A 57,671-nucleotide genomic window follows, 5' to 3' on the forward strand; every position below is an offset into this window, starting at 1 on the left:
ACAGGTAAGGGTCTGGTTGATGGTGCGATCACCGTGAAAGCGGACGTGACGGATACAGCGGGCAACGCGGCGACAGACAGCGAAAACGCGACGTTGGACACCACTGCAGGAGCCGGTATAGATATCGATCAAGTTACTGGTGATGGGATTGTTAATGCTGAAGAAGCTTCATCTGATCAAGAGATAACAGGTAAAGTTTCTGGTGATGCAAGTGAAGGGGATACTGTACATATTTACTTGGGGGTTGGAGATAGCAAAGTTCTTATCGGTTCGACGGTAGTTCTAGCTGACAATACGTTCAAGTTAGTCACACATGGTTCGAATCTTATTATGGGTAACCCTGCAGATCTTACCGCTACTGTGACTGGAAGTGACGATGCTGGTAACGATTTTGTTGCTTCTAATACAGAGCGTTACTTTGTGTTCACAGATATTCCGGAATCTCCTGTAATTACAAATATCTCAGATGATTCTGCAGCTAGTGATTATTCTGAAGTTACATTGAGTGGTACTGGTGAGCCTGGCTTAACAATATTACTATTCGATGAAGACAGTAATCAGGTGAATGTAGCTCCGATTACAGTCGACAGTAATGGTAACTGGACCACTGATATATCGAACCTGGTTTCTACATCAGTTAATGACAACGAATTCTTTACAGCCAAACAAGTTGATAATTACGGTAACACTAGTGAATCATCGAATACCGTACATTACTACCATGGTGATTTTGACCCAGCACAGCAAGAAACTACAGATGACTTCGTCTTACTTGGTGGGGGAGATGATCAATTTAATGCCACAGTAGACGACATAGATAACAGATTAGTTGTAGATGGTGGCTCTGGTACAGATACCGCTGTGTTTGATTTCTCTTTGGATTCAGCTTTAGTACAGTTAAACGCTGATGGTTCAGTGACTATCACTGAAAGTAATAGTGATGTGAACACTTTCATCGAGTTTGAAAACTTCAACTTCACTGATGGTGGTAAAACTGTTGAAGAACTCTTTGCCCCTTCAGTTACTATTGTAAGGGATGAAGACGAATTCATTAACAGTGATAGACCTGTGGTTTCATATAATGTGACACTGCCAGCTGGTGCTGCAGTCGGTGCCACGCTGTCGATAGAAGTTGAAGGTCAACTTACTGAAACTAAAGTTCTTACTCAATCTGATATAGATTCTGGCTCCTTATCCTTTGATGTTGATATGGATACGGTTGTAGACGGTGAGCTGAATATTGATGCAGAGTTAACATATCAAAATCAGCCTGCAGGCACGCAATTTATTGGGACTGATGCGTTATCTACCAATATCGGCCCTAGTGCATCTAGTTTTAGTATTGACTTAGGTACAGAGCAGACAGCACAGTTCACTTTCGATTCTCACGTAAGTGACGCTGAAGACGATTTAAGCAGTACTGATAATAAAGATGTTCAACTTTCGATTATTGATCTTCCTGAGCTTGGTTCTTTATATGTGGTTGATGGTGATACTCGTACATTAGTTGATGAAAATACAGTTCTAACTGAAGACACCCAAATCGAATATGTACTTGATGAGACTATAAACTCAGACCTGTCTTTTGATGCGTCTGAAGATTTTAATAACATTAGTGGTTCAGAGACAACCTATACATTGGGCAGCGGAGTAATCATTTCTGGTGGTCGTTTCGATGGTGATAGACCAGATTCATCTAGCACATTAACACCTGAAACATTGCATTATGATAATGCAGTGAATGAGTCGGGGTTAGGTGTAGGTGATAAAGAACTTGACGTCTCAACTAAAGATTATATATCTATAGACTTTACTCAGGTTGGTGATTCTAATGCAAGTGAGGTAACAGTAACTGAGGTTAATATCGATTTTGGTAGTGTTTGGGCTAACTATGCTGACAGCAATTCTGCTGATGCTGAGATACAAGTTATCCTGTTTAAAGATGGTGTTCAGGTAGGCCATGACCCTTACATCTTTGACGATGATAGTAATTCTGCCGTTTATGATGGAAGTGGTGAATTCACTGCAAATATTCAGCTTGATGGTGGGTTTGATGAGATTCGCGTATATACAGTTAATGGGGACCTATCAAATGGATCGAACTCAAATATCACATTGCAAGGTGTTGAAGTTTTAGATGCGATTGTTTCTGAAAAAATCACCTATGAAGTTACAGACAGTGACAAAGGAACCGATACAGGTGTTATAACTATTTCAACTTCAAGTACACAAGATTCAACAAATCAAGCACCAGTTTTGAACGACTCTCAGTTTGATGCTTCAAACGAAGATCAGGTTGTTAGCTTGTCTCTGGAGAAGCTTAATATCACTGATGCTGATGGAGACCAGACATTTATTACAGATGTAACGGTTGACCCATCTTATGGTTTTGTTCAGCTTGTAATAGATTCAGAAGGGCAAGTGACCTCTGCAGAGTTTACACCAGCTTCGGATAAACATTTCGATAGTGTACCGTTCGCAGTTACTGTTTCAGATGGAGTCAAATCTACTGAAGGTACTGCAACACTTACGGTAAATGCTGTAGCCGATAAACCTAATGTCACAGTAGTATTTGGGGATGCTTCAAATGTTGTAATTAGTGATGCACTGCATACTAAGCTCGTTAATGCTGACGCTAATACCAGTTTTACTGAGAGTGATTATGCTGAACTTGGTCATACTGTAATGAATCAATATGGTCAAACAACGGGGACAGTAGGAAATGATTTAATCGTTGGTTCTGATGTAAGCTCTGGTGATAGTTTGATTGGAGATGCTAATACAAACCCAGGAGGCAGCGGTTCTGATATTTTCGTTGGACGTGATGGAGATGATCATATATCTGGCGGTACAGGTTCTTTGGATGCTGCAAGCGCTATTGATACAGCAGTATATGAAGGTAACTTTTCTGAATACAATCTAACTTTTGTTGGTGATACGACGACCTTACATGATTGGACAATCGTAGATAATTTGAATCGCGACACACCGGAGTCGGGCAGTACTGGTGATAAACTGTATCAAATTGAACGCTTGATTTTTGCTGATGCCATTGTTGAATTGAATGAAGATGGAACATTTAATGTACTTCAAGACGTTGGCTTTACAGTAACAGCTTCGGTAGCAGATACAGACGGTAGTGAGTACCTAGATGAAGTTAGAATTTCCGGGTTACCAGATTCTGCAGAAATTATTGATAAAGATACTGGTAATGTTCTTGGTGGTTTCGTAACCGGTGGTGATGAATCTGTTTGGGTCATTGATATTGAAGGTGACACTACACAGCAGATTAACTATAACAATCTTGCAGTAAGAGATACTTCAGGTGAACAGTTAGATGTTGACGTTGAAGTCGTTGCTGTTGATGTGAATGAAAACGTTTCAACAGCGAGCACCAGTGTTAATGTTGCTGAAACTAGCGATATCATAGCAGAGCAAGGCGGGAGCGTACCAACAACAGTTATTACTCTGATTATTGATTCTTCTGGAAGTATGGCAAGTACTCCGAGTGGTCTAAGCGACATGAGAATTGAGTACGTATTGCAAGCTTCAATAAATCTATTGGAAAACGTAGCTGTTCAAGAAGGCAGTGAAGATGTTCTAGTACAGTTAATAGATTTTGATTCTAAAGCTACGAATACAGGATGGAAAACCGTTGCTGAAGCCATCGCTATTTTGACGACAGCACAAGAAAAAGTAGATGAGAACAATTACAAGGGTATCTTCGATGCGCAAGGTGGAACGGATTATGAAGATGGAGTAGAGGCTGCAATCTCTGGTTATAATTTTTCTCCAGTTTCAGGTTTGTCATCTGATGAAACCAATGATGTTATTTACTTCTTAAGTGATGGTCGAGATAACGGTAATTGGGACAGCGAAACTAACAGTGCTTGGGATACATTCATTGCTGACAAAGATGTGACTGCTGTTGGAATTGGCAGTGCAAATAGCGTTCCTGTAAGCGGTCTAACTGAAGTCGCAGGCAGTAATGGAAAAATTGTATACATTCCAGACTCATCAATCACAACGGAATTACCAAAACTTCGCCCAACAATCGGTATTGCTGGTTCGTTGTTGTTATCTCTATCTGGCCTAGATGCAGTAGCAGTAATGATTGATGAGAGCAAAGCGTCAGTGATTCAGAAAGTCGATACTGATGGAAACACCATTAACCTGCCAACAGGTCTAACATTTACCAAAGACACTGTCGGGAATGAACTGTTTGTTGATATTGGTTACGGAGAATTCCGGGTTGCACAAGATGGTTCGTACTATTTCCAACCATCAAGTAGCAGTGCGGCAATTGAAACCGGTAAAGCTGTTGCATTTGAAATTATTGTAACTGTAGAGGACAGTCAAGGCGTTCAATCACAGCAATTGATTACATTAAATCTGAGCCCTAGCGGCGAGGTAAATGTTGCACCTACTTCTTCGTTTAACGCATCGACAGGCGATGATCAGTTCCAGGGTACTGAACAAGATGACATCATCTTAGGTCATGCCGGTAATGATGTACTTCTAGGAGCAACTGGTGACGATATTTTACTCGGTGGCGACGGTAGCGATATCTTAATCGGCGGTTTAGGTGATGACATTCTAACTGGTGGCGACGGTGATGATATCTTCAAGTGGGTTGATGAACCTTTGAACAACTATCAAGACGTTATTACTGACTTTGAAGTTGGCAGTGACCGTATTGATTTATCTGAACTCCTTCATGATGAAAATACAATGGATGATGTTCTTGCACATTTGTCGGCTAAGATTAGCGATAACAACCAAGACCTAGAGTTAACCATTACTAGTGATCAAGGTTCTCAAACTATAGTATTACAGGGTCAAGCAAGTAATCTTAGTGGTTTTGACGTCGATTCTTCTGGTGTTTATTCCGGTGATGAATTGACGAATTTAGTAAATTCACTAATGACTAACCTACCAAACTCTTAATTCATGAATAACAAAAAGGGCCGAAAGGCCCTTTTTTAATGTGTCTGTTTTGTCATATAAAATAGAGTCTAAAGCTCAAGGCTTAAAGAACCTTACAAGCAAAACCTTTCAGGTAGAAACCTTCTGGGTAGGCTGTGTCTGTTAGATGATCGGCTGCTTGCTCGAAGCGTTCTACGAACTTAACAGTGCGGCCTGCATCTAATGCTGCATCAGCAATGATTTTTTGGAACAAATCAGTACCCATTAAGCCAGAGCAAGAGTAGGTGAGTAGAGTGCCACCTGGTTTCAGGATTTGCATCGCAAGCATGTTAACGTCTTTGTAGCCGTTAGCGCCTGAAGTTAGGTTGTTCTTACTTGAAACAAACTTTGGTGGGTCCATGATCACTACGTCAAACTTAGTGCCTTGGTCACGGTATTCACGAAGCAGTTTGAAAACGTCAGCGTTTAGGAACACAGCGCGCTTTTTCGAGATATCAAACTCATTAAGTTCAGCGTTGAGCTTAGCTGTATCAAGAGCAAGTTGAGATACATCAGCGTTGATAACACGCTTTGCGTCGCCTTTCAGTGCGTAAAGGCCAAAGCCACCTGTATATGAGAAACAGTTAAGGACATCTTTGCCTTTAACGTACTTCATCGATTCTTTGCGGCTATCACGTTGGTCCATGTAGAAGCCTGTTTTGTGGCCTTCCATAATGTTCACGCTGATTTTAACGCCATTTTCTTCAATCACGATAGATTTTGGTGGCTCTTCACCATGAAGAACGCCGACAACTTGTTCTAGGCCTTCTTTCTTACGAACTGCCACGTCTGAACGCTCGTAGATGTTGCAGTCAGGGAAGCACTCGATTAACGCTTCAACCAATACGCTTTTGTTAAACTCAGCGCCAGCACTTAGCAGTTGGCAAACAAGAAAGTCTTGGTATTTGTCGATTGTGATACCTGGTAAGCCATCAGACTCTGCGGCCGTTAGGCGGTAGCCCGTTAGACCATCACGTTCGATAATGTCTTCTCGTAAAGACTGTGCGTCTTGAATTCGTTTTACGAAGAACGCCTTGTTGATCTCTTCTTTTTCAAATGTCCAAACACGAGCTCGAATTTGAGATTCTGGTGAGTAAGCCGCTTTTGCAAGCCACTGACCATTTTGAGCATATACGTCTACAGTTTCACCTTGTTTTGGTTCGCCTTCGACCTTATCGATACCGCGTGAAAATACCCAAGGGTGTTTGCGGCGTAGTGATTTATCTCGGCCTTTAGCTAGATGAATTGAAGGAGTCATAATTTACTCTGTTTGTTGAATTTGAAGGAGATGTATTGTCGGGGAAGTACAGGTGAAAAGCAAATAAGAAAGGGCTGCAAAAGCAGCCCTAGTAATGATAAATCAACACATTGTGGTTGGAGAACAGTATTAAGCTTTAAGACCTGTCAGTAAACCTTCCATCGTATCGCTTTGTTTACGAAGTTGGTCAACATTGGAATTACTCTTACTGATCATCTCGCAGATGCTGTCTGATTGATGGCGAATCTCTTCAACACTTTGTGCAATGTTGTCAGCAACTACGCCTTGTTCTTCAGCTGCGGTAGCAATTTGAGTGCTGCTATCTGAAATAGACTGGTTCTTTTCCGCTAATGAACCGATCTCGACGTTCACTTCTGACATCAGTGTTTGGCCTTCATTAGCATTGTTCACCGTGACTTCCATCAGCTTGGTCAGTGATTGGCTGTTATGTTGTAATGATTCAATCATGCTTTGGATTTCAACCGTTGCTTGCTGAGTACGACCGGCAAGGGCACGAACTTCATCGGCAACAACAGCAAATCCACGACCTTGCTCGCCAGCACGTGCGGCTTCGATAGCTGCGTTCAACGCTAACAGGTTAGTCTGTTCAGAAATACCGTTGATGGTTGTGACTACTTCATCGATCTGCGCCGCGTTGGCATCCAGTTCTTCTACTGCTTGTGAAGCGGACTGGATCTCTTGAGATAGGCTAGAGATAGACTCCAGTGTATTTGAAACCTTGACTTGACCGCTCTGAGCAACGCCGCGAGCGTCCATCGTTTGTGAACTAGACTCATGAGCAAGGGTAGCGACTTCGCGAATGGTAGCCGCCATTTGTTCCGTTGCACTTGCCAAGCTATTCAGGTGTTCCTGTTGGTTACCTGAGATGTCTGAACTTTGTTGTGTTGACTGGTTCAAGTCCGAGCTGATTTGCTGCATGAGAGCGACAGACTCTTGGATTGATAGAACCATGTTTTGTTCACGCTCCGCAACTTTATCGATTGTAATCGCGATTTCACTAAACTCGTCACGAACTAAGAAGTAGTTCATACGGCAAGTTAAGTCGCCATTCGCTAGGGTGTTCAAAGCTTTGTTCATAGAGAACATCGCGCCGCCAATGAAAGTCATGATGTAGTAAACACCTAGTGCGATAAGCGTTAGGGTTACAGCGATGATAGAAACCTGAGTCGTCGATAGAGCAGACCAAAGGTTTTGGTCATGGTTAGCAACTAGGCTGAACGCTCCATTCATCACTGAAACAGAACCAGCACCGTAGCCTAAAGAGATGGTTTCAGAGCTGCTGACAAGCTGAGCTACTTGATCTTTAGTGAGTTGACCCGCTTCGATAAGCCCTTTCATCAAGAGCATTTCTTCTTGATAAAGGTGAGCAAGTAAAGAGTCCGCGGCACTATCTAAAACGAGAGTTAATATAACCAGGGCGAGAAGAGGCAATAAGAAGAGTAGATAGAACTTTTCTTGGATTTTTAGGTGAATGAGATATTTGTCAATCCAACGAAATGGGATTTCTTTCATAATCGTTATACTCGAAGTAAGTCCACCAATAAGCGGTGAATGAATAGAAACTCGACTATATCATTCATATAATTTATGAGGCAACGTTATGGAAAGTTCACAATATATTTTTGTCGTGTCAGGCGTAGTTCAATGTGTTGGGTTCCGTTACCACACCAGTAGGCAGGCGCAAGCTATGGGTCTCTCAGGTTATGCAAAGAACTTAAATGATGGTCGAGTTGAAGTGTTAGTTGTCGGAGAGAGTCAGCAAATTGAGAAGTTACATGCTTGGCTCTATATTGGCCCTTCGAGCGCAACAGTAGACAACGTTGTGATGCATCAAGTTAAAGATAGTGAGCGCCAAGACGTACGCATAGGGGCGTTTAAAATACTGTAGTTGTAGCACTACAGTATTTTATATTGAACGTAACTTAATGACCTAAAGCGGGTTAGGTTTTACAAGCACTTTGCTGGTTTAGGTAAACCGGCGAGCTTGGTCGCTTGTTTTGCAGGGCCTTTTTTGAATAACTTGAAAAGGTACTTACTATTGCCTTTTTCTGGGCCGTGAGCTTTTTCCATTGCTTTAACGAGCATGCGAACCGCTGGTGAGGTGTTGAACTCTTCGTAAAAGCTCCTTACAAAATGTACGACTTCTAAGTGTGCATCTGTAAGTTCAATCGCCTCGTCTTGAGCAAGAATTTCAATCATGCCTTCTTCCCATTGCGTGTAATCCAATAGGTAGCCTTGAGCGTCGGTTTCGATTTGCTTGCCGTTATATTCAAACATGTTTAATCCAGAATCCAATTAACTATGCGGATAGGGTACATGACCAAGTTTGTCTTTCTCAACAGAAATTGTAGCTATCCAATGAAATATCGTACTTATAGATACAAAAAAGCCCAAGAGGTAGGCTCTTGGGCTAGATATTCTTCAATGATGGGAACGATTAGTCGTCGCTGCCCATGATGCCTAGGATGCTTAGTAGGCTGATGAAGATGTTGTAGATCGATACGTACAAGCTGATCGTTGCAGAGATGTAGTTTGTTTCACCGCCACGAATGATGTTTTGCGTTGTAAGCAAGATAACACCAGTCGAGAACAGGATGAACATACCGCTCATTGCCAATGATAGTAGAGGCATTTGTAGGAAGATGTTTGCAACCATACCTACAAGTAGTACTACGAAACCCGCTAATAGCATGCCATTAAGGAACGACAGGTCACGCTTAGTTGTTAGTGCGTAAGCTGATGCGCCCATAAACGCCAGTGCTGTACCGCCAAGTGCAGTTAGGATGACATCACCCATGCCTGCGCCAACGTACATGTTTAAGATTGGACCGATGGTGTAGCCTAAGAAACCTGTAAATAGGAATGTGAAGACTAGACCCATGCTGTTGTCACGGTTCTTTTCTGTTAGGAAAAGTAGGCCGTAGAAGCCAACTAGCATGATAATAAGACCCGGGCGAGGAAGGTTCATCGCCATGGATACGCCTGCTACAACAGCAGACCAAAGTAGTGTCATAGACAGTAATGCGTAGGTGTTACGCAACACTTTATTGGTTTGCAGAGCACTTTCTTGAGATGCTGTGCGTGAAAACATAGGGCTGTTCATAATCTTCCTCGTAAGGTGACTTCAATAGTTATTAGTACATTTATGGGGGTGAAAGTTCGAAAAATCAAGTCTCTCATTCCTCTTGTATACGTAAAATAATAATCAAAATAGTCGGTTAAGTGTTTCTGAAGGTGTAACAAAGTATTTCTTAAAGTGCAGTTAAGGTTCGTTGTTCAATTTTAATCGCACTGAATCGCTGTTTATAATCTTGAAAAACTAATTATAACACTGAAAACAAAGAGGCGACCTAAGCCGCCTCTGTAGTTTATGCATCATAACACATTAGTGGTGTAAGATTTGGCTTAAGAAGTTCTGCGTTCTGTCTGATTGTGGGTTTTCAAAGAAATCGACAGGGTTGTTCTCTTCTATGATTTCACCGGCATCCATGAAGATAACGCGATCCGCGACCTCTTTAGCAAAGCCCATCTCGTGCGTTACACAAAGCATCGTCATGCCTTCTTCTGCAAGCTCAACCATTACGTCTAACACCTCACGAACCATTTCTGGATCGAGCGCCGACGTTGGCTCATCAAACAGCATCACTTGAGGGTTCATACACAAAGAGCGAGCGATAGCTACACGCTGCTGTTGACCACCTGAAAGCTGACCTGGGAACTTGTCCGCTTGCTCAGGGATTTTTACGCGCTCTAGGTACTTCATTGCAATCGCTTCGGCTTCTTCTTTTGGCATCTTTTTGACCCAGATTGGAGCCAGAGTACAGTTCTCTAATACCGTCAGATGTGGAAACAGATTGAAGTGTTGGAAACACATGCCGACATCTCTACGCACGGCTTCGATGTTCTTTAGGTCTTCCGTTAATTCATTACCTGAAACGAAGATATGACCTTTTTGGTGCTCTTCTAATCGGTTGATGCAGCGGATCATCGTTGATTTACCAGAGCCTGAAGGGCCACAGATAACGATTTTCTCGCCTTTTTTAACTTCTAAATTGATGTTCTTAAGTACGTGGAATTCACCGTACCACTTGTTCATGTCTTTCAACTCGATCATAAGACCTTGAGAGTTGTTTTCTGTCTGCTGCGTCATAATACGTCCTTGATCTTGTTAATTATCGTTTGTGACCGGTGTGAAGTCTGTTTTCTAGCCATATCGAATATCTCGACATGCCAAAACAAAACACCCAGAACACTAACGCGACAAATACATAACTTTCTGTTGAATACCCAAGCCATTCAGGGTCGGTATTCGCGGCTTGGCCAATTCCTAGTACATCAAACATACCAATAATCAAAACAAGACTGGTATCTTTAAACAAACCAATGAAGGTGTTCACAATTGAAGGAATCGTGATTTTAAGAGCTTGAGGTAGAATGATAAGCCCGGTCTTTTTCCAGTAGCTTAACCCCAGAGCATCAGCTGCTTCGTATTGGCCTTTTGGTATTGCTTGTAGACCACCTCGAATTACTTCGGCCATGTAGGCTGCACTGAATAGAACTACCCCTACAAGTGCTCGAATGAGCTTATCGGTTTCTGTCCCTTCTGATAAAAAGAGTGGCAGCATTACTGAAGCCATGAATAGAACTGTAATGAGCGGTACGCCACGCCAAATTTCGATGTATACGGTACACATACTGCGAATGATCGGCATCTCTGAGCGACGCCCAAGAGCAAGTGCAACACCAATCGGGAGTGACACTACAATACCAACAAGTGCGATGACCAGTGTAACCAATAGGCCGCCCCATTTATGGGTATCAACAACTTCTAACCCAAAGACGCCACCGTATAGCAAGCCGGCAATGATAAATGGGTAGATGTTGACGAAGAACAACCAAATCCACGTACGTTTAGGTGTTTTTTCATAAGCCAGTAAGGCTACAAAAATGGCCAACGTTGCGTAGAAGAGGCGAGGTCGCCACAGTTCAGCTTCTGGGTAGAAGCCATACATGAATTGGTCCCAACGAACGCTGATAAAAACCCAACAAGCGCCTTCGCTAGTACAGGCATCGCGTGTGGTTCCTATCCAGTCGGCACTGATGAATGCCCAATCCGCTATTGCCCATAATAGGGTGAAAGCAAAGTAAGCAAGAATCACAGTGACGACGCTGTTAATAGGTCCATTAAATAGATTTTTTCTTAACCAACCGACTGGCCCAACGGTATTCGCTGGAGGCGGAAGATCAGGTTGAAATTGATGTGTACTCATCTTATCTCTCCACCAACGCTACTTTGCGGTTGTATATGTTCATTAGAGCGGACGTTAATAGGCTCAAGGTTAGGTAGACGCCCATTGTCATCGCGATTACTTCGATAGCTTGTCCAGTTTGGTTAAGTGTTGTTCCTGCAAATACAGAGACAAGATCAGGATAACCAATGGCCATCGCAAGTGATGAGTTTTTGGTCAGGTTTAGATACTGACTGGTTAGTGGTGGGATAATGATTCTTAATGCTTGTGGAATAATGACAAGCTTTAGAGTTCTAGAACGTGGGATGCCTAGAGACATCGCAGCCTCAGTTTGCCCATGGTTTACCGCGTTAATACCTGAACGAACAATCTCAGCAATGAACGCTGCTGTATAGATACTTAAAGCGAGCATCAATGCAGCAAGCTCAGGGATTATCGTAACACCACCCTTGAAGTTAAACCCTTTCAACACAGGGTAATCTGCAGAGATAGGCATGCCCATAACAAAGTAAGTTATCAACGGTAAGCCTAAAATCAACGCAGCGGCAATTCGCAACATCGGTGTTTGTTGGCCGGTCAGTTTCTGTCTGTTCTTAGCCCAGATGTTGATAATAAATGTAGCGATAATACCGACAATCAATGATGCGATGACAATGCTACTGCCTTGCTCAAAGACTGGAGCAGGGAAGTACAACCCGCGTACGTTCAAGAAAATTGCTTCACCTAGACTCATACTTTGACGAGCAGAAGGCAAGGCTTGTAGAACGGCGAAATACCAGAAAAAGATTTGTAATAGCAGAGGGATATTTCGGAATATCTCAATGTAGACAGCTGCAAATCGGCTAACTAGCCAGTTTGAAGAGAGTCTAGCGATACCCATACTAAAGCCCAGCACTGTCGCTAGCATGATGCCGAGTACTGAAACCAAAGCGGTATTGAGAAGACCGATAAAGAATGTACGACCGTATGAGTAGGTCTCGTCGTATTCAATCAGTGTTAAGCCGATACCAAAACCAGCTTCTTGTGAGAGAAAATCAAAACCAGTGGTGATACCACGGGAATCTAAGTTTGTGAGTGCATTATTTACAATCGTGTAAAAGAAAGCACAAAGCGCCCCGACGGCGATAATTTGGAAAATGATGGAGCGAAAAGTGGGGTTGTAAAATAAGTTGGCACTTTTGGGCTGTGGCTTTGCCTGAGCTGGAGAAATAGTTTCATTAGGTTTCATACTACTATAACCTCAAATCCATTTAATAAATAGGGCGGAAAACTCCGCCCTAATTGATGCTTGAAAATTTATTAACGGATTGGTGGAGCGTACATAAAGCCGCCCGCATTCCATAATGCATTTACACCACGAGAGATTTGAAGTGGAGAACCTGTACCAACAGTACGCTCAAAACTCTCACCGTAGTTACCAACTTGCTTAATTACTTGGTAACCCCAGTCGTCGCGAATGCCAAGGCCTTTACCTTTAGGACCGTCTACACCAAGAATACGTTTGATGTTTGGATCTTTTGACTTAAGCATTTCGTCTGCATTTTTAGAAGAGATGCCGTATTCTTCCGCGTTAATCATTGCTGAAAGTGTCCACTTAGCAACGTTAAACCATTGATCATCATCCTGACGAACAACAGGGCCTAGAGGCTCTTTAGAGATGATTTCAGGAAGTACTTCTGCAGATTTAGGATCAGCTAGGTTTAGGCGAAGTGCGTATAGACCAGATTGGTCAGTCGTTAGCACGTCACAACGACCTGCGTCGAAACCTTTCGATGTTTGTGCTGCCGTATCGAATACCACTGGCTTGTAAGACATGCCACTGTTACGGAAGTAATCGGCTAGGTTAAGTTCAGTTGTTGTACCTGATTGAACACATACAGAAGCGCCATCAAGCTCTTGAGCACTTGTTAGGCCAAGTTCTTTTTTAACCATGAAGCCTTGACCATCGTAGTAGTTAACGCCTACGAAGTTCAGACCTAGAGCAGTGTCACGATGTAATGTCCATGTTGTGTTACGAGATAGTACGTCGATTTCGCCAGATTGAAGCGCAGTAAAACGCTCTTTTGCTGTTAGAGGTACATACTTAACTTTAGTCTTGTCACCGAGTACAGCCGCTGCAAGAGCTTGACAATACTCAACATCAATTCCTTCCCATTCACCTTTTGAGTTAGGGTTAGAGAACCCTGGAAGACCGGTACTTACACCACAAGTTAGAAATCCTTGAGATGTGACTTTGTCCAGAGTGCTTTCTGCCGCTGATGCCGATGTTGCCATCATCGCAGTTGATGCAGCTACTACTGAAGCAAGAAGTGTTAGTTTATTTGTCATTTGTATCCTTCCTTGTTAACCAGGTGACACCTGATACTCGTGCTCGTTTGAGTTTCTCTTATGTGTTGCGTTTTCTATGACCTTGTTGTTCAAATTAAACGAGTTGCATTTTGCAAATGAAACTGTGTGCGATTTAAACAACTGTTTATAAGGTTAGGAAAGGATCCGTAGTTTCACAAATGTATAATTTAAAAAGAATTTTGAATGAAATCACAAATCCGAACACAATTAGAATGACCAAATGTTAAGTGAATGTAAATAGTGCAACGGTTCACACTGTTGGTGCAACGAGATTTAGATTTTTATATTGATAATCGACTAGATAAATATTCTGAATCCATATCACAATGATGAAATATTAAACTTAAGAAATGTTGAAATTTGGTCAATAAATATTTTTATTACACTTCGATAGTTATGAATATGCTCCAAATTTGGTAGCATGGCTGAATAGTTATTGAAGTAGTCTCAAGGAAGAACATGCGTTATTTCCCAATGTTTTTGGATGTAGAAAATAAGCCAATCTTAGTGGTTGGTGGGGGTGAGGTTGCTTGCCGTAAAGTCGATAGCTTACTACGAGCGGGAGCGGATGTGACTTTGGTGTCTCCCAAGGTAGCGCCTTACTTAAAGCAGCTTGTGGACGAGAACAAGCTTCACTGGGTTCAAAACTTTTACTCGTCACAGATCATATCGAAAAATTACTTGCAGGTTTGGGCCACAACAGACAACCCAAGCTTGAATCACCAAGTGTATAATGATGCGAAAAAACTGGGCATTTTAGTCAATGTGGTTGACGATCTTCCTTACTGCGACTTCATCACACCTTCGATGATAAATCGCGGCAGAATCCAAATTGCCATCTCTAGTGGCGGGGCATCACCTGTTTTAGTAAGAAATATCAGAGAAAAACTCGAAACGGTATTGCCACAAAACATAGGTTTGATAGCAGACTTCGGTGCATCAAAACGCAATTCAATCAAAGAGTCATTCCCAACCGTCGACGAGCGTCGTAAATTTTGGGAGCGTTTCTTGTCATCCAGCTTTATCGAGCAGGTGAATGACAGAGAGCAGTTAGAGTCTTACTACCAGCAAGCGCTAACCGAAGGCATTGATAGCGAAGGGCAGGTCACTTGGATTGAATTCGAGCAAGATGTCGAGCTGCTGTCTATGAAGGCTTTACGTTTGATGCAGGAGGCAGAGCTCGTACTTTCACCGAGCGATTGTCCATTTGAATTTATCGACCTGTGCCGCCGAGATGCAGAAAGAGAGAGCTACGCCAACAGCGGAGAGCTATCAACAAAGCTTGAGCAAGCAAGAGCAGAGAAATTACGAGTGTGTGTGTTTATTCCACCAGCAAGCGTAGAGTTTAATCTGTTGGTCGGCAAAGACTTAAAATTGTCAGCAGCCCAAGTACTCAGTTGAGGTAATTGCTTCTAGTTGAAATGAGAGCTTTCTGGTTGTTTGAAATCGGCTAGAGGCTCGGAATAAAACTAAAGCTGGACCAGATAAATAAAAAGCCACTTCAAAAGAAGTGGCTTTTTGCTATTTCAAACACGACATTGTGCTGATGAATGAGCAACCCAAATAGGCGGTCACTCAAACTCAAAAATTAGTCGCGGAAGTTGTCAAACTGGAAAGGTTGACCAAGTTCACCGCCGCGAACTAGAGCCATAACAGCTTGTAGGTCATCACGCTTCTTACCAGTAACACGAACTTTGTCGCCTTGGATAGAAGCTTGAACTTTAACTTTGTTGTCTTTGATTAGCTTAACGATCTTCTTAGCGACATCAGTTTCAATGCCTTGCTTAAAGATAACCGTTTGGTGCCAAGTGCGACCTGTTTGGTCTGCCGCTTTCGCTTCCATCGCGTTAGGATCAACATTACGCTTCGTTAGGTTGCTGCGAAGGATATCGCGCATTTGCTTCAGTTGAAAATCGTCTTGAGCAGTCAATTTTACTGATTCATCTTTGTAATCAAAGCTTGCGTCAACGCCGCGGAAATCGAAACGAGTCGATAGTTCACGGTTTGCGTTGTCTACTGCGTTACGCAGTTCTACTGCTTCTACTTCAGAGATAATGTCAAATGATGGCATTGTGTTGTTTCCTTAAGCTAAGTTTCTATCTTTAATTGCTGTTGCAAGCATGTCTAGCATTGTTGCAGTATCTTCCCAGCTTAGGCATGGGTCAGTAATCGACTTGCCATATTCTAGGTTGTTGATGTCTGTCATTGGCTGGTTGCCTTCAATAATGAAGCTCTCTGCCATAATGCCTGCAATTTGGTTCTTGTTAGATTTAATTTGCTCACAAATGTCTTGCGCAACTTCTAACTGTTTACGGTGTTGCTTCTGACAGTTAGCGTGGCTAAAGTCTACAACCAAACGTTGAGGTAGGTCGAATTCAGCCAGTTGCTTACACGCAGTATCTACAGATTCAGCGTCGAAGTTAGGGCCTTTATCACCACCACGTAGAATAACGTGACCGTATGGGTTGCCAGAAGTACGGTAAACCGTCATGCGGCCGTTCTTATCTGGAGAGTAGAAGTAGTGTGAAGCATGTGCTGCACGAATTGCATCGATAGCAATCTTGATGTTGCCGTTGGTCGCGTTCTTGAAGCCAACTGGGCAAGACAGTGCAGAAGCCATTTCACGGTGAATCTGAGATTCAGTTGTACGAGCGCCAATCGCGCCCCAAGTGATAAGGTCCGCAATGTACTGACCTGTGATCATATCAAGGAATTCAGTCGCGGTAGCTAGGCCAAGCTTGTTGATATCGAGCAGAAGCTTACGAGCCTTGTTCAAGCCTGTTTCAAGTGCGTATGAACCATCAAGGTTAGGATCGGTAATCAAACCCTTCCAACCTACAACAGTACGAGGCTTCTCGAAGTAGGTTCTCATTACAACGAACAGTTCATCTTTGTACTGGTCTTGAATTTTGCTTAAGCGCTCAGCGTAATCAAGTGCCGCGTCTGTATCGTGAACAGAGCAAGGGCCTACGATAACTAATAGGCGGTTATCACGACCAGTTAGGATATCTTCGATTTGGCGGCGAGAATTTTTAATGCGCTCAGCAACGTCGTCAGTAATAGGGTGTGCATTGCCTAGTTCGGCAGGAGTTGGCATAGGACCCAGAGCTTGGGTTCTCAACTCATCAGTTTTTAATGGCATGTGATAGCTTTTTTATTCTATTGCGGAGTGGTTAAGATAACGGAATTGAACAGAGGAATAAACTCTATTGAGTCAAAGTTATCTCAGTTATTGCTAATATTCTTATTTTTATCAGCAGGCCAGCGTCAAATAAGGGATTTTCACTTGTATTAACAGGCAGCTATCGGTATTTTCGTTTGAACACAACATAAAAATGCTGGAGCAGCAATGACTCAAGAAAATCAAAGCACTTTGCACCCAGAACTCGTCTTAGGTGATGTGCTGCCTTCTTACAACGATAATAATAATTCTAACCACTTATACGTTTCATTATCAGAATTAGTGATGGATCGTGTCTTCTACCACCCAAGTATCGAGAGTCACTTAGATACTTTGACTGATATTGAAAAAACGTCTTTAGAAGCGATCCTTGGCGATAAAACAGTCGATGAGCATTTTGTTTCGACCTTAGTGATGGCCATTCAAGCTGCCGTTCAGCCAAATCACACTTCTGTTCGTATCGCATTAAGCAGTGCAGACAGCTATGGATTCCGTTCGCTGCTTGGCGGGAACTGTGAAGCAGAAGAGATTAACCCTGCACTAGGTGTTCGTGGCGTTGCTCGTTACGCGACACCAGAATACAGCAAGGCTTTCGCTTTAGAATGTCAGGTTATTAAGGCATTACGTGAGCAGGGCATCAACGTTGAAGTAGTTGTGCCTTACGTTCGTGCGTTAAGCGATGCCGCTAAGATTATTGACCTGCTTGCCGAGCAAGGGCTACCACGCGGCCTTAACGGTTTGAAAGTACTGTTCTCGTGCGATGTGCCGTCTGCAGTGCTACTGAGCGAACGTTTACTGCATTACTTCGATGGTGTAGTGGTAAACGTTGATAGCTTAGCGTCTTTCACTTTAGGCGTAGACAAACACAATAAAGCTCAGCAACACGCTTTTGATCCACAAAATGAGGCGGTCATTACTTTGTTGGATATGATTGTTAAAGCAACCCTGAACGCGAAGAAGCCAGTGCTGCTAGTAACTCAAGGCTTAGTGGATTACCCACGTCTACAAGGTTACATAGCTGATCTTGAAGGCGTAGAAACGGTCGTGACTGCATAAATCGGTTTGTTGTCTTAGTAAGTCAACTGGCTCTATCCGTTTATTTGAAGCGCTAAAGCTTTGAGAATGAAAGAGATATCATTATGCGATGATATCTCTTTTTTGTAACATTTTTTTGACATCTCTATCGCTAATCGATTAACTGGTCTGATGACTGATTTGACTAGGTAATCCGAATGTTGACCCCTCTACAAAAAGCAAATTTCTACTTAAGCATGTTTGGCTTTTTCAAAGTCCCACTTATCTGGTTGTGCCGACCAAAACTACTCGCGTTGGACAACCAACATGTTGAAGTGAAAATCCCGCTTAGAAGGCGTACTAAGAATCACCTTAACAGTATGTACTTTGGCGTTTTGGCTGTAGGTGCGGATGTCGCGGGTGGGTTTCTTGCGATGAGCAAATCTCAGCAGCAAGGTGAAAAGATCTCGTTGGCTTTTAAAGAGGTGACGGGTAACTTTTTGAAGCGCCCTGAAGGTGATGTGCATTTCACTTGTAACGACGGTGAGCTGATCAACACTATGCTGGCAGAAACCATGTCGACCGGAGAACGGGTCAATCAACCCGTAACCATTATCGCGACTTGCCCATCTTTACATGGTGACGAGCCGATGGCGGAGTTCACGCTTACGCTTTCAATTAAGAAAGTCCCTTCAAGAAAATAGCGATTAAATAATAGATTTTGGTTTAGAAGTCATGGGTAACGTTGAAGAGATAAAACAACGGTATGTGAATGGTTTCCACATACCGTTATAGAGAACTTTATAACGGCTCTATGACTCTTGAGTGATCTGCTCAATATCAACTATTTTTGAACGGTTCATAACGATCTTCCAACGGTAGTAGGTTGGTTCATTATCATGGTTGTTCTCTTTAATGATCAGGTTGAGAAGATGACGCTTTTCTACTGATTCGCGGCTCACTTGTCCTTCATTCAAGCGGTAGATCTTGTTTGAGCCTTTATCCATCAACCGTGTCAGCGCTCTTAGGCTGATCGATAACGTTTCACGAGTCTCCTCATAACCACTCATAAAGGTCGATGTCGACATCTCAGTATGAGAGCGGTAATGCAAGATTTGCTCTTCACGTTGTACCACACGCTTTTTACGGATCGACTGAATGCGATCTGCAAGCTTAGAAAAATTTGCGTAGTCCAACCATTCCAGTTTATGGCCTACTGACTTGTTGGTCGTTGGATCATAGTAACGACGCTTCCATTTTGGCTTGCCTTTACGCAGCCAGCGCCAAAGGATGTCTCTCAAGTCATCTTTAAAGATCTCACGCAGTGCGTAAATGAAAGACATTGCCACGATGAAAGAGGCGGTAATCTCACCAAGAAAGTCACGAGCCAAGATCACAGTAGTGGTCACGACAACCATCACCAAACCGGTCGCGATGCCTTTCACGGCACGCTTAACGTTCTTACCCATCGACGTTGTCTTTTCTTTAAGCACGATAGGGTGTTCAATCAAACGACGCAGCAAACGCATCTTGTTACTCAAGCGGGTAACGTCCTCTCGAACTCTTGCTGAGTTGTAGCGGTTCAGTTTACGGTGCGCGGTCTCTTTATCACAAAGCGTTAAGAGTCGTTCTTTAATCGTTGAATACTCACTACCTCGTGGCATGTGTGAAACTAGCGATAGGAACTTTTGCTCGGTATACCAAGATAGGTAGTTATCGATATTAGCGTAGTAGCGCTTGAGATTTTCTTCGTAAGGGATGCTTCGGCGTAGCTTCTTCAAGATATCTAAAGCCAATTCAATGACCTCATCTACTTCATCAGCCGTTACGTCGTCACTATCAGTTTTATTTAAGCTGCTGACTGCTTTATCTAACGCGATAACATATTGGTAGGCAAACAGACTCAAACTGACACGATACTGTGTTGTAGATAAGCGTCCACGTTTTGCCAAGCGACTGTGTACCAAAGGTAAAAGTGTTTTGTCACTATAGTAGGCACGTTTTTGAGTGATTGAGCTGTAGAAAAAGGCACTTTCAGAAAGCACTTCAGGAGTCAGTCCAAGTTCACCGGGAATGAATAGATAAACGTCCATGTCGAGCTTTTTGGTCTTAGCCATGGCATGGTTAATTTTAAGTGTTATCGCATCTTGTTTATCAACGGTGATCAACGATGTCTCCTAGAATGTAAAAATATGAATGAAACTAGCGAAAGCATATCAGAGATCACGTATAATCTCCGCCAAATTTAAAGTAGAGACAACCTTGATGATTAATATTGGTCAAATAAACAACTTAGAAGTAGTAAAACAAGCAGACTTCGGTGTATTCCTTGACGCGAGCGACTATGGAACCGTGTTGCTGCCGAAACGATTTACTCCTGAAGGTGTTGAAATTGGTCAAAAGCTAGATGTTTTCTTATACATAGATTCTGACAACCAGATCGCTGCAACGACTGAAAAACCAATAGCTCAAGTAGGCCAGTTTGGTTTGATGACGGTTGAAGGTGTTAACAGCACTGGTGCATTCATGAGCTGGGGCGTGAAAGGTAAAGACCTTCTTGTTCCTTTCAGCGAGCAGCGTGGCCGTTTAAACGAAGGTCAGTCAATCTTAGTATATGTGTATATCGATAAAGCATCGAGCCGTATCGTTGGTACAACGAAGTTCAACAAATGGTTAGACAACACGCCTGCGACTTATAAGCAAAATGAGCAAGTCGATCTCATTATCGCTGAGCGCAGCCAGTTAGGTTACAAAGCGATCGTGAACGGTGAACACTGGGGTATGATTTTCCCATCTGACATCATCGGTAAGCTGTTCATTGGTAAAACACTAAAAGGCTACATTAAAAACGTTCGTGAAGAAGACGGTAAGATTGATTTGTCTCTTCAGAAGGTTGGTGTGGCTAAGATGGATGACCTAAGCACTAAGGTTCTTGACCTGCTTGAGAAGAAAGGCGGTTACCTGCCTTTGAATGATAAGTCTTCTCCTGAAGTTATTTTCTCTGCATTCAGAACCAGCAAAGGTACGTTCAAGAAGACAATTGGTGGTCTATACAAATCTGGCAAGATCACTATCGACAAAGAAGGTATCAGCTTAGTTAAGTAAGCGGTCCTTTCGGTCAAAAAAAAGCCCAAACCTTCCTGTTTGGGCTTAGGGGAAAGGGCTCCGAAGAGCCTACGCTAATCGTTTTAATCTTTTGACTGTTAGATTGAAGTCTAGTTTAGATTCTCTAAAGTGCGATTTTTCTTTTTGGAAATAGTGACTTGAATTGATATTTATATAATTAGCTGTTGATTTACAAGCGCTCGCACACTGACTTATATGGCCGATAGAATAGAAAAAGCCCAAACAATTAACGTTGTTTGGGCTTTTTGTTTATTAAGGTGTACTCAGTGCGAACGCTTTTAGAAAAGGTTCTTATCGCGCACGAGTTCGCGTGGTAAACCGTTCTTCACTCGGTTGCCAACCCACTTACCAAGGCCGATGATTGCACCATTGTACTTCACTAGTACTTCACCTTTTCCTGACAAGTTTTCAGGGCGAACATCGCGGCCCATGAACCATTCACGAGCATCTTCAATACTAAGCTCTACAACATTAGCTTCATTACCTGTTGCGAGCGTTGTCGCTACTTGGTGCTGCCAGCGGTAACCTTTTTTATGGGTTTCAGCGATCTTGATTCCCATGCGAGAAAAACGGAACTCACCGATCATCGGCTCTAGCGCTTCTGGGAATAGCCAAACGTCTTTGTCGCGAATCCAAACCTGAGTATCGCTTGGCAATTCGATATCGAGAGTACTCATTAGTTGTTCAGCGACTTCTTGCTGAGTTTTCTTTGATGCTTTTTCAAATGGGAATTTACCCATACGTTTTTTAACTTCTGGTGGAGTAACAGACGCTAATTTACGGATACGTGCAACAAAGAAACCTTCTGAGTCATAAACTTGAGGGAAGATGTGTAGAAAGCCTTCCTCTGTCGTGGTTGCTTTTGCGTTGTCGAATAGTGATTCAAGAGATTCAAATTCAACCGCATCACCAAAGGTTTCTTTTAAGTGATGACACACTTGTTGGTTCTCTTCGGTGCTAAGCGTACACGTTGAGTAAACCAAAACACCATTAGGTTTAAGAGCATGGAATGCACTTTCAATCAGATCTTTTTGCGTGTCGGCAATATTGACCACAGATTGATACGTCCAGTTCTTCATCGCATCGGCGTCTTTACGAATGGTACCTTCGCCAGAGCAGGGTGCGTCTAGCAACACAGCATCAAACTGTTCTGGTAACCAACCACCAAAAACTCGACCGTCAAAGTTACTTAGAGCGGCATTACGAACGCCACAACGTTCGATGTTAGCGTGAAGGACTTTCACACGGCTTGCTGCATACTCATTGGCAACCAATACACCGCGATTATTCATTAGCGCAGCGATTTGCGTTGTTTTAGAGCCGGGTGCAGCCGCAGTGTCTAGCACCGCTTGGTAATCAGCTTCGCCTTGGAAAAGTGCCGAGGGTGGCATCATCGAGCTGGCTTCTTGGATGTAGAAAAGACCAGACATGTGTTCTGCCGTATTACCTAGTGGCGCTTCACTTTCGTCCGCTGTAATCCAAAAGCCCGTTTCACACCAAGGTACAGGTTCCAGTTCCCAGCCTTTCTCTTTTGCTCGTACTAGGAAGTCTTCAACACTGATTTTCAATGTGTTGATTCGAATACTTTTACGAAGTGGTTTTTGGCATGACGCAACAAAAGAAGCCATATCTAGGTGACTAGGCATGATTGCTTCGATGTGCGTTAGGAATTCTTCAGGAATATATACGTTAGCGTGCAAAAGAGTATCTCGATTTATTGCATTAATGCGGGGGAGTTTAAAGCAAAATGAGGCCGTCCTAAACCATATTTGCAGCAAACAACAAAAATGCAGCCTAATGGCTGCATTTTGATGAAGAATTAATCTTCCAGAAACGTCAGAGAGTTCACTCTATGGACGAGGAATTGCGGTTCTCCATGATTTCCACTCATCTTCGGCTTGAGGATAGAGGTAGAAAGACTGATCTTCGCTTGCTACTGGTTGAAGTTCATTTGTCGGTGGCGTTGAGAATGTAATACCACCTCTTAACAAGCTGTCTACCGTTCCGGCTTTGATGTTTGCGCCTGACAGGCCGATAGAGACATCGACGCCCGACACGTTCCAGAACACGGTGTTTGCGCGGATTAGATACGCGTAGTCAGGTTCTATTTGAATCGTAGATATGATGCGATCAGCAAACTCGCCCAGCTGAACATCTATAACACTGCCAATTTCTAGTTCACGGAATAGGATAGGTGTACCTTCAGATACTGAGCCGCGCGTTTCGCTTTGCAGTTGGAATATCTTGCCTTCAGGCTGCACAGGTCCTTTGCTAAGCTCAAATTTCGTGTTTCTTTCACCTTTGCCCGGGTCTACGTTGATGTGTTTAGAGAGCAGCGCAGAGACGTTTTTGATGCCATTAAGGCCAATCTCAGGTTCTGCCAACCAGAAGTGACTGTTCGTCACGGCAATCTTGTCGACGTACTCAGGTAAAATACGCGCGGTAATTTCAATGCCGCCCTTGTTGAAGTTCGGAATCACCAAAGTAACCTCACCAACAGTGACACCTTGATATTTGATCGCCATGCCCTTGTTGACTTCTTGATCGCCAGAAGAGGTGATAGTAATCGCGCGGCCAAATTTTCGAGCAGATTTTGAATCTTTGTAAAGCTTCCACACGTCACCAAGTTTGTTGTCGATTCCCGGCAGAGAGTCAAAAGCAATACCGCCTTGGATAAGGGTTTTAACTGGTGCCGCTTTAATGCTGATACCCGATAGCGACGCATCAACCTCAACGCCTGATCGGTTCCAGAAAACAGTGTGCTTGTTGAGTAAGTGCGTGTAACGATTTTCGATTGTGACTTTGATTCTTACGCCACCGTCGGCAAGCTGGAAATCAGAAATACTACCCACTTGTAGGTTGCGGTAGAGGAGTGGACTGCCTTTAGAAATTGAAGGTAACTCACTGGCAAACAAAGAAAGTGTCTTTGAACCAGACTGATTAAACTTAGCAATTTCTGCTAACGACTTACTTTGGAAAAGTTGGTAGTCCGTTCGAGCTTCAGATTTACCTTCACTCACAAAGCTAATCGAGCCGGTAAGAAGCTGTTTTGCTGGTGGGACCGTAACACTCAAGCCTGATTCGGTTAGCTCTGCAGTCGCACTACCTGTCACAAAGAAACGGTTGTGGCTTTTGATAAGGTGCGCGTACTCATTATCGATAAGTGCATCCATGAAGACTTCGTGTTTATCAGAGCCCGTACCAACACCATCAACTAATCCCACATGGATGATAGAGCCAACGGCAATGCCTTTGTAGAGAAGTTGTGTACCGACATCTAACCCGAACGAATTGTTCGACGTTAAGCGAATCGCAACGGATTTCTCTTGTTCCTGACTGAATTCATTTTTGCGGATTGCAGTAAATCGACGCGCCTTTTCACCTTCACCCGGTACCAAGGTTAAAAAGTTACCTGTCACTAAGTTGGCAATATTTTTCATGCCTGTAAGCGATAGTTCTGCTTCTTCTAGAACGAATTTACTGCCGCTATTCAAAAAGTCACTGAATGCCGGTTGGATAGCGGCAGATGCAACGACGTTTTCGCGCCCTTCACTTAAGGATAAGTCAGTGATTTGACCGATTTCGATTCCTCGATACATGATCGGAGCACCCGTTGCACTGATCTTATTATCATCGGGAACGGCGATCTTGATAGAGATACCACGACCCGCTGTTTTCAAATCTGGGTAGAGCTTGAACTTGGTATTCATCTCAACCGGTTGGCCTTCTCCCGGAGAGTCGACCGCAATTGAACCGCCAAGCAATGCACTTAGGCTTTCTAAGCGAACATCAACACCAGAAAAACCAATACTTGCACCCAAACCACTGACATTCCAAAAGCGGCTTTGGTCGGTGATGATATGGCTGTATTCGTCTTTAATCGACGCTTGAATCGTAACGGATTTAGCGTTGTCGTTTAGTTGGTAGTTGTAAACTTCACCAATTGGAATTTTGCGGTAAACGATTTGAGAACCAACAGACACACCGCCTAGATCTTTGGTCGTCAGTGAAATGTTCAAACCTTCAGAAGCCAGTAAGTCAGAAGGGGAGGATTCTAACGCTTGGAAAACGGTTTCTGGGTCTTGTTTGGTTTCGCTCGGGTGGATAGCAATATAGTTACCTGAAACAAGCGCGTCCAATCCTGAGATACCCGACAAACTAGCGGTTGGTTTTACTAGCCAAAACCGTGTGCCTTTTGAGAGTAGCTTCTTCGCTTCTGGGTAGATGTCAGCATCGACATAGATGCTCGATAGATCTTTGGATAAAGTGATGTCACGCACCATACCCACCTCTAAGCCTTGGTAACGAATCGTTGTTCGACCTGCGACTAAACCTGCGGCATCTGAGAAGTATATCTGCACACGTTGTCCAGCATCGTGTATCGATTTCATGACCAACCAACCGGCTAAGGCGACGGTTAATATCGGCAGAATCCACAAAGGTGAGATGCCTTTGTTTTTCCTTACTTCTGGTGAATATGACGTTTGTGATTGGTTATCGTTGTTCATTCACTGACTCATCTTTAGAGGTGTAGTTATCCCAAATTAGCCTAGGATCTAAGCTTTCCGCTGCTAGCATCGTGAGAACAACTACGACGCCAAAAGCGACTGCACCATAACCTGGTGTAAAGTTTAAAATTTGCCCGCGGTCGACCAAGGTCATCATGATCGAAATAACGAACAGATCCATTACCGACCATTTTCCCACCCATTTTACGATGAAATAGATGGTCATACGTTGCCTGTGGTAAACGGCGCGCTTCATCTTGATACAGATTAAGATGTACGCGAGGCCCAGTATTTTCGCGACGGGCACGACGATACTGGCAATGAAAATGATCGCTGCGATGCCATACATGTCGCTATTAATCAGCGAAGCAACACCGGAAATGATGGTGTCTTCCAGCCTTTGACCGTTGGTAATAAGGATAGAAATAGGAATAACGTTAGCGGGAACAATGGCCACAGATGCGGCAAACAGCAGAGCCCAAGTCTTCTGTATAGAGTAGGGCTTGCGGTGGTATAAGTCATGGTGACAACGCACACAAGTATGACCGTCAGGCTGAGATAGGTGACAGTTGTGACAGTGTACGTTCTTACTCTCAGCAAAAGAGTAGTCGGATTCTTTTGCCCAAGCTTCCCAGTAGCGACGTACACTGATACGGCTTACTAGTAATACGCTGAAAAGCTGCAGAAGAATCAGGCCAATCAAACCAGGGCCGACGAAAATGTCAGAGTAATCTTGCAGTTTGAAACATGAGACCGCCAAACTTACCAGAAACACATCCAACATCATCCAATGTTTGAGAGTCTGAATAATGGCTAATGCATAACGAAAGGGTGTGAAGATCTTAAGACGCAGTGATGCATGAGTGATGAGTACCGAGGTGCACACGAGCAACGGAGCGATCGAACTGCAGAACAGGATCAGCAAACCAAGTAGAGGAAAGCCTTCGCCCATTAAGGTAAAAACACCCGATGGTAACGTCGCGGGTATCATGACGCCAATCAGGCGAATACTGATGAATTCAAAAAAGTGCGATGGGATAAACAGCAATAAGCAGGTAATTGCGATTGCTAGGTTTCCAGAGAGGCTAGGGGTACCGCCTCTATAAAGCTGAGTTCCGCATCTTGGGCAGTAAGCTGATTTCCCTAAAGGGATGTCCATTTTATCTACGGGAAGTTCGCAGCCCTGGCAAAGACGCACTGAGCTGCTGTCGCATTGGTGTTTTGTTGATAAAGGGTTGGTTACGGATGGGGAGGTCACGCGACCTCCCAAGTTGAAACGTAAGTTAGGTTAGCAACCCGACTTAAAGACTCAGAGCCACAAACATCAGGCGTGCGATTGCACACTGCCGTAGAGTGTTTGATAGAGTCCTTGTTGTTCAACCAATTCACCATGTGTTCCCGTCTGTGTGACTTGTCCATCTTCTAAAACATAGATTAGATCGGCTTGTTTCACCGCTGATAATCGATGAGCCACTATCAAAGTTGTGCGATCTTTCAAAAACTCGCTCAACGCTTTATGCAGTGCTGACTCTGTTGCTGTATCGAGTGCAGATGTCGCTTCATCAAGAATAACAAACTTAGGATTGCTCAGCACCATACGAGCTATTGCTAAGCGTTGTCGTTGACCACCAGACAGTCGAACGCCATTCCTACCAATTTGTGTATCTAAGCCATTGCTCAGTTGCTTGATGACATCTTGCATTTGAGCGACTTCAAGCGCACGCCACAACGACATTTCGTCGTATTCAGCACCAAGGGTCAGATTATGCCTTAATGTATCGTTAAAGAGTATAGGTTGTTGTAAAACAACGGCAATTTGATTGCGTATTACATCAAAACTGATGTCGTCGGTTGTTTCACCGTTATAGCGAATGCAACCTGAGTCTGCTTGGTAAACCCCAATCAGCAACTGGATTAACGTAGATTTACCCCCTCCACTCGCACCGACCAAAGCGACTTTTTTACCTGCAGGGATGTGCAGCGATAGCCTATTTAAAACAGTGTTTTCTAATGTGTAAGAGAATGTAACGTCTTCGATGTCGACTGTCACTTCTTGATCTTCAGTAAATGGGTTCACTTTACTGATAGGGCGCTTCTCTTCTTCTAACTGAAGAAGATCGTTGATGCGTTGCAGTGCCGCTTTCGCGCTATACCAAGAGAATTGAATCCCTAGTAGCTCTTGAACTGGGCCTAACATGAACCACAAGTAGCCAAATACCGCGAAAATCTGACCAATGGTTAAGTCACTGAATAACACCATTAGCATCGCGACGGCACGGAAAAGCTCGAAACCTAATAAGAAGAGTAGAAACGAAACACGGCCAGCAGCTTCAGATTGCCAAGCGTATTTGTCGGCATCGATTCTTACTTGGTTTGCTTGAACCTTAAGCTCATCGAGAAAGATACGCTCTTTATTCGCCGCGCGCAGTTGGTAAATGCCATCTAAGGTTTCCACCAAACGGTTTTGAAAGCGCTCAAAAGATTGGTTTTCGTATTTCTTAAGGTGTTTGACCCTGCTGCCTAGTTTACGGGAGAAATAAATCACAACAGGATTGACCAGTAAAATGAACAACCCTAAACGCCACTCTAGCCACAACAGCACGATCGCTGTACCGAACACGGTCAGGAAGCTGATGATAAATTTAGAAAGAGTCGAGCCAATGAACTTATCTATTGTCTCTATGTCTGTTATTAGGTGGGCGTTGATACCGCCGCTGCCTTTGGTTTCGTATTGTCTAATACTGATGCGACCAAGCTTATCTATCATCTTGCTGCGCATTTGATAGGTAATTGTTTTGGACACAAGCGTAAACTGACGCCCTTGCAGAATGTTCAACGCTTGGCTAACGGAGCGCATGATAATCACTAACAACAAAGTTAGTGCTATATAGCCAGTCGGTGTTTGTAATGAAGATGGAAGTAGGTGGTTCATCATCTCTAAGCCTGAAGCGGGCTTATCGAGTAATACTTCATCAACCATTAATGGCATGAGCAACGGGATAGGGACACTAATGAGAGTTGCAAATATGGCAATAATGTTAGCAAACAGTAATTTGGACTTGTGTTTTTTTACTTGAGTTATTAACCAAGAACGGCTAATAGTGTCTTCTGAATTGTTCATTGTAATGAGAATAAGTCCTATTTAGTTTGATGGCCGCATTCTACTGCGTTCTCTTGATAATGGAAGTCTCAATTTAATTGGAAGTTAATATGAAAATAGAACATTACCAACGCTTAACCAAACAAGCCGTTGCATTAATTGAATCAGAAACCGATCTAACTGCTAATCTTGCTAATATCAGTTCATTATTATTCATGGAATTGGATGACTTGAATTGGGCGGGTTTCTATTTAATGAAGCAGGATCAAGCTAAGGAAAAAGACGAACTTGTACTGGGTCCTTTCCAAGGTCAACCTGCTTGTGTGCGAATTCCGGTAGGGCGTGGAGTGTGTGGAACTGCGGTTGCGTCGAATACAGTTCAGCGCATTCATGATGTTCATGAGTTCGAAGGTCACATCGCTTGTGACGCTGCAAGTAACTCAGAAATCGTTATTCCGTTCTCGATTGGCGGAAAAATCGCGGGCGTTCTTGATATTGATAGCCCAAATGTTGGTCGTTTTTCTCAAATTGACGAGGACGGATTAACATTTTTCATGGCAGAAGTGGAAAAGCTGCTTAATTCGCACGCGAACAAGGCATAAATTATTCTCTTACTGTGGTTTTTCCCAAGCATCTCTCTATAATACGTAAAAATATTTTCTTAATGCTCGCGGAAAACCGCAAAAACCAGGAACCCACATGGAAAACACTGAAAAGTTAAAAAACAGCAAAGAAGTTATCGCATATATTGCTGAATGTTTCCCTAAATGCTTTACTCTAGAAGGTGAAGCGAAGCCACTTAAAATTGGTATTTTTCAAGATCTTGCTGAACGTCTAAATGAAGACGAAAAAGTAAGTAAGACTCAGCTTCGTGCAGCGTTAAGACAGTACACATCATCATGGCGTTACCTGCACGGCGTAAAAGCTGGCGCAGAACGTGTTGACCTAGACGGCAACGCGTGTGGCACACTAGAAGAAGAGCACGTTGAACACGCTAAAGCTACACTTGCAGAAAGCAAAGCGAAAGTTCAGGCTCGTCGTAAAGAACAAGCACAAAAAGCTCGTGAAGAAGGCAAAGCGAAACCTAAGGCGAAGAAAGCTCAACAGCCTCGTCGTCAAGCGCCTAAAGCACCAAAAGTAGAAAAGCCTGTAGAAACACGCGCTTTGAACGCTGACGAATTCATCGCTGGCAAAGAAGTAAATGTGAACATGGGTAAAGGAAACATGGCTGCGACCATTGTTGAAATCAATAAGGAAGATGTGCGTGTTCAGTTAGCAAACGGCCTACAAATGGTTGTTAAAGCGGAGCACTTGCGCGCTTAAAGGAGATACTCCTACGCATGAAATGCCGTTCAAAATTGACACTGATTGCTGCTAGCTTTTGGCTAGCAGCTTCAGCTCAGGCTCTTGAAGCCAAATTAGATCAGGACGATTTACCTCTACTCGCTCCTGAGGTCCAACACGAAACTGCTAGTAAACGTGTTACTTCTCGATTTACTCGTTCTCACTATAAACACTTCAATCTCAACGATGATTTCTCTCAAGCTATCTTTAATCGTTACTTAGAGATGCTGGATTATAATCGTAATATCTTCACTCAAGCTGATATTGACTCTTTCTCTGCGTCATCTAAACAAATTGATGATCAGCTGAAATCGGGCAATAACCAGATTGCATTCGATGTTTATAATCTGTCTATGCAGAAGCGTTTTGAACGTTTTCAATATGCATTGTCTTTGCTAGATACAGAGATTAAGTTTGATACCGATGAAAGTATTGAGCTCAATCGTAGTGAAGCTGAGTGGCCAAAAGATATCGCTGAAGTGAATGAGCTTTGGAGAAAACGCGTTAAATATGATGCGTTGAATCTAAAACTTACTGGTAAAGAGTGGCCAGAGATTCAAGAAGTTTTGGAAAAGCGTTACAACAATGCGATGAAGCGTATTACGCAATCGCATAATGAAGATGCTTTCCAGATCTACATGAACGCATTTGCGCGTGAAGTTGATCCTCACACAAGTTACCTTTCTCCAAGAAATGCAGAACAATTCCAATCTGAGATGAACCTATCTCTAGAAGGTATTGGTGCTGTGCTTCAGATGACAGACGACTACACCGTTATTCGCTCTTTAGTTGCTGGTGGCCCTGCGTCAAACAGCAAACAATTGAGTGATGGAGACCGCATTGTTGGTGTTGGTCAAGATGGCGAAGAAATTGTTGATGTTATCGGCTGGCGTTTAGACGATGTAGTACAACTTATTAAAGGCCCTAAAGGGACCAAAGTTAAGCTACAGATCTTGCCAGATGGTAAAGATGCAAAAAGTCACGTTGTCACAATTGTTCGCGATAAGATTCGTTTAGAAGACCGCGCTGTTAAATCAGAAGTGATCGAGAAAGACGGCAAGAAAATTGGTGTATTAGAAGTACCAAGTTTCTACGTTGGCCTTTCTAAAGATACCGATAAACTGATCACCGAGCTTAAAGAGCAAGGTGTTGAAGGTATTATTGTTGACCTCCGAAACAACGGTGGTGGTGCACTGACTGAAGCAACTGAACTCTCTGGTTTGTTTATCAAAGAAGGACCTGTTGTTCAGGTTCGTGATAGCTACGGTCGTGTCAAAGTGAACAGCGATACTGATGGTCAAATCAGTTACCAAGGCCCGTTAACGGTATTGGTGAATCGCTACAGTGCTTCAGCGTCTGAAATCTTCGCAGCAGCGATGCAAGATTATGGCCGTGCAATTATCTTGGGTGAAAACTCTTTCGGTAAAGGTACGGTGCAACAGCATCGCTCTTTGAATCATATTTATGATTTGTTCGATAAAGAGTTAGGCTACGTTCAATACACAATCCAAAAATTCTACCGAATCAATGGTGGTAGTACGCAAAACAAGGGTGTAGTACCTGATATTGCTTACCCAACGCCAATTGATCCTGCAGATACTGGTGAAAGTGTTGAAGACAACGCTCTTCCTTGGGACAGCATCGACAAAGCGAAGTACTCAGTGTTACAGCGTAACGATGAGCAGATCGCAGCGTTGACGGCTAAACACGAAGCTCGTATCGCAACAGACATGGAATTTGGCTTTATCGCGCAAGATATTGAAAAATATAAGGCAGATAAAGACGACAATGACCTTTCTCTGAATGAAAAGGTTCGTCAACAAGAGAGTGATGATGCGGATGCGCTTCGTCTAGAGCGTATTAACCAACGTCAAAAAGCCGCTAAGTTAGAGGCATTTAAAACGTTGGATGATATTCCAAAAGACTACGAAGCCCCGGATGCTTATCTTGATGAATCAGTTGCTATCATGCTGGATATGATCAAGAAATAAACAAAATACCTGTTATAAGGTGATTGTTTAAAGACGTACTATTTGAAAAGCGAGCTTAGGCTCGCTTTTTTTGTACCTGTGTTCTTGCCTCGAATAATGTCATGTTAACGGCATGCTTCCTCGCTTTTTAACTTGCTGCAGAACCACTGTTATTTGATTTTCGGCTGTGAAGTACACTGTAAAAATAACTAAACTTAAGTATTATTTTTCGAGTGATAATGACATTTAAGTTACTTCGCACTTAAAATTTAGTGACTTAGATCATATTTTTTCGCTTTCTATTCATTACGTGCCTAAGCTTAAAGAAAACGAGGGGACGCTTATGAAATGGATTCTACTATTTTTATCTTGTTTAAGTTTTGTGGCTTTTGGGAGCGAGGTCGCTTCGAGTAACCAACAATCAAAAAGTGATAGTAATCTATCTCATTTTGACCTTCCTTTGCTGCTTGGTGATTGGTATTTGATGAATCCTGATCCTGAGCAAGGCACTGAAAACTTTAGAGCGATCAAGCTCACTCTTGATTCAAACTACTCATTCACTATCGATATCCAAAAGAAAGACTACAGTGTCGATCATTGGGAAGGTTTGTATAACGCCAATGAAGACACGATTATTTTGGGTTTGAATACCTCAGAACCTCAGGTTTACGCGTACAGCAGTAATCACAACATGCTGAATCTTAACGGTGTTATGTTCACTAAGGCCTTGCCAAATGCATTGGCGGGAATCTGGTCAAGTGCCCAACTGTCTGGAAGCGATCTACGTGCGAGTAACATTCAAAAAATGGATTTAGTCCTTCAGCCGGACTTTATATTCATGTTCCGAGTATCAGATGAAGAAGGTGGTGAAGTCATTCGTCGCGGGGTGTATTACACAGAAGGCGATCAACTAGTGTTACTTTATGAGAACGGTGAACACGGCACTCGATATACACTGAACAGCGATGTGTTAACGCTGCAAGGTGAAGAGGGAGATATGTTTGCGGTACTCAATCGCATTCGATAATCGTGAGTTTTAGCAGTAACGGCGTACTCGTTGATAATATTGTGCACAGTTCATTTCTTAGGCGTTCCTGTCTGATTTGATTGATAAAATAGCAAAACATGGAGGCATTTTCTTACAATGCCTCCTTTTTTTAATATTCCCCTTGTTTTATTGGCGCTCAACCTTTAGATATATACAGTTAAAAAATAATTACGTATAACGATCAAAAGGAACCCGTCATGGCACATACACCTCAAGCCAAGTATCGTAAAGATTATCAATCACCATCTCACACGATTTCTGAAATCGATCTTACTTTCGATTTGTACGACTCAGCATCCATTGTTACGGCTGTTTCTAGTGTTAAGCAGGAGAAAGACAGCACGACATTAGTACTTGATGGTGAAGGCTTGAAGTTGGTTTCTGTTTTGGTAGAAGGTAAAGAGTGGACTCAATATGAACAGTCTGAAACTCAACTTACGCTGAATGACCTTCCAAAAGAATTTACTCTAACCATCGTTACCGAAGTTAACCCTGAAGGGAACAGTGCACTTGAAGGCTTGTACAAGTCGGGTGGCGCGTTCTGTACTCAATGTGAAGCTGAAGGTTTCCGCCGTATCACTTACTACATGGATCGCCCAGATGTGTTGGCGAAATTCACTACAACGGTAATTGCAGACAAAGCAGAGAACCCATTCTTATTAAGTAATGGTAACCGTGTAGATGAAGGTGAAGCTGAAAACGGTCGTCATTGGGTGAAGTGGCAAGACCCACATCCAAAACCAGCGTACTTGTTTGCTTTAGTAGCGGGTGACTTTGATGTACTTCGTGACGCATACACTACACAATCGGGTCGTAAAGTTGACCTGGAAATCTTTGTTGATAAGGGCAATCTAGACCGTGCGAGCCACGCGATGGTTTCTTTGATTAACTCAATGAAGTGGGACGAAGAACGTTTCAATCTTGAATACGACTTAGACATCTACATGATCGTAGCCGTTGATTTCTTCAACATGGGTGCGATGGAAAACAAAGGCTTGAACGTATTCAATTCGAAGTTCGTTCTAGCAAACGACCAAACTGCAACGGATACAGATTACCTAGGTATTGAAGCAGTAATCGGCCATGAATATTTCCACAACTGGACAGGTAACCGAGTGACGTGTCGCGATTGGTTCCAGTTAAGTCTGAAAGAAGGCTTAACGGTATTCCGTGACCAAGAATTCTCATCTGATCTTGGTTCTCGCGCAGTAAACCGTATTAACAATGTACGTATCATTCGCGGTCCACAATTTGCAGAAGATGCTAGCCCAATGTCTCATCCAATTCGTCCAGAAAAAGTGATAGAAATGAATAACTTCTATACTTTGACCGTGTACGAAAAGGGCAGTGAAGTGATCCGTATGATCCACACATTGTTGGGCGAAGATGGTTTCCAAAAAGGCATGAAGCTGTACTTCGAACGTCACGATGGTACGGCTGCAACATGTGAAGACTTCGTCGCGGCAATGGAAGATGCGTCGGGCGTTGACTTATCTCAGTTCCGCTTATGGTACAGCCAGTCTGGTACGCCGACGCTGTCTGTTGAAAGTAAGTACGACGCAGAGAAGAAACAGTACACGCTAACAACTCGCCAAGTAACAGCGCCAACTCATGAGCAAACGGAAAAGCAGGCTCTGCATATTCCTCTTGATATCGAGCTGTACACAGCTGCGGGTGAAGTTGTTGAGTTACAATGTAACGGTAAGCCAGTTCATAATGTATTAGATGTGAAAGAAGCAGAGCAAACGTTCGTGTTTGAAAACGTTTCTGAGCAACCGATCCCATCATTACTTCGTGAATTTTCTGCGCCAGTGAAATTGGAATATGACTACTCAGATGAAGAACTGATCTTCCTAATGGTAAATGCACGCAATGAGTTCTCTCGTTGGGATGCGGGTCAAATGCTATTAGCGAAGTACATCCGCAGTAACGTTGAGAAGGTTCAACAGGGTCAAGCGTTTGAGCTTTCTGATTCTGTTGTTGATGCATTCCGTGGCGTACTGCTGAGTGATTCACTAGAGCCTGCGTTTATTGCAGAAATGCTTTCTCTACCAAGCCACAATGAAGTATCAGGTTGGTATGAGCGTGTTGATATTGATGCGGTCGCATCGGTTCTTAACTCGATGAAAGTTACATTAGCTGCAGAACTTGAAGACGAGTTAGCGGCGGTTTATCACAGCCACGCACTAACAGAATACACGATCGATCACGATTCGATTGGTAAGCGTACTCTACGTAAAGTTTGCTTAAGTTACTTAGCTCATACTGGGCAGGGTAATGACTTGGTTGTTGCGATGTATCAACAAGCGAATAACATGACAGATACGATGGCAGCAATGGGCGCGGCAAACAGTGCACAACTACCATGTCGTGAAACCTTGATGGTGGATTACAGTGACAAGTGGAAACACGATGGTCTTGTTATGGATAAGTGGTTTGCATTGCAAGGTACAAACCCAAGTTCAAACGCACTTGAAGTGATCAAAGCGTCGATGTCGCACCAGGCGTTCAGTTTGAAGAACCCGAACCGTACCCGTAACTTGGTCGGTTCATTCTTAAACATGAACCCGGTTCAATTCCACGACAAGTCTGGTCAAGGCTATGCATTTGCAGGCGAGATCTTACGTGAACTGAACAGCAGCAACCCGCAAGTGGCTTCACGTCTGATTGATCCACTTCTTAAATTCCGTAAGTACGACGATGAACGCCAAGCTCTGATCAAAAAAGAACTAGAGACGCTAAAGAACATGGACAACCTAGCAAAAGACTTGTTTGAGAAAGTGACGAAAGCACTAGAGGCTTAAGTCAGCGCGCATTCAGGTAACTGTTTGCTACAACGAAAGGTCATCAGTGGTAGAGAATATCTGCCACTGATTTTTTGTTTCTGGTTCATCGAATTTTCGATAAGCTAGAGCAGCTTCAAGTTCAGTTTCACCGTCAGACATCTAAAAGTGCCAAAAAACACTGGCACTGTATATTTATACAGGTATCGTATGAATCGCTATATTTTCCAACTTAACATCTCATATCAGCAGTTTTTGGCCAGCTATTCTGGTACGGCAAGTAAAGTTCAAGTGATAACAACAACAGGTTTACGCTTACAGTTACCTGCAACTCGATTCAGACCATTTCTTACACAAATAGGGGTTAGAGGGCAGTTTAGGCTGACAACTGACCAAAAAAATAAGTTTATTAAGTTAGAAGCTCTGTAAACCTTGGCATGCCTAGTGAGTTAAAAGGAATCTTAATCACATAATCAAACATTTCACCTCTTACCACCTCCAAAATAATTAACTATTTCTCAATAATGCTTTTACAATAAATGAATGCATTACCTTTGCTTAACTCGTTAGTAGAAAAGCGCTCAACGGCACGTTTCAAACACCAGATTAAGTGATCCCCCTAATAATAAAATATAATTCTAATTGTGGAGTGTGACTATGACCGCACGTGAAACTGTGGTTCCAGTTTTACTTGAAAAAGTTTACAAGCTGATTCAAGACAAACTTGACCTTGCTCATCGACCTCTCGTAACTCAACTTGCTCAACACTTGTTTAGTAACGTTTCTCACGACGATCTGACTCAGAGAAACGAATCCGATTTATACGGTGCTGTAGTTAGCTTATGGCATCACATCAATGAAAAGAAAGCCGACGAAATCTCTGTACGCGTTTTCAACCCGACGGTAAGTCGTCAAGGTTGGCAGTCTACTCATACTATCGTTGAGATAGTCGTTCCAGACAGCCCATTCCTTGTTGATTCCGTAAAAATGGCATTGACTCGCCTAGACCTTTCTTCTCACCTTATGCTTCATAACCCAACACAAATCTCTCGCTCAGATAAGGGCAGTGTTGTCGGTGTAAGCAATAACGAAGGTGCATTCCAATCGCTTTTCCATATTGAGGTTGACCGTCTTAGCAGTAAAGCTGAAATGACAGCTCTTAAAACGGAACTGCTGGATATCTTTACCGATACTAGCTTAGTTGTGAACGATTGGTTGAAGATGGTAGAACGACTTGAAGAAGTAACCAATCAAGTAGAAAAGCAGAAAGAGAGCATTCCTGTAGATGGCCAACGTTTTGATGAAACGTTGGCGTTTCTTCGTTGGTTAGGTGAACACAACTTTACATTCATGGGTTATAAGGAATATGACCTAGTTTCAGTTAACGGCGACACTGAACTGCAACCGACCAAGGAGCAAGGTCTTGGTTTGTTTGCGAACTCAGATCGTGTACGTAACGTTAAGCTATCTGAGTTTTCTGATTCGGCACGTCTTGAAGCGAAAAAGCCTTATGTGCTTATCGTAACCAAGGGCAACACGGCTTCACGCATTCACCGCCCAGCTTACAACGATTACATTGGTATTAAGAAATTCGATAAGAACGGTAAGGTCATTGGTGAGCACCGCTTTACTGGTCTTTACACTTCTGCTGTTTATAACCAAACCGTTGAAACGATTCCTCTAGTTCGTGAGAAAGTAGAGCGTATCCTAAATGCGAGTGGTTACCGTGAGGGGTCATACTCTTACAAAGCTTTGCACAACATTCTTGAAAATTACCCACGTGATGAACTGCTGCAAGCTCGAGAAGAAGAGCTACTAGAAGTCGGTACGGGCGTAGTACAAATGCAAGATCGCGATCTCCTGCGTCTGTTTGTTCGCAAAGACCCGTTTGGTCGTTTCTTTAGCTGCATGGTTTACGTAACAAAAGATCGTTACAACACTGAGCTTCGTCGCCAAACACAGCGCATCTTGAAACAGTACTTTGGTTGTGAAGAAGAGGTTGAATTTACAACGTACTTCTCTGAAAGCCCGCTAGCAAGAACGCACTATATTGTTCGTGTTGATAACAACAACATGGATGTGGACGTGAAAACAATTGAGCAAAATTTAATGGAAGTATCGTCTACGTGGGATGACCGTCTGTCTGAATCTATCATTGCAAACTTCGGTGAAAGCAAAGGTCTTCCATTGTCGAAAGAGTACATGCGTGCATTCCCACGTTCGTACAAAGAAGACATGATGCCAGGTTCTGCTGTTGCCGACATTGAACGTTTAGAAGCGCTAAGTGAAGACAACAAACTGGGTATGCTTTTCTACCGTCCTCAAGAAGAAGCGGCAGATTCAAAAGCCGTTCGTTTGAAGTTGTTCTATCACAGCGATGAGCCAATTCACCTTTCTGATGTTATGCCAATGCTTGAAAACTTTGGCCTACGCGTTATCGGTGAATCTCCATATGAAGTGCGTAAAACCAACGGTGTGACCTATTGGATCCTTGATTTCTCTATGCTGCACAAGAGCGATAAGACCATTGATCTTCGTGAAGCTCGCGATCTTTTCCAACAAGCCTTTGCGGCAATCTGGGCGGGTGAGTTAGACAGCGATGGTTTCAACCGCTTAGTACTTGGCGCTGGTCTTTCTGGCCGTGAAATCTCAATCTTACGTGCTTATGCTCGTTACATGCGTCAAGTTGGTTTCCCATTCAGCCAACAATACATTGAAGACACATTGTCTCATTACCCAGAATTAGCGAAAGGGCTAGTGAGCCTATTCGGCAAGCGTTTTAACCCGAAACTGAAGGGCAGCGTAAAAGGCCAACAAGATCTTATTAAGAAGATCACTGAACAGTTGGATCATGTAGAAAGCTTGGATGATGATCGTATCATTCGTCGCTACATGGAAATGATCACTGCAACGCTTCGTACTAACTACTACCAAGTAGACGAGAATAAGCAGTCTAAACCTTGGTTGGCTCTGAAAATGAGACCAAGCGAGATTCCAGATATCCCTGCGCCGGTTCCTGCGTTTGAGATCTTCGTTTACGCACCAGATATTGAGGGTGTTCATCTACGTGGCGGTAAAGTAGCACGCGGTGGTTTACGTTGGTCAGACCGTCAAGAGGACTTCCGTACTGAGATTCTAGGCCTAGTTAAAGCGCAACAAGTTAAGAACACGGTTATCGTACCGGTTGGTGCTAAAGGTGGTTTCGTTTGTAAGCGTCAACACATGATGTCTGGCCGAGACGAGATCTTTGCTGAAGGTCAACGTTGTTACAAGCGCTTCATCCGTGCATTGCTAGACGTTTCAGACAACATCATTGAAGGTGAGGTTATCCCACCTAAGAGCGTTGTTCGTCACGATGAAGATGACCCATACTTGGTTGTTGCAGCCGATAAAGGCACCGCGACATTCTCAGATCTAGCGAACTCAGTAGCTGAAGAGTACAACTTCTGGCTAGGTGATGCGTTTGCATCGGGTGGCTCTAACGGTTACGACCACAAAGCCATGGGTATCACGGCGAAAGGTGGCTGGGAATCGGTTAAACGTCACTTTCGCGAAATGGGTATTAACTGTCAAAGCACAGACTTCACTGCCATTGGTGTGGGTGATATGGCGGGTGACGTATTTGGTAACGGTATGCTGCTATCTAAGCACATTCGCTTGCAAGCTGCGTTTAACCACATGCACATCTTCATTGACCCGAATCCAGAATCAGCATCAAGCTGGGTAGAGCGTGACCGTCTGTTTAATCTGCCTCGTTCAAGTTGGGAAGATTACAATAAAGACCTGATTTCTCAAGGTGGTGGCATCTTCTCTCGCCGAGCGAAGTCTATCTCTTTGACACCAGAAATTCAGAAAATGCTGGGTACCAAGAAAGCATCAATGGCACCAAACGACTTGATCAAAGCGATCTTGTCTATGAAAGTTGATCTACTTTGGAACGGCGGTATTGGTACTTACGTTAAGTCTTCTAGTGAGACTCATACCGATGTGGGTGACCGTGCAAATGACGTGCTACGTATCGATGGCCGTGACCTGAAAGCTAAGGTTGTTGGTGAAGGCGGTAACTTGGGTATGACTCAATTGGGTCGTATTGAATACGCTCTAACGGGCGGTCGAGTTAATACTGACTTTGTCGATAACGTTGGTGGTGTAGATTGCTCGGATAACGAAGTTAACATTAAGATCTTCTTGAATGGCTTGGTGTCTAATGGTGATCTTACCGTTAAGCAACGTAACCAAGTTCTTGAATCTATGGAAGATGAAGTAGGTGAAATCGTACTAGACGACGCTTACTGCCAAGCTGAGTCTATCTCTGTTACTGAGCATCAAGGTGTAGGCTTAGTGAAAGAGCAAATCCGCTTTATCCACACAATGGAAAAAGCCGGGTACTTAGACCGTGGTTTGGAATACATCCCAGATGACGAAACGCTGCTAGAACGTGAGAAGCAGGGCCAAGCACTAACAAGACCAGAGCTATCAGTATTGATCGCTTACGGTAAAATGGTTCTAAAAGAAGATCTTGTGAGTGATGACATTGCGAATGATGAGTTCCATGCTCAACAACTGATGCAATACTTCCCAACAGAGTTACGCCGTAACTACTCTCAGCACATGGATAACCATCCACTTCGTGCAGAGATCATTGCGACTGCGCTTGCTAACCAAATGGTTAACGAGATGGGCTGTAACTTCGTGACTCGCTTGCAAGAAGAGACGGGCGCGAACATTGTTGATATTGCGAATGCTTACGCGGCATCACGTGAAATCTACGGCCTGGGTAAGGTATTGAAGAGCATCCGTGAACTGGACAACATCTCAAGTTCTGAAGCTCAATACGAATTGCTTTACCATGTACGTCGTACGCTTCGTCGTCTAGCACGCTGGTTGCTAAGAAACCGTACCGGTAAACAGTCAGTGAATGCATTGATTGAGCTTTACCAAGGTGATGTCGTCGCAATTACTGAGAAGCTGGATGAAAACCTAGTGGCTTCAGAAGTAGAAGAGCATCAAGCAATGGCTCAAGTATGGATTGACCAAGGTGTAAACGCTGAGCTGGCTAATTCAGTGGCTCGTTTGTCTAGCCTGTACTCAGCACTGGATATATCCACAGTGGCTCGTGAAACAGGTAAAACAGTACAGCAAGCGTCTAAGCTTTACTTCAACCTAGGCGACCGTTTGTCACTGCACTGGTTCTTGAAGCAAATCAATGGCCAAGCTATAGACAACAACTGGCAAGCACTGGCGCGTGCAGCATTCAGAGAAGATCTGGATTGGCAGCAACGCCAGTTAACTGGTCAAGTACTTAACTGTGGTTGTGCTTCAGATATCGATGTGATTAAAGCGCTTGATGACTGGATGGAAAGTAACTCTGTTTCTCTACATCGTTGGGAAAGCATCCTAAACGAATTCAAAGTAGGTTCTGTTCATGAGTTTGCTAAGTTCTCAGTAGCACTGCGTGAATTGATGCTGTTGAATCTAAACTGCATGTCGAAAGATTAGTCACTAGACAAAACGAAAAATATAAGGGCAGGCCACAAGGTCTGCCTTTTTCGTTTCGGTAAAGTGGAATCAATAGAACTTACGATTTTTGAAGGACCAACCTCGACGGACACGTTGTTTGTTGTTAAGTGAGCTGGTGGTTGTACTAAGGTTGAGATTAGAAATGGGCTAATAACCTGAAGAAACGATAACGTTTGCTTAATAATGAACCTCATTCGTTAGCAAACTCGATTATCTTACCCTTACAGACAGTAATAGATTGAATAGTTGGGTAAATAAGTAAATAATATCGCCCCGTTTACACGGGGCTTTTTTCTATCGGAGGCACAATGCTTTACCGTCTAGCCAGGACTGGCTTTTTCCAACTTGATGCCGAAAAGGCACATGATCTTGCAATTCAAAATTTCAAACGCTTCACAGGCACACCAATTGATCTTTTGTATCGCCAACAATTACCTCATCGACCTGTAGAGTGCATGGGTCTTACTTTTAAAAACCCAGTTGGCCTAGCGGCCGGCCTAGATAAAAACGGCGAATGTATTGATGCATTTGGCGCAATGGGTTTTGGTTTCGTTGAAGTAGGAACAGTGACTCCACGTCCACAAGCGGGTAACGACAAACCTCGTTTATTCCGCCTTGTAGAAGCTGAAGGTATCATCAACCGCATGGGCTTTAACAACCTAGGCGTCGACAACCTTGTTGAGAATGTTAAGAAGTCGAACTACGATGGCATCTTAGGCATTAACATTGGTAAGAATAAAGACACACCAATTGAAAAGGGCGCTGAAGATTACTTGATCTGTATGGAGAAGGTATATCAATACGCTGGTTACATTGCTGTGAACATCTCTTCACCAAACACTCCAGGACTTCGTTCTCTACAATACGGCGAAGCTCTAGACGATCTATTGTCTGAACTTAAAACGAAACAATCTGAACTGGAAGAGAAGCATGGTAAATATGTTCCTCTTGCTCTTAAGATTGCTCCGGATCTAAGCGACGACGAAATTCGCCAAATTTGTGAATCATTGATCAAAAATAAGATCGATGGTGTGATCGCAACAAACACAACATTGGATCGTTCAATCGTTGAAGGTATGAAACATTGTGATGAAGCGGGTGGCCTAAGTGGACGTCCTGTTCAATCTCGTAGTACTGAAGTAGTTCGTAAACTTCACGAAGAGCTGGGTGACAAACTGCCGATCATTGGAGTAGGTGGTGTTGACTCGTATGTTGCTGCAAAAGAGAAAATGATGGCGGGCGCGAAGCTTGTACAGGTTTACTCTGGTTTCATCTACAAAGGCCCAGGCCTAGTTGGCGACATCGTTAAAAATCTATAAGCTGAAAATTGCTTTTATTTTTGAAAAGCGACAATCTGGCATCGTCTTACTAAAAGAGACACTGTAACTCACTGAGTTGTAGAGAAAAGCGATAAGAAAGAGGAATTCATTTCCTCTTTTTTTTTGCCTATTGCTCAGTAAAATTACTGTAATTGAAGGTAATTTTGCGTTTTACCTAATGGAATGGTTCAACAGTGTGAGACGAAATGATGCTTAAACCTAGCGATACATGGAGTTGGTATTACGATGAGCAGCAATGTTCATTAATGCTAAACCTCGGAGAGGATATGATTTTCAAAACGAATCTGGTCCGAAATAAGCTGGTGGACTGCGCGTTTCGAGATAATGAATTCACCGTTGATGACGCATCTTCATACCAAACCTTCAAAGAACAAATTTCTGGCTTAGAACTGTCTGAGCCTCGTCAAGCTGAATTAGCACTCTATTGTGTGGCAGCAAAGCGTTTCCATAAGCCTGTACAGCCTAAGAGTTGGTTCTTCGACTCACAAGGTACTGGCCATGAATATCCTCAAGAAGGGGATATTGTACAAATGAATAACGAGCATAGCTTAGGGTATTTCATTGTATTAGAAGTGGGAGAGTGTGCGAGCCTATGTGCATTTGTTGACCTAGAAGAGTTCCTGTTAACGCCTTCAAAAGGACTGCGATTTGGAGACTCAATCAAGGTGATGCACGATAGAATGGTAGACGCGAACGCTATCCTTCATCAGACACACATAGCGATGGTAGGTTAACCTCTAATCTAGCACATCATTTCAACCACGCATCGCAGCACACAAACGTATAAACCTTCCTCAGAATCGGCTCATTAGCCGATTTTTTTGTGCCTAAAAAACCTCATCCTGATAAATACATCACGGCTTAACCATTTAAATAGTGAACTTACGACTATTTTTTCACCTTAATTTCTGCCCGTTTTCATCGCCAGAAGAGTAAATCTACCGTCTTTATTCCCTGTTTTTGGTCTTTTGTAGTTAAATTTCACCCATAAATCTCATTTGGTATATACCAGTTTTGAGGTGAATATAAATTCACATCGCTGCTTTGGTTAATAAATGGTCAGAAATGAAGTTGGTTTGATAGGTCTTATGTTCTAAGGGGATGTGGGTAAGCGATCGCTTCAAGACTGTGCATTTGCTAGCCAGTTAGTCGAAAGATTCAATGAAAAGACGTGTTTAGTGTGATGCTCTAGTTACAAATTCAGGTATAATCGAACTCATTTTTATCAATAAAAGAACACTATGAATCAATATCTAGCGGTTACCTCAAACGGCCTTGAGAATTTATTAGTTGAAGAACTAACCCAACTAGGGATTACAAACGCAAAACCTGTTCAAGCAGGTGTTAAATTCAAAGCGACCAATGAGCAAATTTATCGTTGTTGTTTGTGGAGCCGTTTGGCTTCTCGATTTGTACGTGTCCTTTCTGAATTCACTTGTATGGACGACATGGATTTGTACCTATCAACCACTGCGGTTAACTGGGTAAATCAATTCCATAGCTCTAAGCGTTTTGTTGTTGACTTCAATGGTACGAACAACGAAATCCGTAATAGCCAATACGGTGCAATGAAAGTAAAAGATGCCGTTGTTGATTGCTTTGAGAAGAAATCTCTGCCTCGTCCTTCTATCAGCAAAGAGAACCCAGATGTTCGTATTCACGTTCGTCTACACCGTGATAAAGCGATTCTTGGTGTTGATATGGTTGGCAGCGGTCTTCATCAACGTGGTTACCGTCCAGAATCAGGTCGCGCACCTCTGCGTGAGACGCTTGCTGCAGCGATTCTTCTCCGTAGTGGTTGGGATGCAACGAAACCTTTCCTAGATCCAATGTGTGGTTCAGGTACGTTAGTGATTGAAGCGGCAATGATGGCTGCAAACATGGCTCCTGGTGTTAAACGCCAGAAGTGGTGTTTTGAATCACTAGAAGATTTCGAACCAGAGCTTTGGGCTGAAGTTAAAGCTGAAGCGAACGTTCAAGGTCGTCGTGGCGTTAAGAAAGTAGAATGTAAGTTCTATGGTTACGACAACGACGAACGCATGATCAAAACAGCGCGTGACAATGCTCGTCGTGCTGGTGTTGAAGAGTTGATTGAATTCGAAGTAGGTGATGCTGCAAAACTTAAGCGTCCTACCGAGTTTACTGATGGTGTGATTGTTTCTAACCCACCTTATGGTGAGCGTCTTGGTACCGAGCCGGGTCTTATTGCACTTTACACAGCATTCGGTGCACAGCTTAAAGCTGAATTTGGTGGCTGTAACGCATCTATCTTCTCTAGCTCAGACGAGCTACTAAGCTGCTTACGCATGCGTGCAGATAAACAGTTCAAGTTGAACAACGGTGCGTTACCGTGTCACCAAAAGAACTACTCAATTTCAGATCGTCCGATGTCAGAGCGTCCATCAGGCGAGCAAGAACAATTGATTGCACCTGATTTCGCGAACCGTCTTAAAAAGAACATCGGTAAAATTGGCAAGTGGGCTAAGAAAGAGCAATTAGATTGCTACCGTATCTACGACGCTGACCTACCAGAATACAATGTAGCGATTGATGTATACCCAGGTCACCTTGTGATTCAAGAATACGCAGCGCCTAAAGATGTACCGGAAGAGAAGGCAAAACGTCGCTTAACCGATATCATCCGTGCTTCTATTCAAGTAACAGGCGTAGAAGCAAACAACGTTGTGCTTAAAGTTCGTCAGAAACAGAAAGGCCGTTCTCAATACCAGAAATTGGCTCAAGACTCATCGAACTTAGAAGTGAACGAGTATGGCGTTAAGCTGATTGTTAATCTTCATGATTACCTAGATACCGGGTTGTTCCTAGATCATAAGATCACTCGTCGTCGTATCGGTGAGATGGCCGCAGGTAAGGATTTCCTAAACTTGTTTGCTTATACAGGAAGTGCATCTGTTCATGCTGCTGTGGGTGGTGCTCGTTCTACAACTACTGTTGATATGTCTAATACCTACCTAGAGTGGGCGAAAGAGAACATGGAGCTTAACGGTCGTGTTGGTCGTCAACATCAGTTTGTTCAAGCTGACTGTCTACAATGGCTAGCTAAAGAGCAGGGTTCTTATGATCTGATCTTTATCGATCCACCTACGTTCTCTAACTCAAAGCGTATGGATCAATCTTTCGATGTTCAACGTGATCACATTCAGCTGATGGAAAACCTTAAACGTCTTCTTCGTGAAGAAGGCACGATTGTGTTCTCTAACAACAAGCGTCACTTCAAAATGGACTTGGAAGCTCTAGATGAGTTAGGTCTTAAGGCTCAGAATATCTCAGCGAAGACACTTCCATTGGACTTCTCTCGCAATAAGCACATTCATAACTGCTGGTTGATTACACATAAGTAGTTAAGAGATCGTATAAGGATATATAGTGCTGACTCTCTACAGTACAGAAGGGTGCCATCTATGTGAGATGGCATTCCAACTCACGGAACAGTTAAACATTAGCCATCACGTCAACGTTGTTGACATTGCATTTGATGATGAGCTCTTTTCCCGTTACGGGGTCACTATTCCGGTGCTCAAATTTGAAAGCTCTGACCTTTCTCAAAGCTCAGAGCTTAACTGGCCATTTGGCTTGTTAGAACTTAATGATTGGTTAAAGAAGAATGGCATTACTTACAATTCATAATGGGCAATTAGCGTTTGGTGATCACCCATTATTAGATCGTGCGGACTTCGTGCTGCAAGAAAACGAACGTGTATGTTTAGTAGGGCGCAATGGCGCTGGTAAGTCGACATTGATGAAAATCCTATCTGGAAACATCATCATGGACGACGGTAAGATGCAAATCACGCAAGATGTGGTTGTGTCTCGTCTAGAACAAGATCCACCGCGTAATGAACAAGGTACAGTTTATGACTATGTTGCTGGTGGCCTTGCTGAAATCGGCGAACAGCTGAAGATCTATCATGATCTTCTGGATCTCATCGCGACAGACCCAAGTGAAAAGAATCTAAACCGCCTTACTCGCGTTCAAGAACAACTGGATCATGCTAATGCATGGCGTTTTGAAGATCGTGTAAGTAACGTATTGGCAGCACTTAAGCTGACTGCTGAAACCAAACTGACAGATTTGTCTGGTGGTTGGCAACGTAAAGCGGCACTTGCTCGTGCGCTTGTATGTGACCCTGACGTGCTTCTACTCGACGAACCGACTAACCACTTGGATGTTGCAACCATTGAATGGTTAGAGGGCTTCCTGAAAGACTTCCGCGGTTCAATCATCTTTATCTCGCATGACCGTGCGTTCATTAAATCGATGGCAACACGTATTGTCGATCTTGATCGCGGTAAATTGAGCTCTTTCCCGGGCGATTACGAAAATTACCTTGTTGAGAAAGAAGAGGCGCTTCGTGTTGAAGAAATGCAAAACGCTGAATTCGATAAGAAGCTTGCTCAAGAGGAAGTTTGGATTCGTCAGGGCATCAAAGCTCGTCGTACTCGTAACGAAGGCCGTGTTCGTGCGCTTAAGAAGCTACGTGAAGAACGTTTGAACCGTCGTGAAGTGCAGGGCAAAGCGATTATCCAGATCGACGATGGCCAGCGTTCAGGCAAGATTGTATTTGAAGCTGAGAATCTTAACTTTGGCTTTGAAGGCAAAGAAATTGTTAAGGACTTCAGCTTCAACATCATGCGTGGCGATCGTATCGCTCTGATTGGTCCTAACGGTTGTGGTAAGAGTACGGTACTTAAGCTGCTTCTTGACCAGCTTAAGCCTGATTCAGGTCGTTTGCATTGTGGTACTAAGCTTGAAGTCGCTTACTTTGACCAATACCGCGAAATTCTAGACCCTGAGAAGTCTGTAATTGATAACCTCGCGGATGGTAAGCAAGAAGTGACCGTAGGTGGCCGTGAGCGTCATGCTCTAAGCTACTTACAAGATTTCTTATTCTCTCCAAAACGTGCTCGCACTCCTGTTAAAGCACTATCTGGTGGTGAGAAAAACCGTCTGTTATTGGCGCGTATTTTCCTTAAGTCGAACAACTTGTTGATTCTCGATGAGCCAACCAACGATCTAGATATCGAAACTTTGGAACTTTTAGAAGATTTGCTTGCCAACTATCAGGGTACGCTGCTTTTAGTGAGTCACGATCGTCAGTTTGTTGATAACACAGTGATGACAAGTTGGATCTTTGAGGGTAATGGCGTTATTGAAGAATTTGTTGGTGGTTACCACGATGCTCAGCAGCAAAGAAAGCAAGCATTAGAGTACCGACAGGTTGAAAAGCCATCAAAGCCTGAGAAAGTAGTTGAGGAAACTCCCAAAACTGCGCCAGTTAAGGCTAAACCTAAGAAGTTATCGTATAAGCTACAACGAGAACTAGAAGCGCTACCAATGCGTTTGGAAGAATTGGAAACTCAAATTGAAACTCTTCAGGAAGAAGTCAACGATCCAAGCTTCTTTTCAAAATCTGTAGAGCAGACACAACCAGTTTTAGATAAGCTATCTGCAGCAGAGCAGGAGCTTGAAGTTGCTTTTGAGCGCTGGGAAGAGCTCGAGGCACTACAACAGGAAAGTTAAGAAGTAATAATGACTTGTACTAAATTTAAATTAACAACAGTTGCAGCGCTAGTTTTGGCTGCAACTAATGCCAATGCTGCGCTTTACAAGGTCGTTGAAGTCACTCCTTCAATTACAGGTGCCTCTGAAATCTATGGTGTGGCGATTCAACCTGGTGTTGCGACAGACGGAACGAATGAGCTTGCGTTAGGTTGCTTCGATTCAGCTGCAACCAACTGTACCGATAGTGCATTTAAACTTGCTGGTGAGACTCGCGATACGCTTGAAGCGGTAAGTTATCGTGAAGAAGTACCATTCGCAATGGATGCACCATTTCAGTACATTCAAGAGCGTGATGATTTTGAAAACTACTGCTATCGAGAGCTAAGATATTCTACATGTGAAAGCTGGGCTCAAAATCGTTGGAATGATACTTGGAATAAGGAAAGAAACGACCTTACTCATGTCAATGCGAAAGCCTTTGTTGAAGGTGGCGAAACCTTTGATAGCCGCAATACGGTAATTAACTCGCTTTATATAAACGATGCCGATGAAGTTGAGCCTTTGGGGGTTAAATCTGAAGGTGGTATTCGTAATAACGCGATGTTCACAACTACACCAAATGGGCCAACAGGCACTTCGGAAACTCGTGCATGGCACGCTATCAAAGCAAGTAACGACAAAGTTTACAATGTAGGTAGTGTATCTACGGAAGGAGCTAAAACGGATACGTCAGATACAACGTTTAGTTCAAAGGCGGCTATTTGGGATGGCACAATAACGAAAGAGATCGACTGGATTAGATCTGGTAACGCTCAACAGGGCGATTATTTTGCCCAAGGCAGCATGCGTTCAATTGTTGAATCGGACTCTCTTTTTTATGGTGTAGGCTATAATACTGCTGATGGAAACGGCGATCTACAAGATATGAATGCAAGTGTCTTTGTGAGTACTTCACTCGATCTCGCTACGGCAACGTGGACAACTACACAAATTAGCGGTGCAGAGGTTAAGTCTGGTTCATCTAACGATGATGCTAGATACAGTAACTCAGTAGCAACCGATATTAACGACAACTTGTTTGCAGTTGGATATTCAAAACGTAACGGTTATGTTCCCGAAAATGGTAGTGCCGGTAATAAGCCTTTTATTGTAACGGATGCTAAAAACCCAACAGCAACGTATTTGTCTGGCGGTATCTTCTTCAGTGGCTCAAGCGGTGAAGCTAAAGCGGTAAATAATTACAATGAACTTGTTGGCCAGATCGATGCGGAAACGACGCGTGAAGTCGATGGCAGCGAAAGAAGACACAGAGGCTTTATTTACCCTTACGATCTCCCGTCTTCAACTGATGAACGCCGTGTTGATATTTTTGGTGGTAAAGCATGGTGGTTAGATGACTTAACAAATGATGGTGATGCGTCTAGTCACAATAACCAATTTAGAATCATTGATGCGACGGATATCAATGATGCTGGCGTGATTTCAGCAACGGCTATCAAATGTACAGTCGACGGTAATGATAAGCCTTATGACACAACATCACACAACTCATACTGTGGTGGTGCCTCATCTAACGCAGTCGAAAAGGTTGTAGCTGTTAAGCTTATCCCAATCAAGGGAGCAAGGTATGACACTGGCTCTGACATTGATAGCGTAGTAACTCGTAGCACCGACACCGAGAAAGTTGAGCGCCAAGGTGGTAGCCTAGGTTGGTTAACTTTGACTGTGCTTGGTCTATTAGGGTTCCGCAGAAAATTTAAATAATTTTATCTCTTGAGCCCGAGTTCACAATTCTGAACTCGGGCTTTTTTTCACCTTGAGAAAAGTGAAAAATTGATCGATTCTTAAAGTTGGAGTCACAAAAACTCCGCAAAGTTGTAATCATTGTATGTTAGTAAATGGAACACCCGTATGAGGACTGCACTATGAAGAGACAAAAGCGTGATCGACTAGAACGAGCACAATCTCAAGGTTACAAAGCTGGTTTAAATGGACGGTCGCAAGAAGCTTGCCCATATAGCCAAATGGATTCTCGGTCTTATTGGTTAGGTGGTTGGCGAGACGCCAAAGATGATAGAAATGCAGGTCTCTATAAATAGATAGGGCGCAACGAATTCAAGGTCAGGGCTCCATTGTCTGTTGATTACAACGGCTGGAGCCTTGTTAGTTTCAGAACAACACAAAGACTCCCAGAGCTATGTAGCATTCTAGTTTCGCTATCATAAGCGTATCGCTGGTGGATTTATCCTGTTTCAAGCTTAATACGGGATACTTTAATGCACTATAACTAAATTTATTGGAACGAAAATAAAGCAGCCATGGGCTGCTTTACTAAAAATCTAACTATTAGATTAGAATGCTGACGTATCTTGGAAAAGGCCAACTTTCAAATCTTTAGCAACGTAGATCTCTTTACCATCAACAAGTACGCGACCATCCGCAAGGCCCATAACTAGACGACGGTTAACAACACGCTTCATGTGGATCTCGTAAGTTACTTTTTTCGCAGTAGGTAGGATTTGACCTGTGAATTTCACTTCGCCAACACCTAGAGCACGACCTTTACCTTCGCCGCCAACCCAACCAAGGTAGAAACCAACCAGCTGCCACATTGCGTCAAGGCCTAGACAACCCGGCATTACAGGGTCACCTGGGAAGTGACAATCGAAGAACCATAGGTCAGGAGTAATATCCAGCTCAGCAAGAACTAAACCTTTACCGTAATCACCTTCAGTTTCAGACATCTTAGTGATGCGATCCATCATTAGCATGTTCGGTGCTGGTAGTTGAGGGCCTTGTGGCCATAGTTCGCCTTGGCTTGATGCTAGAAGCTCTTCGCGAGTGTAAGAATCACGTTTGTTTTGCATTATCAATTACTCCGATTTTTGATAGGTGCATATTAGTGAACAGGTGTACGCTAAACAAGTCCGATCAGTACTAGACAAACCAGTTTTTAATGCGTCCAACGATTCCAATAGGGTGCTCATGTCTTTCAAAGTTTTCAATACGTTCCGCGATTTTACTCAGAACGCTTTCTTGTTCATCGTCTCTAAATGGTTTGTTCATAATGAGAGGAATTGCTTCGTCTACATTAGACACAGACCAAATATGGAATTCTTCATTCTTAATGCTTTCAATAAGGTCAGGCTTTAGTGCAAGATGCCTTAAGTTCGATCTTGGAAGGATCACACCTTGTTCGCCTGTTAAGCCGTTGTGCTTACACACATGGTAGAAGCCTTCGATTTTCTCGTTTAGCCCGCCAACAGCTTGCACACGTCCAAATTGGTCAACTGCACCTGTAACCGCAATTTGTTGATTGATAGGGTATTCAGACAAAGCACTCACCAGAGAACAAAGCTCAGCAAGAGAAGCACTATCGCCGTCTACTTCGCAATACGATTGCTCAAACACAACAGAAGCAGCGTATGGCAACGGATCTTCAAGGTTTAGTGCGCTGCTCACAAATGCTTGCATGATCATCATACCTTTAGCATGAAGATTACCACCCAACTCGGCTTTGCGCTCAACGTCGGCAATATCCCCATCACCAAAGTGAATAACGCAGGAAATTCGTGCAGGTTCACCATACGATATTGGGTGTCCCGGTACATCGATGACCGTCAATCCATTAACTTGACCAACTTGTTCACCTTCAGTTTCGATAATGACTTGGCCATCACGAATATCATCAAGGGCGCGTTCTGGTAGATAAGATTCACGGTTGTATTTGTGCTGTTGAGCTTGCTGGATATGGTGAATATCAATCTCACCATTGTCGGCTTCAATCAGAGCTTCGTTCAATAACGCGTTGTGCCAAATAGGGCACAGTGGGATATAGCTTTGATCTTCGGTTTCTCTTGCTCCGGCAGTAAGAATGCCAGTCAACGCTTGTTGCGTGATGTTTGGTAATTCATAGCGTTGTTGAAGCCACTTAAGGTAACCAAGATATTGAGTCAGAGTGTCTTCTGAGAGCTTAATGTCCTGTTCAATTTCGCTGAATAGGCAAAAACCGGTTTGAATATCGCTGTCTAGGTAATCAAGGTCACCTAGTTGAGCTCTGTCTCCAACCACAATCAACTTAATGTTGTAAGTCAAAGGCAAAGTCGGGGATTGGTTCAAGTGCTCTGGATTACTGCTGATAGGCTCTACAGCTTCACCAAGCAGTGCTGATTTAAGCAGTAACCAGCTTCCTGGGTTGGCCAAGATCAAGTTTGCTGAAACGATCAGATAGCCGTTGTTTGCTCTAGCCAGTAGGCCGGGCTTTGTCGCTACAACCTTACCGTCTTTTGACTGAACTTGGTCAAACAGAGAGACAGCATTTAAAGACTCAGTTTTTATAACCGGTAGAGTGTGATCATCTAAAGCAGTGACTAGAGATTCAACAATCATTTGACGATAGATCGAATTGTCTGGAGCGTTTACAAGTAAAACACGCGAAAGGTTAGACAAACGGACAAAGCGGGTTAACGCATCTTTGAATCTATGTTGAATATCTGAAAACGGGAAAGGCGAGATGTCAGGGAATTGCTCTAATTGAGCGCTATATTCGTCGTACTGAGGCGTAACATGTCGCCAATCTACTTGAGTCATTTAAGTTTCTGATTATGATAATGAGGTAGGGAGTATATAGAAAAACCGATCTCGCTTGTAGCTCTATGTTGTAGTTACTAATCACTAAGCTAATATAAGTATGATCTTGGTCTATTCTTTCAAGACAATAATTGTTAAATAGCCTATTTTGGGTTACGCTGTCACTAGGATTAACTTTCGAGATTAGACATGAAATATCAGCAACTTGAAAACTTGGAATGTGGTTGGAAATGGAACTATCTGGTCAAAAAATGGAAAGAAGGCGAGTCGATCACCTGCCACATAGATTCAAGTGAATCTGACGTTGCTGTTAAAGCCTTATTGAAGCTTGAACACCAACCTACAGGTGTCCTTGAGTGGATATCTAACAACATGTCTCCTGAGCTCGATAACAAGCTTAAACAAGCGATCAGAGCTAAGCGAAAACGCCACTTCAATGCTGAACAAGTTCATACAAAGAAGAAATCAATCGACCTTGATTACCGTGTATGGGAAAAGCTATCTCAACGTGCGAACGAGCTAGGTTGTACGCTCTCAGATGCCATCGAGTATTTGGTTAGCGAAGCGTCTCGTAGTGAACAGGCCAGCAAGACGGTGACTAGCCTCAAAGAAGACTTAAGCAAGCTCCTTTCTGACGATAAATAACCATCAACAGTAGTGGTGACATTATGATGTACGTAATCTTAATCGGTGCGGTATTAGTTTTTTGGTTAGTAGCAGTCGATCGACCGGTATTGAAAATTAAATTTAGCGACGGGGCGATCGAACAAGTTAAAGGGCATCTTCCACCGAGCTTTAAGCACAACCTTCAAGAGATTGGTCATAACAATACCTTTAAAGGCGAGCTAAAAGTGTATGCAAAACGTTCTGGTTACAATCTCAAATTCACTAAAGATGTTCCTAAAAACGTACAGCAACGTATTCGTAACGTGTTACCGCATAATGGTTTTAAGTCTAAAGGCTCAAAGAAAGCGTAATCGTTGAGAGTTACGCGTTAGCTGGTCAATCCTCATACTAAGTTAATCCTTCATTTCTCTTAAATCTCCGCATACTGTTCTCACCCTCAACAAAGAGAGAGCAGTATGAGATATCTAGTATTACTATTATGTTTTTTATCCCCAGTCGCTTTTCCCGACGATGCATTGGTTAATCCTGTAGCTAAAAAGATAAAAGTCACCGTCATGAAAGGGCTCAACAAGAGTAATGTTGATTTCGAGGGTTATTGCGATCTGATGATTGAGATGAAGCACTCTAAAGGTTATGCAAGAATCAAAAAGGTGAGAACGTCTGGAGATAGTAAAGTTTGCAAGCAGGCGAAAAAACACCTACCGACGAAGAAAAGGTTCAAATACAGCTTTCCAGAAAAGTATATCCGGCTACATATCACACACTAGCCACTCTCAACGCACTATAACTAAATATCCTTAATTTTATTGAAACAATTTCGTGAACCAATCTCTAATTTCTATTAATATTAGTTTTGTTATAAAGGCAGGATATGCCGATACAAGAGCATTTACGGCAAAGGAAAGTCACGGTTGTTGTTAGCAAATAAAAGTTATACCCCTGAAGTAGTTGAGATCTCAAGGAAGGTCTCAATCAATGTTGAAGCTCGCTTTAATCGATGGTTAATCTCACCTGAATATAAGCTCGCACAATCTACAGTAGACACGTTACTAAGTTTGGAAAATAGGTATTGTGATAGTGTCATATTTGATGAATCTGACCGCATATCTCACAATCAACGTATTTTATTGCGCTGCGAGCAAGATAGAGTCAATGCTCATCGTGAAAAAGTCGACGCGAAGCAACAAACCTTACGATACGTTATCGATGATGTCAGCAATGCCGCTTCTGCGCTAATGCTTGAGAAGCTTCAAGGTACCTTAATAAGTTCGTTGTTTTCAGACTTACCCGATTACAATCAGTTCGCTAGTGTTGCGTATTCGCCATCTTTAAACTTTTCCAAACTCCATGAAATATCCGCGAAAAGTAGGCCATTGAGCTCAAGTTTAATCGAGTTTGTTTCCAATCAAGAGTTTGCAGATAAATATGGAAAGAAATCTAAGGTAATTCTCGATCCAAAAGTTGCAGCACGACAAATAGGAATAGAAAATTGTCGTTTATTGTTCCCATTGTTAATGAGTCAACAGCTGATTAAGTGGAATGATGGCAACATTAAACACATCACACCTAAGGTTTGGCAACACTTGGTCGTGACGTCAAATGCGACTCGAATTCGACTTCAAGAAACGTCGGTTAAAGATCCTAACGTAGGCATTTTACTTGGTGTGTTGAGAGTTCTGCCTTTGTTTTTAATTTGTAACCACTTTTCTTCAACGTTTGAAGACGCATTGGTAAAAACGATGCTTGGTTATCGTGAAGCAAGTGACAAGCATGACGAATATTATGCTTGTACTGAGGTGATGCCAAACACACAGTTTCTTGAATCAATGGTCGAGCAGCTAGAGCTTAAGCTACTAAAAAACCTCGTTGAATTTATAGATTGGAGCCCTGGAAATCAGTTCATCAAGAGGGCACTTCTAGAGGAAGTGAATGACATTCCAGTACTTGAGCGAACGGTTTATGGTGCAGCTTTGGCTCAAGGTAGAAAATATTCTGTTTTCGAGGCGTTAGATAATAGTGAACTATTTAACGTTAAGCACCGACCTTATTGGTTTTCAACTGTTCAAATGTCTATCGCGACGATTGAGCAGATGCAAGATAAAGTACTGGGAAAGCTTACGGTGAACATGTAATAAAAAGAGAGAGTCTCATTAATGTCGCTCTCTTTTTTGTTGCGCTGTAACTTTATGTGAATGTCTTGTTTTGGCGCTAAACAGTAGGATTACACTCTACTTAACTGACCACTTCGAAGGTAAACGACTCTTGCTTTGCTATTGCGTGTTTAACAGGGATACCAAGGCGCTGGCAAGTCATCAGAACTTTCAATTTCCTGTCGGCAGGAGCGTGCTCTGACAGAATCACCGAGCTTAGGCACTCTCTATTAAGGTAGAGTTTATTTCCGATCATCTCGTCATCAGGTAATACCCAGCGGTATTCCTTTTCATAACGCCAATTAGAATGCTTAATTTTGAATATCTCAGCTCCCAGTCTTGATGTTTGTAAACCTCTTAGCGATGCCGGGCGGAACATATTCGGTTCGTCTTCATACTGGACTTCAAAACAGTTGAGATTGGCCTCGCCGTTATAGCAGTTGAGATCATACTCGATACACATGCCTTTAAAGTTGTCACCATACTGCGACCATAGTATTGGGTGGTCGTTCGACTGAGAGAAACACATGATCTTAAAGTTTTGTTGAAGCTCTTTGTTGAATGCGTGGTTAGATTCAAAAGGGTTATTAAAAGTTTTAGCGTAATCAAACCACAACGAACACTCGGAAATAGATTGTATGTTTCTGTCGTGGAGCGATCTGAACTTATAAAGTTTAGGCAACATATCAAACACCTAGTTTACAAAATTGCCTGATGTTAACACTTTAATTTATTTTTAAGGATTGAATGCATAGCATTTGATTGCTTAATCACCAAATTTATTCGTATAACTGTTTGATAGATCAAAATTTAAACACGAAATAGTAGCCTGTTAAAGTGGTTTATTTTGCGTTAGGGCAAAGCTTTCAAGTTGTAACTTTTTACAGAAGATACAACGTAACTTTATTTATGGTTGAATTGTCTTGTCAAAGTAGAGGTCGAGTAGGGAAATAGGTGATCAAAATTAAAGCCGAGCTTTAAAAGGACGGCTTTAGTAGTATTGAGCCTACGAGTGAATCAAGTTTAGAAGTGGTACCTTGCACCTAGGTAAGCGGTTTGAGGTGACACATCGATGGATTCAATTTCAACGTTTGCATAGCGGTAACCAATATGGATATCGATGTTGTCTGTTACCATCGCACCAAGCTCAGCACCAACTTGGTAGGCTGCTTCAGACTTAGAGTCTGATACTCCAAAAGCTTTCGCTTCCATATCCATAGAGCCAACACCGGCTAATAAAGATACATACAGATCTAATACGTCACCTTCAACAATAAACTTTGGTTTAATGTTTACGAAGAAAGCATGGCCTTCAATATCCATTAAGTCGTTATAGCTAACTTTTCCGATTTTTCGGTACTCGGCTTCTAGCCCCAGTTTGACGACATCATGTGTATTGAATTCGTAGCCTCCAACCAAGTTATAGCTAAAGTCTGATAGATCAGATGAATCTTCAATGGCGCTGCCACGATATTCTAATTCAGTTTCATTATAAAAGCCGATATCAACACCAGCATAAAAATGACCATGCTCTCTAGGTGAGTTTTCGTTTTCACTAGCAAGCGCCTGCGAGCTGATGCCAAAAAAAGCGGTGAATAGCGATAGGGCGATTGTACTGATTTTCATGTAAAGCCTTCTAAGATAATAAGTTATTCTGTTCCAGAATATGTTAACAAACAAAAGATACTCTAACTAATTGAGAACTAGCCTAAAGATCTGATTTTAAAGACTTGTTGGTAATAGAAGTGTCATCATCGCAGTTATGAGACAAGTTAATATAGTCCAGACAGAGGTTAATAGAATTTATGTTGCACTGTAACTTACGATTAGCCAAGTCGTTTATAGAAGTTCGTTTTGGATGGCAACGCAGTTTGGTAACAATGACCGTTGGGCATCAGAAAATTCAAAGTTAGTGGTTTGAAAAACGAGTACGGATGTTACTGATGACGTTGATAGTTGATTCAATTTGGTGAAGAACAAGCCAACATAGGTAAACAAGACTAG

Annotated in this window: 43 protein-coding genes; 24 read left to right on the plus strand and 19 right to left on the minus strand. The window is 42.9% G+C overall.

Going from position 1 to position 57,671, the window contains the following annotated elements; all coding sequences use genetic code 11:
- Positions 1–33 precede the first annotated feature (33 nt).
- Positions 34–4,947 carry an Ig-like domain-containing protein gene (locus AB4583_RS18475; RefSeq protein WP_372118694.1) on the plus strand — a complete coding sequence of 1,638 codons (4,914 nt, stop codon included), beginning with the start codon at positions 34–36 and terminating at the stop codon, positions 4,945–4,947.
- 82 nt (positions 4,948–5,029) lie between these two features.
- Here the strand turns inward: AB4583_RS18475 and AB4583_RS18480 are convergent, their stop codons facing one another.
- Positions 5,030–6,223, minus strand: a complete 1,194-nt coding sequence (locus tag AB4583_RS18480) for a class I SAM-dependent methyltransferase (protein ID WP_108082860.1) — start codon at positions 6,221–6,223, stop codon at positions 5,030–5,032.
- Between the two features lie 129 nt (positions 6,224–6,352).
- Entirely contained in the window at positions 6,353–7,756 is a 1,404-nt protein-coding gene (locus tag AB4583_RS18485) for a methyl-accepting chemotaxis protein (protein WP_372118697.1), read from the minus strand.
- An 88-nt stretch (positions 7,757–7,844) separates the two neighbouring features.
- Between AB4583_RS18485 and yccX the strand changes: the two genes are divergently transcribed.
- Positions 7,845–8,132, plus strand: coding sequence for an acylphosphatase (gene yccX, locus AB4583_RS18490; RefSeq protein ID WP_017059706.1), 288 nt, complete (start codon positions 7,845–7,847; stop codon positions 8,130–8,132).
- Positions 8,133–8,191: 59 nt separating this feature from the next.
- On the opposite strand, the gene AB4583_RS18495 is transcribed toward yccX, so the two are convergent.
- The 6 genes from AB4583_RS18495 to AB4583_RS18520 form a co-directional block, all read right to left on the minus strand.
- Entirely contained in the window at positions 8,192–8,521 is a 330-nt protein-coding gene (locus AB4583_RS18495) for a TusE/DsrC/DsvC family sulfur relay protein (RefSeq protein WP_017057205.1), read from the minus strand.
- A 160-nt stretch (positions 8,522–8,681) separates the two neighbouring features.
- Entirely contained in the window at positions 8,682–9,347 is a 666-nt protein-coding gene (locus AB4583_RS18500; protein WP_017057206.1) for a Bax inhibitor-1/YccA family protein, read from the minus strand.
- A 282-nt stretch (positions 9,348–9,629) separates the two neighbouring features.
- Positions 9,630–10,394 (minus strand): amino acid ABC transporter ATP-binding protein, encoded by a 765-nt coding sequence (locus AB4583_RS18505; protein ID WP_017059704.1) that lies wholly within the window; start codon positions 10,392–10,394, stop codon positions 9,630–9,632.
- Positions 10,395–10,416: 22 nt separating this feature from the next.
- A complete protein-coding gene (locus AB4583_RS18510) occupies positions 10,417–11,514 on the minus strand; it encodes an amino acid ABC transporter permease (RefSeq protein WP_017059703.1) in 1,098 nt (365 codons plus the stop codon).
- A 1-nt stretch (position 11,515) separates the two neighbouring features.
- Positions 11,516–12,721 carry an amino acid ABC transporter permease gene (locus AB4583_RS18515; protein ID WP_017063829.1) on the minus strand — a complete coding sequence of 402 codons (1,206 nt, stop codon included), beginning with the start codon at positions 12,719–12,721 and terminating at the stop codon, positions 11,516–11,518.
- A 71-nt stretch (positions 12,722–12,792) separates the two neighbouring features.
- On the minus strand, positions 12,793–13,821 hold the full coding sequence (locus AB4583_RS18520; RefSeq protein ID WP_017059701.1) for an amino acid ABC transporter substrate-binding protein: 1,029 nt from the start codon (positions 13,819–13,821) through the stop codon (positions 12,793–12,795).
- A 480-nt stretch (positions 13,822–14,301) separates the two neighbouring features.
- On the opposite strand from AB4583_RS18520, the gene AB4583_RS18525 reads away from it, so the two are divergent.
- Positions 14,302–15,243 carry a bifunctional precorrin-2 dehydrogenase/sirohydrochlorin ferrochelatase gene (locus tag AB4583_RS18525; RefSeq protein WP_017059700.1) on the plus strand — a complete coding sequence of 314 codons (942 nt, stop codon included), beginning with the start codon at positions 14,302–14,304 and terminating at the stop codon, positions 15,241–15,243.
- 187 nt (positions 15,244–15,430) lie between these two features.
- On the opposite strand, the gene AB4583_RS18530 is transcribed toward AB4583_RS18525, so the two are convergent.
- On the minus strand, positions 15,431–15,913 hold the full coding sequence (locus tag AB4583_RS18530) for a YajQ family cyclic di-GMP-binding protein (RefSeq protein ID WP_017063832.1): 483 nt from the start codon (positions 15,911–15,913) through the stop codon (positions 15,431–15,433).
- A gap of 12 nt (positions 15,914–15,925) precedes the next feature.
- Positions 15,926–16,984: a 3-deoxy-7-phosphoheptulonate synthase gene (locus tag AB4583_RS18535; RefSeq protein ID WP_017059698.1), complete on the minus strand. Its 1,059-nt coding sequence runs from the start codon at positions 16,982–16,984 to the stop codon at positions 15,926–15,928.
- Positions 16,985–17,191: 207 nt separating this feature from the next.
- On the opposite strand from AB4583_RS18535, the gene AB4583_RS18540 reads away from it, so the two are divergent.
- The gene (locus AB4583_RS18540; RefSeq protein ID WP_017068923.1) at positions 17,192–18,079 is read left to right on the plus strand and encodes a putative PEP-binding protein; all 888 of its coding nucleotides are present in this window, start codon (positions 17,192–17,194) and stop codon (positions 18,077–18,079) included.
- A 176-nt stretch (positions 18,080–18,255) separates the two neighbouring features.
- Entirely contained in the window at positions 18,256–18,741 is a 486-nt protein-coding gene (locus AB4583_RS18545) for a PaaI family thioesterase (RefSeq protein ID WP_017059696.1), read from the plus strand.
- Positions 18,742–18,849: 108 nt separating this feature from the next.
- Here AB4583_RS18545 and AB4583_RS18550 read toward each other — a convergent pair whose 3' ends face one another.
- Entirely contained in the window at positions 18,850–20,205 is a 1,356-nt protein-coding gene (locus AB4583_RS18550; RefSeq protein ID WP_017063834.1) for a hypothetical protein, read from the minus strand.
- A gap of 28 nt (positions 20,206–20,233) precedes the next feature.
- Between AB4583_RS18550 and AB4583_RS18555 the strand changes: the two genes are divergently transcribed.
- Positions 20,234–21,142, plus strand: a complete 909-nt coding sequence (locus AB4583_RS18555) for a S1 RNA-binding domain-containing protein (RefSeq protein WP_017059694.1) — start codon at positions 20,234–20,236, stop codon at positions 21,140–21,142.
- Positions 21,143–21,441: 299 nt separating this feature from the next.
- On the opposite strand, the gene rsmF is transcribed toward AB4583_RS18555, so the two are convergent.
- The 4 genes from rsmF to AB4583_RS18575 all read right to left on the minus strand — a co-directional run bounded on the left by rsmF (position 21,442) and on the right by AB4583_RS18575 (position 28,792).
- Complete coding sequence (rsmF, locus tag AB4583_RS18560; protein WP_372118701.1) at positions 21,442–22,863, minus strand: 16S rRNA (cytosine(1407)-C(5))-methyltransferase RsmF; 1,422 nt, start codon at positions 22,861–22,863, stop codon at positions 21,442–21,444.
- A gap of 150 nt (positions 22,864–23,013) precedes the next feature.
- The gene (locus AB4583_RS18565; protein ID WP_372106296.1) at positions 23,014–25,671 is read right to left on the minus strand and encodes an MlaD family protein; all 2,658 of its coding nucleotides are present in this window, start codon (positions 25,669–25,671) and stop codon (positions 23,014–23,016) included.
- Positions 25,658–26,941, minus strand: coding sequence for a PqiA/YebS family transporter subunit (locus tag AB4583_RS18570; RefSeq protein WP_372051793.1), 1,284 nt, complete (start codon positions 26,939–26,941; stop codon positions 25,658–25,660). The genes AB4583_RS18565 and AB4583_RS18570 overlap by 14 nt, the downstream gene beginning before the upstream one ends.
- A gap of 54 nt (positions 26,942–26,995) precedes the next feature.
- Complete coding sequence (locus tag AB4583_RS18575; protein ID WP_017059690.1) at positions 26,996–28,792, minus strand: ABC transporter ATP-binding protein; 1,797 nt, start codon at positions 28,790–28,792, stop codon at positions 26,996–26,998.
- An 89-nt stretch (positions 28,793–28,881) separates the two neighbouring features.
- Here AB4583_RS18575 and AB4583_RS18580 point away from each other — a divergent pair, with 89 nt between their 5' ends.
- From AB4583_RS18580 to rmf, 14 genes are all read left to right on the plus strand, one after another.
- Positions 28,882–29,373, plus strand: coding sequence for a GAF domain-containing protein (locus AB4583_RS18580; protein ID WP_017063841.1), 492 nt, complete (start codon positions 28,882–28,884; stop codon positions 29,371–29,373).
- A 97-nt stretch (positions 29,374–29,470) separates the two neighbouring features.
- Positions 29,471–30,094, plus strand: a complete 624-nt coding sequence (gene proQ, locus AB4583_RS18585) for an RNA chaperone ProQ (protein ID WP_017057223.1) — start codon at positions 29,471–29,473, stop codon at positions 30,092–30,094.
- A gap of 17 nt (positions 30,095–30,111) precedes the next feature.
- Positions 30,112–32,106 (plus strand): carboxy terminal-processing peptidase, encoded by a 1,995-nt coding sequence (gene prc / locus AB4583_RS18590; protein WP_017068919.1) that lies wholly within the window; start codon positions 30,112–30,114, stop codon positions 32,104–32,106.
- A gap of 322 nt (positions 32,107–32,428) precedes the next feature.
- Positions 32,429–33,112 carry a hypothetical protein gene (locus AB4583_RS18595; protein WP_017068918.1) on the plus strand — a complete coding sequence of 228 codons (684 nt, stop codon included), beginning with the start codon at positions 32,429–32,431 and terminating at the stop codon, positions 33,110–33,112.
- Between the two features lie 218 nt (positions 33,113–33,330).
- Positions 33,331–35,937, plus strand: coding sequence for an aminopeptidase N (pepN, locus tag AB4583_RS18600; RefSeq protein ID WP_372118705.1), 2,607 nt, complete (start codon positions 33,331–33,333; stop codon positions 35,935–35,937).
- A gap of 189 nt (positions 35,938–36,126) precedes the next feature.
- Positions 36,127–36,345, plus strand: a complete 219-nt coding sequence (locus AB4583_RS18605) for a DUF2835 domain-containing protein (RefSeq protein WP_081325156.1) — start codon at positions 36,127–36,129, stop codon at positions 36,343–36,345.
- A 228-nt stretch (positions 36,346–36,573) separates the two neighbouring features.
- Positions 36,574–41,415: an NAD-glutamate dehydrogenase gene (locus AB4583_RS18610; RefSeq protein ID WP_372118708.1), complete on the plus strand. Its 4,842-nt coding sequence runs from the start codon at positions 36,574–36,576 to the stop codon at positions 41,413–41,415.
- 329 nt (positions 41,416–41,744) lie between these two features.
- The gene (gene pyrD / locus AB4583_RS18615; protein ID WP_017063847.1) at positions 41,745–42,755 is read left to right on the plus strand and encodes a quinone-dependent dihydroorotate dehydrogenase; all 1,011 of its coding nucleotides are present in this window, start codon (positions 41,745–41,747) and stop codon (positions 42,753–42,755) included.
- A 206-nt stretch (positions 42,756–42,961) separates the two neighbouring features.
- The gene (locus tag AB4583_RS18620) at positions 42,962–43,510 is read left to right on the plus strand and encodes a cell division protein ZapC (protein WP_017063848.1); all 549 of its coding nucleotides are present in this window, start codon (positions 42,962–42,964) and stop codon (positions 43,508–43,510) included.
- A gap of 507 nt (positions 43,511–44,017) precedes the next feature.
- A complete protein-coding gene (gene rlmKL, locus AB4583_RS18625; RefSeq protein ID WP_372118712.1) occupies positions 44,018–46,138 on the plus strand; it encodes a bifunctional 23S rRNA (guanine(2069)-N(7))-methyltransferase RlmK/23S rRNA (guanine(2445)-N(2))-methyltransferase RlmL in 2,121 nt (706 codons plus the stop codon).
- A 25-nt stretch (positions 46,139–46,163) separates the two neighbouring features.
- Positions 46,164–46,424 carry a glutaredoxin family protein gene (locus AB4583_RS18630; RefSeq protein ID WP_019823251.1) on the plus strand — a complete coding sequence of 87 codons (261 nt, stop codon included), beginning with the start codon at positions 46,164–46,166 and terminating at the stop codon, positions 46,422–46,424.
- A complete protein-coding gene (locus AB4583_RS18635; protein WP_017068914.1) occupies positions 46,402–48,318 on the plus strand; it encodes an ABC transporter ATP-binding protein in 1,917 nt (638 codons plus the stop codon). Before AB4583_RS18630 ends, AB4583_RS18635 begins: the two co-directional genes overlap by 23 nt.
- Before the next feature lie 9 nt (positions 48,319–48,327).
- Positions 48,328–50,064, plus strand: a complete 1,737-nt coding sequence (locus tag AB4583_RS18640; protein WP_372074869.1) for a DUF3466 family protein — start codon at positions 48,328–48,330, stop codon at positions 50,062–50,064.
- A 161-nt stretch (positions 50,065–50,225) separates the two neighbouring features.
- Positions 50,226–50,399, plus strand: coding sequence for a ribosome modulation factor (rmf, locus tag AB4583_RS18645; RefSeq protein WP_010440780.1), 174 nt, complete (start codon positions 50,226–50,228; stop codon positions 50,397–50,399).
- Positions 50,400–50,651: 252 nt separating this feature from the next.
- On the opposite strand, the gene fabA is transcribed toward rmf, so the two are convergent.
- Positions 50,652–51,167, minus strand: a complete 516-nt coding sequence (gene fabA / locus AB4583_RS18650; protein WP_017059675.1) for a bifunctional 3-hydroxydecanoyl-ACP dehydratase/trans-2-decenoyl-ACP isomerase — start codon at positions 51,165–51,167, stop codon at positions 50,652–50,654.
- 70 nt (positions 51,168–51,237) lie between these two features.
- Entirely contained in the window at positions 51,238–52,890 is a 1,653-nt protein-coding gene (locus tag AB4583_RS18655; protein WP_371724606.1) for an AAA family ATPase, read from the minus strand.
- A gap of 189 nt (positions 52,891–53,079) precedes the next feature.
- Between AB4583_RS18655 and matP the strand changes: the two genes are divergently transcribed.
- From matP to AB4583_RS18675, 4 genes are all read left to right on the plus strand, one after another.
- A complete protein-coding gene (matP, locus tag AB4583_RS18660) occupies positions 53,080–53,535 on the plus strand; it encodes a macrodomain Ter protein MatP (RefSeq protein ID WP_017068911.1) in 456 nt (151 codons plus the stop codon).
- 23 nt (positions 53,536–53,558) lie between these two features.
- Positions 53,559–53,867, plus strand: a complete 309-nt coding sequence (locus AB4583_RS18665) for a DUF3634 family protein (RefSeq protein WP_372118719.1) — start codon at positions 53,559–53,561, stop codon at positions 53,865–53,867.
- A 105-nt stretch (positions 53,868–53,972) separates the two neighbouring features.
- Positions 53,973–54,284: a hypothetical protein gene (locus tag AB4583_RS18670; RefSeq protein WP_017059671.1), complete on the plus strand. Its 312-nt coding sequence runs from the start codon at positions 53,973–53,975 to the stop codon at positions 54,282–54,284.
- A 144-nt stretch (positions 54,285–54,428) separates the two neighbouring features.
- Complete coding sequence (locus tag AB4583_RS18675; RefSeq protein WP_065585053.1) at positions 54,429–55,649, plus strand: hypothetical protein; 1,221 nt, start codon at positions 54,429–54,431, stop codon at positions 55,647–55,649.
- A 100-nt stretch (positions 55,650–55,749) separates the two neighbouring features.
- Here the strand turns inward: AB4583_RS18675 and AB4583_RS18680 are convergent, their stop codons facing one another.
- Positions 55,750–56,352 carry a DUF2971 domain-containing protein gene (locus AB4583_RS18680; protein WP_017059669.1) on the minus strand — a complete coding sequence of 201 codons (603 nt, stop codon included), beginning with the start codon at positions 56,350–56,352 and terminating at the stop codon, positions 55,750–55,752.
- Positions 56,353–56,690: 338 nt separating this feature from the next.
- Entirely contained in the window at positions 56,691–57,293 is a 603-nt protein-coding gene (locus AB4583_RS18685; protein WP_017059668.1) for a porin family protein, read from the minus strand.
- Between the last annotated feature and the right edge of the window lie 378 nt (positions 57,294–57,671).

The organism is Vibrio sp. 10N.222.49.C12 (assembly GCF_041475025.1).
Lineage (GTDB): Bacteria > Pseudomonadota > Gammaproteobacteria > Enterobacterales > Vibrionaceae > Vibrio > Vibrio crassostreae_C.

What these genes read in the sequence shown, in the direction of transcription:
- AB4583_RS18480 (WP_108082860.1), bottom strand. Translation starts at nt 6,223, where the DNA reads ATGACTCCTTCAATTCATCTAGCTAAAGGCCGAGATAAATCACTACGC.
- AB4583_RS18485 (WP_372118697.1), bottom strand. Translation starts at nt 7,756, where the DNA reads ATGAAAGAAATCCCATTTCGTTGGATTGACAAATATCTCATTCACCTA.
- yccX (WP_017059706.1), top strand. Translation starts at nt 7,845, where the DNA reads ATGGAAAGTTCACAATATATTTTTGTCGTGTCAGGCGTAGTTCAATGT.
- AB4583_RS18495 (WP_017057205.1), bottom strand. Translation starts at nt 8,521, where the DNA reads ATGTTTGAATATAACGGCAAGCAAATCGAAACCGACGCTCAAGGCTAC.
- AB4583_RS18500 (WP_017057206.1), bottom strand. Translation starts at nt 9,347, where the DNA reads ATGAACAGCCCTATGTTTTCACGCACAGCATCTCAAGAAAGTGCTCTG.
- AB4583_RS18505 (WP_017059704.1), bottom strand. Translation starts at nt 10,394, where the DNA reads ATGACGCAGCAGACAGAAAACAACTCTCAAGGTCTTATGATCGAGTTG.
- AB4583_RS18510 (WP_017059703.1), bottom strand. Translation starts at nt 11,514, where the DNA reads ATGAGTACACATCAATTTCAACCTGATCTTCCGCCTCCAGCGAATACC.
- AB4583_RS18515 (WP_017063829.1), bottom strand. Translation starts at nt 12,721, where the DNA reads ATGAAACCTAATGAAACTATTTCTCCAGCTCAGGCAAAGCCACAGCCC.
- AB4583_RS18520 (WP_017059701.1), bottom strand. Translation starts at nt 13,821, where the DNA reads ATGACAAATAAACTAACACTTCTTGCTTCAGTAGTAGCTGCATCAACT.
- AB4583_RS18525 (WP_017059700.1), top strand. Translation starts at nt 14,302, where the DNA reads ATGCGTTATTTCCCAATGTTTTTGGATGTAGAAAATAAGCCAATCTTA.
- AB4583_RS18530 (WP_017063832.1), bottom strand. Translation starts at nt 15,913, where the DNA reads ATGCCATCATTTGACATTATCTCTGAAGTAGAAGCAGTAGAACTGCGT.
- AB4583_RS18535 (WP_017059698.1), bottom strand. Translation starts at nt 16,984, where the DNA reads ATGCCATTAAAAACTGATGAGTTGAGAACCCAAGCTCTGGGTCCTATG.
- AB4583_RS18540 (WP_017068923.1), top strand. Translation starts at nt 17,192, where the DNA reads ATGACTCAAGAAAATCAAAGCACTTTGCACCCAGAACTCGTCTTAGGT.
- AB4583_RS18545 (WP_017059696.1), top strand. Translation starts at nt 18,256, where the DNA reads ATGTTGACCCCTCTACAAAAAGCAAATTTCTACTTAAGCATGTTTGGC.
- AB4583_RS18555 (WP_017059694.1), top strand. Translation starts at nt 20,234, where the DNA reads ATGAAACTAGCGAAAGCATATCAGAGATCACGTATAATCTCCGCCAAA.
- AB4583_RS18565 (WP_372106296.1), bottom strand. Translation starts at nt 25,671, where the DNA reads ATGAACAACGATAACCAATCACAAACGTCATATTCACCAGAAGTAAGG.
- AB4583_RS18575 (WP_017059690.1), bottom strand. Translation starts at nt 28,792, where the DNA reads ATGAACAATTCAGAAGACACTATTAGCCGTTCTTGGTTAATAACTCAA.
- AB4583_RS18580 (WP_017063841.1), top strand. Translation starts at nt 28,882, where the DNA reads ATGAAAATAGAACATTACCAACGCTTAACCAAACAAGCCGTTGCATTA.
- proQ (WP_017057223.1), top strand. Translation starts at nt 29,471, where the DNA reads ATGGAAAACACTGAAAAGTTAAAAAACAGCAAAGAAGTTATCGCATAT.
- prc (WP_017068919.1), top strand. Translation starts at nt 30,112, where the DNA reads ATGAAATGCCGTTCAAAATTGACACTGATTGCTGCTAGCTTTTGGCTA.
- AB4583_RS18595 (WP_017068918.1), top strand. Translation starts at nt 32,429, where the DNA reads ATGAAATGGATTCTACTATTTTTATCTTGTTTAAGTTTTGTGGCTTTT.
- pepN (WP_372118705.1), top strand. Translation starts at nt 33,331, where the DNA reads ATGGCACATACACCTCAAGCCAAGTATCGTAAAGATTATCAATCACCA.
- AB4583_RS18605 (WP_081325156.1), top strand. Translation starts at nt 36,127, where the DNA reads ATGAATCGCTATATTTTCCAACTTAACATCTCATATCAGCAGTTTTTG.
- AB4583_RS18610 (WP_372118708.1), top strand. Translation starts at nt 36,574, where the DNA reads ATGACCGCACGTGAAACTGTGGTTCCAGTTTTACTTGAAAAAGTTTAC.
- pyrD (WP_017063847.1), top strand. Translation starts at nt 41,745, where the DNA reads ATGCTTTACCGTCTAGCCAGGACTGGCTTTTTCCAACTTGATGCCGAA.
- AB4583_RS18620 (WP_017063848.1), top strand. Translation starts at nt 42,962, where the DNA reads ATGATGCTTAAACCTAGCGATACATGGAGTTGGTATTACGATGAGCAG.
- rlmKL (WP_372118712.1), top strand. Translation starts at nt 44,018, where the DNA reads ATGAATCAATATCTAGCGGTTACCTCAAACGGCCTTGAGAATTTATTA.
- AB4583_RS18635 (WP_017068914.1), top strand. Translation starts at nt 46,402, where the DNA reads ATGGCATTACTTACAATTCATAATGGGCAATTAGCGTTTGGTGATCAC.
- AB4583_RS18640 (WP_372074869.1), top strand. Translation starts at nt 48,328, where the DNA reads ATGACTTGTACTAAATTTAAATTAACAACAGTTGCAGCGCTAGTTTTG.
- rmf (WP_010440780.1), top strand. Translation starts at nt 50,226, where the DNA reads ATGAAGAGACAAAAGCGTGATCGACTAGAACGAGCACAATCTCAAGGT.
- fabA (WP_017059675.1), bottom strand. Translation starts at nt 51,167, where the DNA reads ATGCAAAACAAACGTGATTCTTACACTCGCGAAGAGCTTCTAGCATCA.
- AB4583_RS18655 (WP_371724606.1), bottom strand. Translation starts at nt 52,890, where the DNA reads ATGACTCAAGTAGATTGGCGACATGTTACGCCTCAGTACGACGAATAT.
- matP (WP_017068911.1), top strand. Translation starts at nt 53,080, where the DNA reads ATGAAATATCAGCAACTTGAAAACTTGGAATGTGGTTGGAAATGGAAC.
- AB4583_RS18665 (WP_372118719.1), top strand. Translation starts at nt 53,559, where the DNA reads ATGATGTACGTAATCTTAATCGGTGCGGTATTAGTTTTTTGGTTAGTA.
- AB4583_RS18670 (WP_017059671.1), top strand. Translation starts at nt 53,973, where the DNA reads ATGAGATATCTAGTATTACTATTATGTTTTTTATCCCCAGTCGCTTTT.
- AB4583_RS18680 (WP_017059669.1), bottom strand. Translation starts at nt 56,352, where the DNA reads ATGTTGCCTAAACTTTATAAGTTCAGATCGCTCCACGACAGAAACATA.
- AB4583_RS18685 (WP_017059668.1), bottom strand. Translation starts at nt 57,293, where the DNA reads ATGAAAATCAGTACAATCGCCCTATCGCTATTCACCGCTTTTTTTGGC.